The sequence below is a fragment of the Ruminococcus sp. Marseille-P328 genome (assembly GCF_964249465.1).
Classification (GTDB): Bacteria; Bacillota; Clostridia; order Lachnospirales; family Lachnospiraceae; genus Blautia_A; species Blautia_A faecis.
The window spans coordinates 115,343-173,013 of record NZ_CAXUBQ010000003.1 but is presented as its reverse complement, the minus strand read 5'-3'; the positions used below and the strand labels follow the sequence as shown (position 1 = coordinate 173,013).

Annotated in this window: 55 protein-coding genes (2 of these 55 running past the window's edge); 47 read left to right on the top strand and 8 right to left on the bottom strand. The window is 45.0% G+C overall.

Annotated features, from left to right (window positions below; all coding sequences use genetic code 11):
- A protein-coding gene (locus ACESTK_RS03660) for a glycoside hydrolase family 3 C-terminal domain-containing protein (RefSeq protein ID WP_226814879.1) crosses the window boundary here: on the bottom strand, positions 1-523 show its 5' portion. Its footprint begins 1,889 nt before the window's first position; only the first 523 of its 2,412 coding nucleotides appear in the window; it begins with the start codon at positions 521-523; its stop codon lies off the left edge, out of view.
- Positions 524-819: 296 nt separating this feature from the next.
- On the opposite strand from ACESTK_RS03660, the gene ACESTK_RS03655 reads away from it, so the two are divergent.
- Complete coding sequence (locus tag ACESTK_RS03655) at positions 820-1,743, top strand: AraC family transcriptional regulator (RefSeq protein ID WP_294422760.1); 924 nt, start codon at positions 820-822, stop codon at positions 1,741-1,743.
- 103 nt (positions 1,744-1,846) lie between these two features.
- Here ACESTK_RS03655 and ACESTK_RS03650 read toward each other — a convergent pair whose 3' ends face one another.
- Positions 1,847-2,587: a 1-acyl-sn-glycerol-3-phosphate acyltransferase gene (locus tag ACESTK_RS03650; RefSeq protein WP_118577600.1), complete on the bottom strand. Its 741-nt coding sequence runs from the start codon at positions 2,585-2,587 to the stop codon at positions 1,847-1,849.
- A gap of 202 nt (positions 2,588-2,789) precedes the next feature.
- On the opposite strand from ACESTK_RS03650, the gene ACESTK_RS03645 reads away from it, so the two are divergent.
- The 10 genes from ACESTK_RS03645 (at position 2,790) to ACESTK_RS03600 (ending at position 11,850) form a co-directional block, all read left to right on the top strand.
- Positions 2,790-3,236, top strand: a complete 447-nt coding sequence (locus ACESTK_RS03645; protein WP_118577599.1) for a protease complex subunit PrcB family protein — start codon at positions 2,790-2,792, stop codon at positions 3,234-3,236.
- A gap of 29 nt (positions 3,237-3,265) precedes the next feature.
- Positions 3,266-4,822 carry an SPOCS domain-containing protein gene (locus ACESTK_RS03640; RefSeq protein ID WP_368361335.1) on the top strand — a complete coding sequence of 519 codons (1,557 nt, stop codon included), beginning with the start codon at positions 3,266-3,268 and terminating at the stop codon, positions 4,820-4,822.
- Between the two features lie 241 nt (positions 4,823-5,063).
- Positions 5,064-5,918: a 4-(cytidine 5'-diphospho)-2-C-methyl-D-erythritol kinase gene (ispE, locus tag ACESTK_RS03635; protein ID WP_118577597.1), complete on the top strand. Its 855-nt coding sequence runs from the start codon at positions 5,064-5,066 to the stop codon at positions 5,916-5,918.
- 15 nt (positions 5,919-5,933) lie between these two features.
- The gene (locus ACESTK_RS03630; protein ID WP_195699797.1) at positions 5,934-6,608 is read left to right on the top strand and encodes a GntR family transcriptional regulator; all 675 of its coding nucleotides are present in this window, start codon (positions 5,934-5,936) and stop codon (positions 6,606-6,608) included.
- A gap of 293 nt (positions 6,609-6,901) precedes the next feature.
- The gene (locus ACESTK_RS03625; RefSeq protein ID WP_330382714.1) at positions 6,902-8,416 is read left to right on the top strand and encodes a spore germination protein; all 1,515 of its coding nucleotides are present in this window, start codon (positions 6,902-6,904) and stop codon (positions 8,414-8,416) included.
- 9 nt (positions 8,417-8,425) lie between these two features.
- Positions 8,426-10,090 carry a GerAB/ArcD/ProY family transporter gene (locus ACESTK_RS03620; RefSeq protein ID WP_226854483.1) on the top strand — a complete coding sequence of 555 codons (1,665 nt, stop codon included), beginning with the start codon at positions 8,426-8,428 and terminating at the stop codon, positions 10,088-10,090.
- Positions 10,042-10,185, top strand: coding sequence for a DUF6783 domain-containing protein (locus tag ACESTK_RS03615; protein WP_373118755.1), 144 nt, complete (start codon positions 10,042-10,044; stop codon positions 10,183-10,185). Before ACESTK_RS03620 ends, ACESTK_RS03615 begins: the two co-directional genes overlap by 49 nt.
- A 63-nt stretch (positions 10,186-10,248) precedes the next feature.
- Positions 10,249-10,476, top strand: coding sequence for a hypothetical protein (locus ACESTK_RS03610; RefSeq protein ID WP_118577594.1), 228 nt, complete (start codon positions 10,249-10,251; stop codon positions 10,474-10,476).
- 87 nt (positions 10,477-10,563) lie between these two features.
- Complete coding sequence (gene murI / locus ACESTK_RS03605; protein WP_118577593.1) at positions 10,564-11,385, top strand: glutamate racemase; 822 nt, start codon at positions 10,564-10,566, stop codon at positions 11,383-11,385.
- Positions 11,386-11,403: 18 nt separating this feature from the next.
- Positions 11,404-11,850: a DUF1934 domain-containing protein gene (locus ACESTK_RS03600; protein ID WP_118577592.1), complete on the top strand. Its 447-nt coding sequence runs from the start codon at positions 11,404-11,406 to the stop codon at positions 11,848-11,850.
- A 364-nt stretch (positions 11,851-12,214) separates the two neighbouring features.
- On the opposite strand, the gene ACESTK_RS03595 is transcribed toward ACESTK_RS03600, so the two are convergent.
- Complete coding sequence (locus ACESTK_RS03595) at positions 12,215-13,261, bottom strand: Fic family protein (protein WP_187565225.1); 1,047 nt, start codon at positions 13,259-13,261, stop codon at positions 12,215-12,217.
- Between the two features lie 290 nt (positions 13,262-13,551).
- Here ACESTK_RS03595 and ACESTK_RS03590 point away from each other — a divergent pair, with 290 nt between their 5' ends.
- From ACESTK_RS03590 to ACESTK_RS03470, 25 genes are all read left to right on the top strand, one after another.
- Complete coding sequence (locus ACESTK_RS03590) at positions 13,552-15,492, top strand: amylo-alpha-1,6-glucosidase (protein WP_118577591.1); 1,941 nt, start codon at positions 13,552-13,554, stop codon at positions 15,490-15,492.
- A gap of 153 nt (positions 15,493-15,645) precedes the next feature.
- Positions 15,646-18,270, top strand: a complete 2,625-nt coding sequence (locus ACESTK_RS03585) for a glycoside hydrolase family 2 TIM barrel-domain containing protein (protein ID WP_226854484.1) — start codon at positions 15,646-15,648, stop codon at positions 18,268-18,270.
- A 42-nt stretch (positions 18,271-18,312) separates the two neighbouring features.
- A complete protein-coding gene (locus tag ACESTK_RS03580) occupies positions 18,313-19,353 on the top strand; it encodes an alpha/beta hydrolase fold domain-containing protein (protein ID WP_373118708.1) in 1,041 nt (346 codons plus the stop codon).
- 327 nt (positions 19,354-19,680) lie between these two features.
- Positions 19,681-23,058, top strand: a complete 3,378-nt coding sequence (locus ACESTK_RS03575) for an EAL domain-containing protein (protein WP_226814872.1) — start codon at positions 19,681-19,683, stop codon at positions 23,056-23,058.
- A 288-nt stretch (positions 23,059-23,346) separates the two neighbouring features.
- Positions 23,347-23,655: a nucleotidyltransferase family protein gene (locus ACESTK_RS03570; protein WP_226814871.1), complete on the top strand. Its 309-nt coding sequence runs from the start codon at positions 23,347-23,349 to the stop codon at positions 23,653-23,655.
- Positions 23,627-24,031 (top strand): HI0074 family nucleotidyltransferase substrate-binding subunit, encoded by a 405-nt coding sequence (locus ACESTK_RS03565; protein ID WP_118577587.1) that lies wholly within the window; start codon positions 23,627-23,629, stop codon positions 24,029-24,031. Before ACESTK_RS03570 ends, ACESTK_RS03565 begins: the two co-directional genes overlap by 29 nt.
- A 49-nt stretch (positions 24,032-24,080) precedes the next feature.
- Positions 24,081-26,051, top strand: a complete 1,971-nt coding sequence (locus tag ACESTK_RS03560) for an ASKHA domain-containing protein (protein ID WP_373118705.1) — start codon at positions 24,081-24,083, stop codon at positions 26,049-26,051.
- Positions 26,052-26,495: 444 nt separating this feature from the next.
- Positions 26,496-27,464, top strand: a complete 969-nt coding sequence (locus ACESTK_RS03555; RefSeq protein WP_015529214.1) for a DUF6017 domain-containing protein — start codon at positions 26,496-26,498, stop codon at positions 27,462-27,464.
- A gap of 24 nt (positions 27,465-27,488) precedes the next feature.
- Positions 27,489-27,707: a DUF5348 domain-containing protein gene (locus ACESTK_RS03550; protein ID WP_015529213.1), complete on the top strand. Its 219-nt coding sequence runs from the start codon at positions 27,489-27,491 to the stop codon at positions 27,705-27,707.
- A gap of 94 nt (positions 27,708-27,801) precedes the next feature.
- Positions 27,802-28,284, top strand: coding sequence for a PcfB family protein (locus tag ACESTK_RS03545; protein ID WP_107572487.1), 483 nt, complete (start codon positions 27,802-27,804; stop codon positions 28,282-28,284).
- Positions 28,281-30,071 (top strand): VirD4-like conjugal transfer protein, CD1115 family, encoded by a 1,791-nt coding sequence (locus tag ACESTK_RS03540; RefSeq protein ID WP_117443085.1) that lies wholly within the window; start codon positions 28,281-28,283, stop codon positions 30,069-30,071. The genes ACESTK_RS03545 and ACESTK_RS03540 overlap by 4 nt, the downstream gene beginning before the upstream one ends.
- Positions 30,064-30,234, top strand: coding sequence for a hypothetical protein (locus ACESTK_RS03535; protein WP_164468384.1), 171 nt, complete (start codon positions 30,064-30,066; stop codon positions 30,232-30,234). The genes ACESTK_RS03540 and ACESTK_RS03535 overlap by 8 nt, the downstream gene beginning before the upstream one ends.
- Positions 30,235-30,428: 194 nt before the next feature.
- The gene (locus ACESTK_RS03530) at positions 30,429-30,644 is read left to right on the top strand and encodes a Maff2 family protein (RefSeq protein ID WP_009906233.1); all 216 of its coding nucleotides are present in this window, start codon (positions 30,429-30,431) and stop codon (positions 30,642-30,644) included.
- Positions 30,645-30,662: 18 nt separating this feature from the next.
- Positions 30,663-31,532, top strand: coding sequence for a VirB6/TrbL-like conjugal transfer protein, CD1112 family (locus tag ACESTK_RS03525; protein ID WP_015529210.1), 870 nt, complete (start codon positions 30,663-30,665; stop codon positions 31,530-31,532).
- 21 nt (positions 31,533-31,553) lie between these two features.
- Complete coding sequence (locus ACESTK_RS03520; protein ID WP_035394369.1) at positions 31,554-31,958, top strand: PrgI family protein; 405 nt, start codon at positions 31,554-31,556, stop codon at positions 31,956-31,958.
- Complete coding sequence (locus ACESTK_RS03515) at positions 31,906-34,335, top strand: VirB4-like conjugal transfer ATPase, CD1110 family (RefSeq protein ID WP_054344400.1); 2,430 nt, start codon at positions 31,906-31,908, stop codon at positions 34,333-34,335. The genes ACESTK_RS03520 and ACESTK_RS03515 overlap by 53 nt, the downstream gene beginning before the upstream one ends.
- On the top strand, positions 34,332-36,275 hold the full coding sequence (locus ACESTK_RS03510) for a CHAP domain-containing protein (protein WP_373118698.1): 1,944 nt from the start codon (positions 34,332-34,334) through the stop codon (positions 36,273-36,275). The genes ACESTK_RS03515 and ACESTK_RS03510 overlap by 4 nt, the downstream gene beginning before the upstream one ends.
- A gap of 31 nt (positions 36,276-36,306) precedes the next feature.
- Entirely contained in the window at positions 36,307-36,576 is a 270-nt protein-coding gene (locus ACESTK_RS03505; RefSeq protein WP_005933780.1) for a DUF4315 family protein, read from the top strand.
- Positions 36,566-37,291, top strand: a complete 726-nt coding sequence (locus tag ACESTK_RS03500; protein WP_015529207.1) for a DUF4366 domain-containing protein — start codon at positions 36,566-36,568, stop codon at positions 37,289-37,291. Before ACESTK_RS03505 ends, ACESTK_RS03500 begins: the two co-directional genes overlap by 11 nt.
- On the top strand, positions 37,288-37,473 hold the full coding sequence (locus tag ACESTK_RS03495) for a hypothetical protein (RefSeq protein ID WP_015529206.1): 186 nt from the start codon (positions 37,288-37,290) through the stop codon (positions 37,471-37,473). The genes ACESTK_RS03500 and ACESTK_RS03495 overlap by 4 nt, the downstream gene beginning before the upstream one ends.
- Positions 37,474-37,488: 15 nt before the next feature.
- A complete protein-coding gene (locus ACESTK_RS03490; protein WP_054344402.1) occupies positions 37,489-39,579 on the top strand; it encodes a DNA topoisomerase 3 in 2,091 nt (696 codons plus the stop codon).
- 217 nt (positions 39,580-39,796) lie between these two features.
- A complete protein-coding gene (locus ACESTK_RS03485) occupies positions 39,797-43,669 on the top strand; it encodes an antirestriction protein ArdA (protein ID WP_118427417.1) in 3,873 nt (1,290 codons plus the stop codon).
- 3 nt (positions 43,670-43,672) lie between these two features.
- Positions 43,673-44,617, top strand: a complete 945-nt coding sequence (locus ACESTK_RS03480; protein WP_015529204.1) for a hypothetical protein — start codon at positions 43,673-43,675, stop codon at positions 44,615-44,617.
- A 2-nt stretch (positions 44,618-44,619) separates the two neighbouring features.
- Positions 44,620-44,826: a transposon-transfer assisting family protein gene (locus tag ACESTK_RS03475; RefSeq protein ID WP_015529203.1), complete on the top strand. Its 207-nt coding sequence runs from the start codon at positions 44,620-44,622 to the stop codon at positions 44,824-44,826.
- Positions 44,823-45,188, top strand: coding sequence for a cysteine-rich VLP domain-containing protein (locus ACESTK_RS03470; protein ID WP_005933796.1), 366 nt, complete (start codon positions 44,823-44,825; stop codon positions 45,186-45,188). The genes ACESTK_RS03475 and ACESTK_RS03470 overlap by 4 nt, the downstream gene beginning before the upstream one ends.
- Positions 45,189-45,332: 144 nt before the next feature.
- On the opposite strand, the gene ACESTK_RS03465 is transcribed toward ACESTK_RS03470, so the two are convergent.
- The 5 genes from ACESTK_RS03465 to ACESTK_RS03445 all read right to left on the bottom strand — a co-directional run bounded on the left by ACESTK_RS03465 (position 45,333) and on the right by ACESTK_RS03445 (position 48,245).
- The gene (locus ACESTK_RS03465) at positions 45,333-45,626 is read right to left on the bottom strand and encodes a hypothetical protein (protein WP_025579757.1); all 294 of its coding nucleotides are present in this window, start codon (positions 45,624-45,626) and stop codon (positions 45,333-45,335) included.
- 46 nt (positions 45,627-45,672) lie between these two features.
- On the bottom strand, positions 45,673-45,942 hold the full coding sequence (locus ACESTK_RS03460) for a helix-turn-helix domain-containing protein (protein WP_015529202.1): 270 nt from the start codon (positions 45,940-45,942) through the stop codon (positions 45,673-45,675).
- A 60-nt stretch (positions 45,943-46,002) separates the two neighbouring features.
- The gene (locus tag ACESTK_RS03455) at positions 46,003-47,352 is read right to left on the bottom strand and encodes a relaxase/mobilization nuclease domain-containing protein (protein WP_118427419.1); all 1,350 of its coding nucleotides are present in this window, start codon (positions 47,350-47,352) and stop codon (positions 46,003-46,005) included.
- Positions 47,313-47,642 carry a plasmid mobilization relaxosome protein MobC gene (gene mobC, locus ACESTK_RS03450; RefSeq protein WP_015529200.1) on the bottom strand — a complete coding sequence of 110 codons (330 nt, stop codon included), beginning with the start codon at positions 47,640-47,642 and terminating at the stop codon, positions 47,313-47,315. The genes ACESTK_RS03455 and mobC overlap by 40 nt, the downstream gene beginning before the upstream one ends.
- A 243-nt stretch (positions 47,643-47,885) precedes the next feature.
- Positions 47,886-48,245, bottom strand: a complete 360-nt coding sequence (locus ACESTK_RS03445) for a helix-turn-helix transcriptional regulator (protein WP_015529199.1) — start codon at positions 48,243-48,245, stop codon at positions 47,886-47,888.
- Between the two features lie 160 nt (positions 48,246-48,405).
- On the opposite strand from ACESTK_RS03445, the gene ACESTK_RS03440 reads away from it, so the two are divergent.
- The 11 genes from ACESTK_RS03440 to ACESTK_RS03390 all read left to right on the top strand — a co-directional run.
- A complete protein-coding gene (locus ACESTK_RS03440) occupies positions 48,406-48,582 on the top strand; it encodes a helix-turn-helix domain-containing protein (RefSeq protein WP_015529198.1) in 177 nt (58 codons plus the stop codon).
- 109 nt (positions 48,583-48,691) lie between these two features.
- Complete coding sequence (locus ACESTK_RS03435; RefSeq protein WP_015529197.1) at positions 48,692-49,474, top strand: ABC transporter ATP-binding protein; 783 nt, start codon at positions 48,692-48,694, stop codon at positions 49,472-49,474.
- Complete coding sequence (locus tag ACESTK_RS03430) at positions 49,464-51,614, top strand: ABC transporter permease (RefSeq protein ID WP_015529196.1); 2,151 nt, start codon at positions 49,464-49,466, stop codon at positions 51,612-51,614. Before ACESTK_RS03435 ends, ACESTK_RS03430 begins: the two co-directional genes overlap by 11 nt.
- 16 nt (positions 51,615-51,630) lie before the next feature.
- The gene (locus tag ACESTK_RS03425) at positions 51,631-52,335 is read left to right on the top strand and encodes a response regulator transcription factor (protein ID WP_054344404.1); all 705 of its coding nucleotides are present in this window, start codon (positions 51,631-51,633) and stop codon (positions 52,333-52,335) included.
- Complete coding sequence (locus tag ACESTK_RS03420) at positions 52,332-53,384, top strand: sensor histidine kinase (protein WP_015529195.1); 1,053 nt, start codon at positions 52,332-52,334, stop codon at positions 53,382-53,384. The genes ACESTK_RS03425 and ACESTK_RS03420 overlap by 4 nt, the downstream gene beginning before the upstream one ends.
- Before the next feature lie 2 nt (positions 53,385-53,386).
- Positions 53,387-53,875 (top strand): hypothetical protein, encoded by a 489-nt coding sequence (locus ACESTK_RS03415; protein ID WP_015529194.1) that lies wholly within the window; start codon positions 53,387-53,389, stop codon positions 53,873-53,875.
- Between the two features lie 523 nt (positions 53,876-54,398).
- A complete protein-coding gene (locus ACESTK_RS03410) occupies positions 54,399-54,839 on the top strand; it encodes an RNA polymerase sigma factor (RefSeq protein WP_015529193.1) in 441 nt (146 codons plus the stop codon).
- Positions 54,820-55,077 (top strand): helix-turn-helix domain-containing protein, encoded by a 258-nt coding sequence (locus ACESTK_RS03405; protein ID WP_006858660.1) that lies wholly within the window; start codon positions 54,820-54,822, stop codon positions 55,075-55,077. The genes ACESTK_RS03410 and ACESTK_RS03405 overlap by 20 nt, the downstream gene beginning before the upstream one ends.
- A gap of 418 nt (positions 55,078-55,495) precedes the next feature.
- Entirely contained in the window at positions 55,496-55,699 is a 204-nt protein-coding gene (locus ACESTK_RS03400; RefSeq protein ID WP_009905235.1) for an excisionase, read from the top strand.
- Positions 55,700-55,778: 79 nt separating this feature from the next.
- Entirely contained in the window at positions 55,779-56,972 is a 1,194-nt protein-coding gene (locus ACESTK_RS03395) for a site-specific integrase (protein ID WP_107571888.1), read from the top strand.
- A gap of 298 nt (positions 56,973-57,270) precedes the next feature.
- Positions 57,271-57,671, top strand: the 5' portion of a protein-coding gene (locus ACESTK_RS03390) for a DUF2284 domain-containing protein (protein WP_118577585.1). Its footprint extends 136 nt past the window's final position; the window shows 401 of its 537 coding nt (coding positions 1-401); the start codon lies at positions 57,271-57,273; its stop codon lies beyond the right edge, outside the window.

The following is a 57,671-nucleotide window of genomic DNA, read 5'->3' as shown; positions in this document are numbered from 1 at the left end:
TGGTGGTTTCCGTATCCCATGGATTAAATTCGTTGTTGCATTCAATGCTGGAACGATCCCAGCCTTCGCCGGAGAAACGGCTGATCACAACAACTGCAACGTCAGCAAATGCTTTTGCACCGTCAGCAAGTTCCGGGGAAAGCTCTGGCTCTACTGTCATTCCTGGTGCGGCACCCTTTTCATACTGGTGCTGGATATCGGTGCGGTAAAATGCGGATAATGGCTCATAGATCTGAACGGCGCCTTCCTGCATTTTCAGCCCGTCGTAAAGGTTGTGTACATAAGAAACCATAACATCACCGCTTCCGCCGCCGCCTTTTACATAGTCGAAGCTGCCTTTGCCGAAAAGGGCGATGCGTGTGCCCTCAGCAAGAGGAAGCAGGTTTTTCTCATTTTTTAAAAGAACCATACCTTCTTTGGCGGCTTCTTTGGAAAGAAGGATATGTTCTTTGCTTGCGGTAACACGGCCGCTTTCCTTAAGGGGAAGGTTTGGCTGGAATTTAACTCTGGTCCATTTGTTCATTGTGGGATGACCTCCTGTAGATAAATTTATAATTAGAAAGTTTTTTTCGTGTAGTTGCCTTGATATTGCTATTGTACTGGAAAAAGCGGTGGTGTACTAGATGGTTTATTGCTTCTTTTATAGGTCTTTCTTGATATTATAGATGAAATATTATATATTATCATAAAGAATAAATGGTATATTTTGATTTTGAACTTGTAGCATAAATGTTGTATTTTGATTTTAAACCTGCAGCATAAGTGTTGCGTATTATGGAAGTCGGGAAATTTGAGTGAAAAAAGAAGATGAGGCATACTATGAGAGCAGAATATGAAAACGTGCTGGATGATCATTTGGGGAAAATTCATTTTACATATGTAAATACCTGGGATGAATTGTTACCGGCGCACTGGCATGAGCATTTGGAAATTATTTATGTGCTTGGCGGTGAGATTACAGCATCTATTAATGATGTGAGTTATGAGTTGAAAAAAGGGGATATTTTTCTGGTAAATTCCAATGATATCCATTATACCCACACGCATGAGGATGCCAGGTATTATCTTTTACAGATCCCGCCGGTTCATCTGGAAAGAATTTCTGCAAAGTGGGAGGGACTGAAATTTCAGGAGTTTATAAGGTCGAAATCAGCTGACGCATGTGTTCAGGGAGAACAACTGGAGAATGTGCAGGGAAAGGGACTTGTTGAGATGAGGGAGAATCGAAAGTCTACAAATCGGGCTGATGATCTGTATGATCAGTTGAGAGACGTATTTCGGAAAATTGCAGGCTTTTATGAAGAAAAAAAAGAAGGCTATCATCTTCTGGTGCTTTCAGCTGTTTACCGTTTACTTTATTTTCTTTATACAGAAGGAATCAGGAGTGAGGAAGATACAGAAACCGCTCACGGCACTCTGCGAGACTTGGAGCGGATGAAGTTATGCATGGAATTTGTCCGGGAACATTATGGGGAAAGAATTTCCCTTGCCGATGCTGCAGGGCTTTTGTCCATTACACCAGAGCATTTCTGTCGCCTTTTTCGCAAATATACAGGACAGACCTTCCTGGCTTATGTAAATCAGATCCGCATGGAGTATTTCCACACAGATCTTCTGGAGACAGATAAAAATATAACATTTCTTCTGGATAAAAACGGGATTACCAATTACAAAGGTTTTTTGCGAAAATTCAAGGAGGCTTATGGGGAATCGCCGAAGGAAGTAAGGAGAAGAAAAAACTGAAATATTAGAAATTCATGCTTTTAAACCCGTTGAAAATGAAAAAAGCAGGACAGCCTTAAATTCTTTATGTAAAGGTCTGTCCTGCCAGTTGGAAGCTGACGCATTATAACTGCGCTTTATTTTTTACCAGCATTTCATGAATGATATTCTGTGTATAAGCACCCAGATGTTTTTTGTCCTCTTTTTCCAGCTGGTCTATGTAGATTGGTTTGCCATATTCCAGGATAACGTGGGTTTTCTTAACTCTTGGAAAATGGTTTTCCCAGATATCAGCGGAGCCGCTGATCGCCATCGGGATGATCGGACAGTTTGTCTTTGCGGCAATTTTGAAGCTGCCCTCATGGAATGGAAGCATGTCCAGTTCATCTTCATTTTTGTTTCGTGTACCCTCTGGGAAAATGCAGATGGAAATGCCGGATTTCACTTTCTCAATAGCAGTGAGAATGGTTTTCAGTCCCTGCTTCAGGTCATTACGGTCAAGAAACAGGCAGTGAAGACGTTTCATCCAGGTAGAAAGCAGAGGAACCTTTTCCATCTCTTTTTTTGCGATATAGCCGGTACGGATGGGGCAGCGTGGATAAGTGATCGGTACATCAAAAAAGCTTCTGTGATTTCCGATATAAAGAACCGGCACATCAGTTGGTACATTTTCCTCTCCGATAACAGTCAGCTTCACACCGGATATCCACAGGATAAAACGAAATACTGCCTGAACGATCCGAAGAGAGCTGATTTCCTTTGCCATAGGATTGAATTTGCCGATGATCCATTCTACAAAGAGAATGGGAATGGATAAAATCAGGAATCCAACCACTACGATCACGCATAAAATAAAACGAATCATATGATTTTCCTTTCTTTGATCTGTGCCTCATGCGTAGGAAGCATGTTTTGGCATATTGTTTATGTCTATTATATGTAATTTGAAAAATTCTTGCAATAAATCTTTTTTATTCCTCATACAATAAAATAAATGGAGATTGCTGTTTGCTGTGTTTAAAGGCTGAGCATCAGATGAACAGCAACGAGACATCTGAGGTGGCAGAATGAAAAAAACAAAAGCAGTTCTTCTGGGAGTAATTTTGTGGTCACTGCTTTTGATCAGTGGATGCAATTTTATCCGCATTGAGGAAGAGCCGCGGAAGCCTCTGGAGTATTCCATTGTAAAAAATGAAGAGATACCGGCAGAACTGGCTGCCCTGATACAGGAGAAAAAGAAGAATGAATTTCAGCTGACCTATCAATGTGAAAAAGACCTGTTTCTTGTAAAAGGATACGGGGAGCAAATGAGCGGAGGTTACAGTATTTCCGTGGAAGAACTGGGGTGGACTTCCCAGGCTGTTTTTTTCCGGACAATGCTGCTGGGGCCATCAGACGAGAAAATAACGATCAGTCCGCCTTCCTATCCTTACATCGTGGTGAAGACGGAATACCGAAAAGAACCTGTGATTTTTGAACGCTTTACTGAAAAAAGCGAAAATGATGCAATATAGCAGTCTGGTGAAAAAAGGAGTGGAAAATCGTGGAATTAAGAAAAGAAAGTGTGCAGATGCTTCAGATAAAAAGCCGTGCAGCCAGCCAGGTAACGTTTGATACAGATTATAATGTACCAGATGCAAAGCCGGATGTGGGCCGACTGATCCAGAACAAGGGTGACGTTTCCATGGATGAAGTGCGTCTTAGCGAAGGAAAGGCATTTATCAGCGGAAACCTGAACGTGGATATTCTCTATGTGGGGGAAGAAAACCAGAAGGTGAGCAGTCTGGGGGCAAAACTGCCTTTTGATGAGACTTTGAACTTGGAAGGGATTGCAAGTGGGGATAAAATGTGCCTGAAGTGGGAGATTGAGGATCTCAGCGTACACATGATTCATTCCCGAAAACTAAACATAAAAGCAATTGTCACCTTTTATGCAGTGGTAGATGAAATGGCAGGGATTCAGCTTCCGGTGGAAATCAGTGAGGAGGGAATTTCAGTAAAAAGGAAGAAAGTCCGTTTAATGAGTCTTATGGTACATAAAAAGGACACTATGCGGATTAAGGATGAAGTGACTTTAGTGTCCAATAAACCGAACATTGAACAGCTTTTGTGGTATACCATCGATGTCCGTGGAATGGATCTGCGTCCAGAGGATAATGTGGTGAAGGCAAGAGGGGAGCTGTCAGTTTTTGTCCTGTATTCGGGAGAAGATGAGGAAAATCCGCTTCAGTGGGCAGAGTATGTGCTTCCGTTTAATACGGAAGTGGAGTGTACTGGTTGTATGGGAGAGATGATTCCAAATATTGGCTTTTCCGTTATGCATCAGAGCATTGAAGTAAAACCGGATTCCGATGGGGAAGAACGGGTAATGAGTGTAGACACGGTGCTGGAACTGGACATGAAGCTTTACCGCGAAGAAGAGCATGACCTGATTCTGGATGTGTACTCGCCTTTGAAAGAATGCATTCCTCAGGGAAAAGAGATGTGTCTGGAAAGCCTCCTGGTACGGAATGACTCCAAATGCCGCGTATCTGACCGTATTGAACTGAAGGAAAGCCAGGGGAAAATCCTGCAGATCTGTCACAGCCAGGGACGTGTAAAGGTTGAGAAAACGAAAATTGTAGAAAATGGAATCCAGGCTGATGGAATTGTATTTATGAAAATTCTGTATATTACAGGAAATGATGAAATGCCATTCTATTCTGTTGATGGAATGATCCCTTTTTCCCATATAATTGAGGCAAACGGGATCAACGAGGACAGTATCTTTTTTCTGCAGGCAGATCTGGAACAGCTGTCAACGTCTATGATCGACAGCAATGAGATTGAGGTGAAGGCTGTGATCAGTCTCAATGTGCTGGTGCTTCAGTGTGAAAACCGGATGATCATAAGCAAAGTGGAGGAGCGTCCCCTTGATATGGAGAAAATCCAGGCAATGCCGGGAATCACGGTGTATGTGATGAAAAATGGGGATTCTATGTGGGATATTGCGAAAAGATTTTATACTACAGTGGAGGAAATCTGTGAGCTTAATGAATTGGAAGAGGACAGAGTTGTGCCTGGAATGCCGCTGCTGTTGGTGAAGAAGGTGGAAGGGTAAGGCTGCTTTCTGTTTGCTGCATATATTTGGAGAAAACCTTTTCAAACATGCTCTGGTTACGGCGTGGACAGTAACGATATATATAGAATGAGAAATTTCCTCGCATAAATGTATTGAAAAAAATACAAAAATATTTTACAATAAAAGCATTGATAAAATTGTATACAAAGTACAAAGAAACTGCTGCTCTTAGAGCCTGCCAGAGGTTTTATGTGAGCGGCAGCTACAAGCGGAGGAAATTATGCGTTTACGTGCACTTGCAAAGATAAATCTGGGACTTGACGTGGTTGGAAAACGTGATGACGGATATCACGAAGTCCGTATGATCATGCAGACCATACAGATGTATGACGTGCTTGAAATTGAGAAAAAAAAGGAGCCGGGAATTGTCCTTACCACGAACATTCCTTACGTTCCTACTGACGAGCGGAATCTTGTATATAAAGCGGCGAAAATGTTAATGGATGAGTTTGATATAAAAGAGGGGCTTACCATGAATCTGGAGAAGTTTATCCCGGTAGCAGCCGGCATGGCTGGTGGAAGCTCTGATGCGGCAGCTGCTTTTGTTGGAGTGAACCGCCTGTTTGGACTGGGACTTTCTGAGGAAGAGCTGATGAAGCGTGCTGTGAAGGTTGGAGCTGATGTTCCTTATTGTGTGATGCGCGGAACTGCTCTTGCAGAGGGAATCGGGGAGAAGCTGACCAGACTTCCCAGAGTACCTTACTGCTATGTTCTGGTGGGAAAACCAGGAGTAAATGTTTCAACCAAGACTGCTTATGAGAACCTGAAACTGGACGATCCTGTTGTGGTTCATCCGGATATCGATGGTATGGTGACAGCTGTCAGAAATGGTGATCTTGATGGAATGATTTCCAGAATGGGAAATGTATTTGAACCGGGAATTATCAGCAAATATCCTGTGATCCAGGAAATCAAAGATCTGATGGAGAGCAACGGAGCACGTAAGGCCATGATGAGCGGAAGTGGTCCTACTGTATTTGGCATTTTTGATGATAAGGAGAAAATGGATCGGGCAGCAGCTGTTCTCAGGGAGAGCAGACTTGCAAAGACTGTTTTTGCCACAGATGTTTTTTAGCGGAGGAAAATACAAATGACAAGTGATTTTACAGTGCGTATGGATGAGTATCTTCCACTTAGGGAGGTTGTTTTTAATACATTGCGTCAGGCAATCCTGAAGGGAGAACTGAAGCCGGGCGAAAGACTTATGGAGATTGCCCTTGCGGAGAAGCTTGGGGTGAGCAGAACGCCTATTCGGGAAGCCATGCGTAAGCTGGAACTGGAAGGGCTGGTTGTGATGATCCCGAGACGTGGAGCCCAGGTTGCCAATATTACAGAGAAGGATCTGAATGACGTTCTGGAGGTCAGGATCACTCTGGAAAATATGGCTATTGAGAAGGCCTGTGCCAATATGACAGATGCGGATATCCGGAAACTGGAGCAGGCGGCTGAGGTTTTCCAGACCAGTACTGCGGAGGGAGACCTGGTAAAGATGGCTGAAGCAGATGTGAATTTCCATGAGGTGATTTATGAAGCTGCTGATAATAAAAGACTGATGCAGGTTCTGAATAATCTTCGCGAGCAGATCTACAGATATCGTGTAGAATATTTGAAAGAGGATGAGTCCAGAAACCGTCTGGTGAAAGAGCATGAGAAAATTACCAGGGCGATTAAGGAACGGGACGTGAAAGCGGCACAGGAGCTGTCTTTTGAACATCTGGAAAATCAGCGGATGGGAATTATTCAGGCGATTCGGGCAGAAGAGTAAACTGAGTGGTTTTCTGGGAGCGGAGCGGGCACATCCTGCCCGCGTTCCTCTTTTTGGGAAGTTGAGAGAAAATGAATATAATTGTTTTTATGGGAGATACTGGGAGAGATAACCAGTGTCTTTTTTTTGTGTAATGGGAAATTTCGTTGAAATTTTCCATTACAAAAAAAACTACCGGGCAGGATCGCACTGCGGCGAAATGAAAGATGTCGTTCGAAGCGACCCGCCGCAGGCGGAGAATCCTGCGGGCAGGATTTTCTTTTGTTGCCTGAAAATGGAAAAGAGGAGCAGCGTTGGATAAAAATGATAATATTGTTATGATTTCAAAGGATATTCGAGCAAATGAACGGTATATAAGAGAACTCCTGGCAGATTGTGGAGATATTCAGATCCGGAAGATGCGGCTGGGGGATGCGCGGAAGGTTGACTGTCTGATGGTCTATATTGAGGTAGCGACTTCCAATATGATGCTGGAGGACTCTGCCATTGGAAAAATGGTGGGGCATTTCTGGGAGATTTCGCCTGGGGAGATGCAGGAATTTGTGGAGTATAACAGTCTGGGAATTGCGGATGTAAAGAAGCTGACTGACATGGAGCAGGTGTTCGCAGGGCTGCTTGCCGGAAATGCGGTTTTCTTTATGGACGGATTTGACCAGGCCATGAAAATTTCCAGTGTCGGTTATCCAAGCATGGGGGTAACAGAAGTGGAGATGGAGAAGGTTCTGCGAGGTTCCAGGGAAGGCTTCTCTGATTCTGTGAAAATAAATTCTGCACTGATCCGGAAGCGGCTTCGGGATACCAGATTAAAGGTAGTGGAATTCTATATTGGGGAGAGATCACATACACTGGTCCAGATGGTATACATGGAAGATCTGGTGCAGGAGGAATTTCTGGAGAAGGTGAAAGAGCGGCTGAGAGAGTTTCGAATTGATGGAATCCTGGACAGCGGAATGCTGGAACAGCTGACGGAGGATTCCTGGTTTTCCCCTTTTCCGCAGTATCAGACTACGGAAAGACCGGATCGTGCAGCGCAGGAAATTTTAAATGGAAAAGCAGTGCTTCTCTGTGATAATTCTCCGTCAGCGCTTATTTTGCCGGGGATTTTTCACAGCTTTATGGAAAGCAGCGAGGACTGGTATAACCGATTTGAAATGGCATCATTTCTTCGAATACTACGATATGTGGCACTGGCAGCTGCTACGTTGCTGCCGGGACTTTATCTTGCAGTGATCCGGTTTCACACGCAGATTCTTCCTACGAATATGCTTCTGTCCTTTGCCCAGGCAAGAGAAGGCGTGCCATTTTCCAGCATTGCGGAGCTTGTTCTGCTGGAGTTATCCTTTGAACTGATTCGGGAAGCTGGTGTACGGATTCCGGGAGCATTGGGAAATGCTATGGGAATTGTGGGAGGACTGATCGTGGGCTCTGCTGCTGTGGAAGCGAATCTTGTAAGCCCGATCGTGGTCATGGTTGTGGCGATCACAGCGCTTGGTTCTCTTGCAATCCCAAATGAAGAATTTGCCTCGGCATTTCGGATGCTTAAATATTTCTTTTTGTTTTTGGGAGGATATCTGGGAATTTTTGGAATTGTGACCGGAGTATATCTGACAGTATCACATCTGGCAGGACTTCTCAGCTTTGGAGTCCCATACCTGACACCTTTTGTTAAACAAAGTACGGATAATGGGACTGGAAGCAAAATTGTGAGAGTGCCGTTTAAAAAGAGATGGAGGCGCCCTTCATATGCCAGACAAAATGAGCGAGTGAGACTGCAAAAAATCCGCAATAAAAACAGGAAGGATAGGTAGCAGGAATAAATGAAATTTGCAGAAAATAATCAAATCTCCCAGCGGCAGCTCTACAGGCAGATTGTGATTGCGTTTATTGCACCATTAATATTGTGCCTTTTCGGAAACAGAAAAACTCTGGGGCTTGGTGGGCTGGCAGGGACTGCAGCAGCCCTTGCAGCTGTGCTGTTTTATGTGATTTTCCTCATCCGTCTTCGTTATGCTTTTGCCAGGCCCTGCAAAACAGCCGGTGTGGTGTGGGGACGGCTGGCAGCGTTGTTTTTTCTTATATACTGCATTCTTGGAGCTGCGTTTCTTTTGAATCTTCTGGGAGAAATTGTTGCAGTTAGTCTGGGAACAGGTATAGGAAAAAAATGGCTATGTCTGATCACATTGCTGGTTTGCAGTCTGGGCACGCAAAAGGGGATTCAGAGACGAGGCAGAATGGGAGAAGTGTCAGGAGGCGTGGTACTTGCAGCGGTTATGCTTATGTTAGTCCTGGCTGTGGGACAGGGAAAATGGGAGTATTTTCAGGAAATGGTATGGAATTCCTCTTTCTCAGGAAGAAAAATTCTGGAAAGTGGATATGATGTGATATGTGCATTTTCCGGATTGGGGCTGCTTCCCTTTGCATTGGACAGTGTAGGAAACAGTAAAGATACAGGGAAAACTGTAAGTTTTGCCGTTTTTACCCTGGGAATTTTGCTTATTCTGACGGAATTGCTGCTTCCTTCAGTATTTGGATGGGGGCGCCTGAAATATGAAAGCTGCCCGATTTTGCCGCTTTTGTCAGGTGCGGAGCTTCCAGGGAATGTATTGGCAAGATTTGATGTCCTCTGGATGGGATTTCTTTTATACAGCCTTTTATTTTCTATTGGAAGTTTTCTGCATTATGGTCATTTAATTGTGGAAAAAGCAGATATGGGAACTGGAAAGCTGTGGATATCCACTCTGGTTTTTGCCGGAGCTGTGTGGGATATTGAAAGATGGGGAATCCGGAATAGTTTTCCATTATATTTGAAATATATTTTTGTGCCCGGAATGCTGGTGCTTCAGATTATTTTTTTTATGACAGGCAAAAAGAAGTGGAAAAAGAAGCTTGCCGTAGCGTGTGTCAGTGCATTGTTTCTGTTAGCCGGCTGTGGTGGTGTGGAACCGGAGAAACGCATGTATCCGCTTGCACTTGGAGCCGATATTACAGAGGGGAAATATCTGCTGACTTACGGAATTCCGGATCTTCCAAAATCTACAGGACAGGAAAAAGACGGGGAAGACCAGGGGAATGCTGCTCCGTCGATTCAGGGAGAAACTTTCCGTGAGATTGAAAATATATACAGCCGGACACAGGAAAAATATCTGGATATGGGACATCTGGAAATTCTGGTTTTGGGCGAGAGTTTGTTAGATGGAGGGCGTTGGGAGCAGGTTCTTGAGTATCTGAAGCAGGAGCCGACTATAGGTGAAAATGTTTATGTGTTTCGCTGTGCTGTGGCATCTGAAGCAGTAGCCTGGGTAAGCCCTCAGGACGTTTCTCTGGGAGAGTATCTTCTTGGGCTGCTGGAAAATAATCCAAATGGAAGCCCGGGACAGGCAGTAACGCTTCGTGAGGTTTATCATGAGTTTTATGAACGTGGTGCTTTGTCTGAATTGCCAGAACTGAAAATTTATGGAAAGGAATTGGAAGTGAAATTTTAGCCGAATCTCCCACAAATTGTGACGCACATCTTGCAGAAAGACTTTTTCAGACACGCTCCAGGGAAGCTGCGAAAAGCAATAAGCAGTGGGAATAAATGTGATTATTCCGGGCCGGGACAGGGAATACTTTTGTTAAGAAAAATATGGGAGGTACTTTTATGCTTTGTCTGAGAAAAAACAAATATCATATAGCGGCAGCACTTCTGACAGCTGTATTACTTTGCCCATGCAGTGAAAATTTTAATAAAACTTCCAACCTTCTTGCGTGGTGGGGAACCATTTATCCCCAGTTCTGTTTTATGGAAGCACCGAGGACGGAGAACGGTCAGAAAGCGGAGCCAAGATTTCATTTCTGGATTGTGGATACACTTAACGCTTTGATGTAGTACAAGCACTTGCACCGCCGCTCCTTTGGTGTTAAAATGAAATACAGATTGCAAATATCGCTTGACTATGAATTTGGAGATAGATAAATGAAAATAGACAGAGATGCGCCTGTTGGTGTGTTTGATTCCGGTATTGGCGGACTTACTGTGGCAAGGGAGATCATGCGGAATCTTCCAGCAGAGAAAATCGTGTATTTCGGCGATACTGCCAGAGTTCCATATGGCAGCAAATCCAGAGAGACTATTATAGGATATTCCCGTCAGATAATCCGTTTCCTGAAAGAGCAGAAGGTGAAGGCGATTGTGGTGGCCTGTAATACAGCCAGTGCGTTTGCCCTGGAGGCAGTTCAGGAAGAATTTGACATTCCCATTCTTGGAGTGATTGAAGCCGGTGCCAAGGTAGCTGCGCAGGTTACCAGAAATAAACGGGTGGGAATCATCGGTACAGAAGGTACTGTTGGAAGTGGAATCCACGCGGAGGTTCTGAAAAAGATCGATCCGGAGATTACAGTGATTGGAAAGCCATGTCCCTTATTTGTACCGTTGGTAGAGGAAGGCTGGACTCATGATCCGGTGACAGTGGAAGTTGCAAGCAGATATCTGAGGGAACTACAGGAAAAAGATATTGATACACTGATCCTTGGCTGTACCCATTATCCACTGCTCCGTTCTACCATCGGACAGATCATGGGAGAGGGTGTTACTTTGGTGAACCCGGCGTACGAGACGGCACTGGAGCTTGGCAGACTTCTGAAAGAGCAGGATATGCAGAGCACCGGACAGGGACAGTCTGATTTCCCATATCGTTTCTATGTGAGCGATCTGGCAGAGAAATTCAAGGGATTTGCCAATTCGATTCTGCCATTTGATGTGGAGAAAACGCAGAAGATTGATATTGAGAAATATTAAAAAGAGATGGAAAAAAGAATGGAAAAAGAAGTTTTAATTCACGTAAAAGGTTTACATATGATGGACACACCAGAAGGTGATGAGCCAATCGAGATTGTGGTTCCGGGAGAGTATTATTTCCGCAACGGCAGTCATTATCTTCGCTATGAAGAAATGCTGGACGAGCAGGGAGATCCTACTGTAAATTATATCAAGATATCCTCCAGGGGAATGGAAGTCCGAAAAAAAGGACAGGTAAATACACATATGGTTTTCGAGCAGGGAAAGCGTAATATGGCATTTTATACCACCCCGTTCGGAACTCTTGAAATGGGAATTTCAGCGACGAATCTTGAATTGGAAGAAAGTGACGGTCAAATTGCCATGAAAGTGAATTATTCTCTGGACCTGAATCAGGAGCATGTAGCAGACTGCTGTCTGGATATTCAGGCGCAGGGGAAGAATACAACTGGGTTTGTGTTGTAGGAACTGTTGGGTAGAAGCATTACAGAAATTAATTTTAACAAGAAGACAGCAGGCGTTCGTTTGTTAGAATGAACTCCTGCTGTTTTTTTATTGTTATTTGAATCGGTAGCAGTGGACGAATCTGGTATTGGAATCAATATTTTCAGATGAAACCAGTGGTCACTGGCGCTGACATGCACGGCATTCATGAATTTGAAAAGGGTTCCATCGATGACGCTGGTTATGGTAATCCCATGTTTCTGGCAATATATGGTTTTCATTTTTTATGTAATGATGTAAACAAAAAAGGTGCGACTTAAAAGTTTGTTTTTAAGCTGCGCCTTCTTTGTTTGTATAAAAATCAGAACGTTCTGCGCGTGGTAGATTAATTTAACCTGAAATAGCACGTGCTTTTTCCGCGCCCTTCTTTTTTTAATTCACCAGCCGTAACCAGCTTGCGTAAGGCACTTTCGATGGAACTGTCACTGAGTGTAGGACAGAATTCGCGAATATCCTGTTTGGTAAAACGTCCGATTTTATTTTTGCTGGCACGCCGTACCATTTCAAGGGAAGAAAGTTTGGTTTCCACAAGCGCTACACGGTCTTCAAAGTCTTTATATGCTGCCAGGATTGTTCCAAGAATATATTTGATAAAAGGCAAGACATTTTCCGTCCCTTCATGCCATCCGGTTTGTGATTCTGCAAGGGCATGATAGTAGAGATCTTTATTTTGGGCAATCTTAGATTCAAGAGAAATATATTTGCCAACATAGAATCCATTTCGATACAAGAGTAACGTGGTCAGCAATCTGCTCATTCTTCCATTTCCATCGTTGAAGGGATGGATACAAAGGAAGTCATGGATAAAGACTGGAATTGCGATTAGTGGTTCTACTTCCATATTTCCGATTATCCGGTTATACTCTTCACAGATTTTATCCAGAGCTTCTGGTGTCTCATATGGGGAAAGTGGTGTAAACAATGTTTCAACATGACCGTCTGGGTATGTGGCACTAATGTAGTTTTGTACAGTTTTTGTGTGACCGGCAATTGGATTGTTCATGTGACTATAAAGTATTTTGTGAAGCTGCAGGATATAATTCTGGGTGATCGGAATAGCATCAAAACTTTCATGTATAATATTTAACACGTCACGATATCCAGCTATTTCCTGCTCATCACGATTTTTGGGGGTTGTCTTTTCTTCGACGAGTTGGCGGATTCGTGTATTTGTAGTGACTATGCCTTCAATGGCATTTGATGCTTCTGTGCTTTGAACTTTAGCGATTTCTACAAGCTTTTCAAGTTCTTCGGGGCGTTGTTTCAGGTATAATTCCTGTTTACCAGCTTCTTTATATATTGCAGCAACGAGCCCGAGGATGTCTGAATCCCATTTTTGCTCTTTGAGTGAGGAGTAATTAAAGATTCTCATTTCGCACCTCCTATCTTTTTCCCTTAAATAATACCATAAAATAAGGGAAAGAACAATAAAATAAGGAAAAATTCCCTTAATATTATATCACAAATAAGGGAATAATATTCAGACAAGCTTTTTGAGTGATACGAAAGCGTAATCTGTAGCTTTTTAAACGTGGGATGTTGTGGACTATTGGGAAAATTCATTTTATACTATAGTTAAATTATGAGTAGATTTACAAGAAATGAGAATTGGTTATTGTTCAAAGATTGTGAACAGCAATAATTTACGGGAGGAAAACGGAAATGGAAAATACATTTTGGATCTGGTATCCGGGAGATTTTGAATTATATCATGCCATGAAGCAGAATTTCAGCCGTGTGGAGAGAGGTTTTGGATGGCCGGCATTTTGGAAGAGTGAGGGCTTCCGCAACCGTGTGGCTTTCCGCCGGACTTATGAATTGGAGCAGGAGACCAGTTTTACTGTATTTTCCAATGCGATTGGTCATGTGCTTGTAACCAGGGAGAATGGGGAGAAGAAATATCCATTTGGAAAGAAGATTACAGTAGCACCTGGAAAGGTGCGGATCTCTATTCATGCAGGCTGTGTGGAGGCATTTCCTTGCGCTTATGTGCAGGGTGAGGTGATCCATTCTGATAAAACATGGAAGGCAGAGGATTATTCCCAGCCATTAGTGCCAGTTGGAGTGTGTAAGTATTTTACCAAGCCGGGACAGAATCCTACTGTGTGGGAATATACAGAAAAAGAGTGCAAGCCGGTGAAAATCAGCGAGATAAACGGTGGCGTGCTGGCAGAGTTTGAGACGGAACTGACGGCGGCGGTTTATGTGAAAAGTAAACGCAGTAATTGTGTTGACAGTACAAGCGAAGATGAGGATTTAGAGGTTTTTTGCGGTGAATCTGAGGACGAAGCTCTTGACCTTGAGCACTGCTACTACAGCTGGCAGCCGAATCCGGTTACAAATCGATGCCCATGCTGTGCAGTCCGTTTTGCATTCATTCCGAATTGCAAAGCCGAAGATGTGGAAATCACAGCATTCTATCAGTATGTAGATTTCCCGAAACGCGCTTCCTTTAAGTGTAATGATGAGAAACTAAATAAAATCTGGGAGGTGGCGGAGCATACCTTCCGTCTTTGCAGCGGTATCTTTTTCCTGGATGGGGTGAAACGTGACAAATGGATCTGGTCTGGAGACGCCTACCAGAGCTTTTTTGTAAATCAGTATCTGCTGGCAGATCCTGATATTGACCAGAGAACTCTTTTAGCACTACGTGGAAATGATCCTATGACAAGACATATCAATACCATCATGGACTATTCCCTGTTCTGGATCCTGGGCGTGCTTTATCATTATGAGGCATATGGTGACCTGGAATTTGTCCGCCAGGTTTATCCGAAAATGTGCTCCCTTATGGAATTCTGTGAGGGTCAGCTGGATGAAAACGGATTTCTTGTAGGTCGTGAAAATGACTGGATCTACATTGACTGGGCTGACATGGATAAGACTGGTGCCCTTTGTGCAGAGCAGATGCTGTTCGCAGCATGCTGGCAGACCATGGCGAAAGTGAGTGCGGCTCTTGGAGAAGAAAATCCGGAATACATGGAGAAATATGAGAAACTGATCGGGCAGATCCGTAAATTATACTGGGATCAGGAGAAAGGCGCATTTATTGATTCCTTTGAATCCGGTAAGAGAAATGTGACCCGTCATGCCAATATTTTTGCAATTCTTTTTCACATTGCAACACAAGAAGAGCAGGAGAAAATTCTGGCAAATGTAATTAAGAATGATGCAATTCCGGCAATTACAACTCCGTATTTCAACTTCTTTGAACTGGATATGCTCTGCCAGACCGGAAATCTGGAATTTGTACTAAATAAGATTCGCAATTACTGGGGCGGTATGCTGGACCGCGGTGCAGTTACCTTCTGGGAAGAGTTTGACCCGGAGGCACCAGTAGAAACTCAGTACGATATGTACGGCGACCGCTTTGGAAAAAGTCTCTGCCATGCCTGGGCTGCAAGCCCGATCTATTTCCTGGCGAAGTATTTCATGGGGCTGAAATTTACTGGAGTCGGCGGAAAAGAATTTGTGGTAGAACCGCATACTGAGTTTTTCGACAGCTTTGATTGTACATTGCCTGTTGCTGAGGGACAGGTACATATTGTATGGGATGGGAACGAGCTGAAGGTAGAGAAGACAGCTCACAGACTTGATTTATAAAGTTCTGTGGGCTGTTATTAGCGCTAAAAAAAGGACTGTTCACGCTAATTCTTCCACAGAGATAGGAAAAAGCAGTAAACTGTCAACAGAACGAGAATGCCGAAAAGGTAGTTGGTTTAAGGACAGAGATTTCAGAAAGGAGCAGTTTACTGTATGCAGAAAATTGATTTTAACAAGGATTGGATGTGCAGGTGTCTTACCAGGGATGAGGCTGCTTATCCGGTGACCTTGCCACATGATGCAATGCTGAGTGAGCCGCGTACTCAGGAGAGTACCGGCGAGGGAAATATTGGATGGTATATTGGTGGGGATTACGAATATACCAAGAATTTCTTTGTGCCAGAGGAGTATAAAGATAAGAAAGTCCTCATTGAATTTGAGGGGATTTACCACAATGGTGAAGTTTACATAAATGGGAAAAAGGCGGCTTACCGTCCTTATGGTTATACCAATTTTTATGTGGATACAGAGGGCTTTTTCCAGTATGGAAAAGAGAATGAGATCAAAGTCATTGCGCGCAATGCTGACCAGCCAAACAGCCGCTGGTATTCAGGAACCGGTATTTACCGTCCGGCTTATCTGTATGTTGGGGAAGAAAAACATATTCCGGTAAACGGTGTGAAAATCCGTACCTTAAGCTATGATCCGGCGAGAATTGAGGTCGTTGTGAAAACTTCTTCGCCGGGAGAGGTTTCCCTGAAGATTGAGTTTGAGGGCTCTAAAGTACTTAGAGTAATTGGTGAAAGTACAAAAATAGGAAATGTAAACAATGACAAAATAATATCATCAGATAATAAAAACATGCAGCCAAATGAATCAGTACAGACTGGAAAAAATGGTCAGAAGAGTGAATTGGCGCAGGTGGAAGCGGAAAAAAATAATCAGGAAGCAGCATACCAGGCCATCTTCCAGCTGGATGTTCCAAACGCAAAGCTCTGGGATACAGAGCACCCGAATCTCTATACCTGTAAAGCAATTTTCGGTGAAGACGAAGTAACTGAAACTTTCGGAATCCGTGAATTGATCTGGAATCCTCAGGTAGGAATGACCATTAACGGAGAGCGTGTGATTCTTCGCGGTGCATGCTTTCATCACGATAATGGCGTGCTTGGTGCATGTACGTATCCGGAAGCAGAAGAACGTAAAATGCGTATTCTCAAAGAAAATGGATACAATGCAGTCCGCTCTGCACATTATCCTTGCTCTAAGGCACTTCTGGATGCCTGTGACCGTGTGGGAATGCTGATGATGGATGAATATGTAGATGTATGGTACATTCATAAGACTAAATATGATTATGCCGGACAGCTTGCTGACTGGTGGAAACAGGATTTAAAAGACATGGTTGACAAGGATTACAACCATCCAAGTGTGATTATGTACTCCACAGGAAATGAGGTTGCAGAGACTGCCCAGAAGAAGGGAATTGCCCTTACCGGTGATATGACAAACTATCTTCACAGCCTGGATTCCACCCGTCCTGTTACCTGCGGAATCAATATTTTCTTCAATTTCTTAAGCTCCATAGGACTTGGCGTTTACAGTGATGACAAGGCAGAAAAGAGCGCTGGAAATGCAGAGAAAAATGCCGCTCAGGCAGCTGGAAAGAATGAGAAAAAAGTAGTTAAAAGTGGTGAAAAGACAGTAAATAAAGCCACAGAAAATGGAAAAAAAGGATTAGGCAGCACCAAGCCGGAAAAGAAGAAAAAGCCAGTAGGAAGCGAGTTCTATAATACTCTTGCCTGTCTGGTTGGAGACTACTTTATGAAGTGCGGTGCCACCCTTTATCCATGCGATTTAAGGACGAAGGATGCCTACGCAAACATGGATATCGCAGGTTATAATTACGGTATTTTCCGCTACAAACATGATCTGAAAAAGTACCCGAACCGTCTGATTCTGGGAAGTGAAACCTTCTGTAAGGATGCGTATAGTTTTTGGGAAATTGCCAAAAAAAACAAACGGATTATCGGTGATTTTGTGTGGGCAGGATGGGATTATATCGGAGAAGTCGGGGATGGTGCAGCAGAGTATTCTGACTATAAATTTGAAGATCCAGCCACGAGAATGACAGGTGGAAATGGTCGAATTGACCTGAATGGAAAGCCGCGTGCAGAGGCTGCATATACTCGAGTTGCTTTTGAAAGAGAGACAGGTCCGTTTATTGCAGTTGATCCTGTTTACCAGAAAGAAAAGCTTCGTCTTACTGGCTGGCAGCTGACAAAAGCTCTAGAAAGCTGGGCATGGGATGGCTGTAACGGAGAACCGGCGAAGGTGGAAGTTTATGCAAGAGCTGCGCAGGTCGAGCTGTTTATCAACGGCAAAAGTGTTGGTAAAAAGAAAGTGAAAAAATGCCGTGCAAACTTTAATACCACCTATCAGGATGGGGAGATCACGGCGGTTTCTTACGATGAAAACGGAAGAGAAATCAACCGTTATTCGTTGCAGACAGCAGGAAAAGAAACGGTTCTTCAGGTACGTCCAGAGGAGAAAACGGTGAAGTCGGAAGGCCTTGCATTTATTCAACTGCAATACACAGATAACAAAGGAATCTGGAAACCAATGGAGAAACATAACATAAAAGTAACAGTAGAAAATGGTGTCCTGAAGGGACTCGGAAGCCCGGCTCCTTATGTAAAAGGGAATTATACTGACCATACTGTGGCGACTTATTATGGTGAGGCAATGGCAGTTGTACAGGCGGATGGAAACGGACCGGTGAAGGTTACCGTGGCAGATGAAGAACGGTTTTATGTGGTGGAAATTCCATGTGAATGAAGTGAAAGACTTATGATTTAAGGTGGAAAAGAGGTTGAAAAAATGAAGAAAAAAGGTTTTATCATAGGTGGAATCTGTCTTGCTGCTATAGTTGGTATTCTTGGTTACAATCATGAAGCTGTTCGTGTGGTTTTTCATAATGTATACTCTCCATCAGTGAAATTGGATGATTCTTCCAAATGGAATGGTGGAAAAGCTTATGAGAAGCTGCCATATTCTGAGGCTTCCGAAAATGATTATCTGGATCTGTATGTGCCGGACAGTGAAGAACCTATGCCGTTGATCATATTGGTACATGGGGGCGGCTTCGTATACAATGATAGCCAGTCCCGTCAGGCGCAGCTGATGTACCGCTATTTCCGCGATCATGGATATGCATGTGCATCCGTTAACTATCGTCTTGCCCAGGAAGCAGCCTTTCCGGCAGGAGTGGAAGATGTGAAATCAGCGATCCGTTTTCTTCGTGCAAATGCAGAGAAATATGGATACGATCCGGAGCGTTTCGCAATCTGGGGAGAGTCAGCTGGGGGGTATTTATCAGTGATCTGTGGCGCTTCCAATGATGAGGAATTTAATAGTGTTCCATTTATCGGAGAAGATGAGAACCATCCTGTTTCCAGTGAAGTTCAGGTGATTCTGGACTATTACGGCTGTATGGAATTCGGAACTATGGAAGATGATTACAGGGAGCTGAGGATTCCAAAAATTGTCCGCTGGGCGGCCAGCCTGTGGCTTCAGGGAGCAATTAAAGATACCGGCTACGAAGATGTAGAATCTTATTGGATGCGCAAGGATGTAAAAACTCTTACTGAGGATGAGAAAAACAACTATAGTCCATTATATTATATTGAGAAAAATTTTACGGAGAAAAACAGCCCGGATATATTGATCTGGCATGGTGATGCGGATTTAGATGTTCCGTATCTGCAGTCTGAGAGACTGAATGCACTGCTTACAAGAATTGTTGGGACAGATAAGGTGGAATTTAAGCTTTTTCATAATTATAAGCATGCGGCAGATCAGCTGTACAGTGATGAAAATCTGGGAATCCTGAAAGAATATCTGGATGAGAAATTTGCATAAGGGAAGTCGCATACATTAATATGAGCGTGATTACCGGAGAATCGGCAGACACATAAGCTGACAGAAACGAAGAAAATATCTGGCACAGGGCAGAATTGCCCCGTCAGATATTTTTTTGCCCTCAAATAAAAAGGTTTTAACAAAATCTGTCAAAACCTTGAAAAAGCTAAATGGGTTTGATATGCTATCTATGTATATCTTTTGATGAGTTGTGAGTCATTGTTTACAGGTAATATTCTGTGCGGGTAAATTTTGCACAGAATTGCAGCACAAGGTGATCATTGTGCACTTAGTGAACAGTGCTATTTTATATAGTAGGGAGAAACTATGAAAATAGAAAAGAAATTATGGATTACCCTGTTCGTATTTGGATTGTTTGCAATTGGTTTTTCAGGTTGGATATTCAGTCAGAGTACAGCCAGGGAAAAATTGCTCTGGGATAATACGATTAGGTTTGAAACAAAAAAACTGACAGATGGAGAAATCAAATCAGAGAATATTGCTCTGCCCGAAGACTTCGATGATCCCAGATCAATCTTATTTAAAACCACACACACCATTGCAGAAGTGTGGCTGGACGGAGAAAAAATATACGAATACGGAAATGAAGAAGATGCTCCCAGCTTTATGAAGTCACCGGGAAGCTGCTGGCACATTGTGAATATTCCGGAAGACAGCGCTGGTAAAAGTCTTGAGGTTAGAATTATTCCAGTATATGACAACTATTATGGAAATGAAGTCAGCATTGTATACGGAACACGGGGCAATTGCGTTCTGAAAATTTTAATGGACAGCTTTAAAACCCTGTTGCTCAGCTGCGGGATCCTGTTTGCAAGCATCATCTGCCTGCTGCTTTATTTGGGAGCAGTGCGAAGAAAAAGAAGAGACAAGACAGAAACGAAGATAGAGGTCTTTTTAAACCTTGGATTTTTCTCATTGCTGATTGCAGTATGGACACTGGCACAATGTGGATTCCTGCAGTTTTTGATTCCGGATGGAAGAACTTTGTATTTTGTAGATTATTTTTCATTCTTCCTTTTCCCGGTACCCTTTAATTTTCTGCTATATGATATCTGCAAAAGCAGATACCACAAAGGTGCATTGATTTTTCCCATTCTTTATCTTGCGAATATGGCAGCTGACGTTCTGCTTCAGTGTACGGGAATTATTGATATATTCCGGCTGCTTCCCGCAACCCATGTTATTATGGTTGCCAATGCAGTTTACACAGTTGCCCTCATTCTTTACGAGGCCAGAAAAGAAGGCAACGATGAAGCCAAGAAATTCCAGTATCCTATGTGTGTGCTCATAGTATTCGGAATGGCAGAAATGTTCCTTTATTATTTGAGGGAATTTCAACAGACATCCATTTTGCTTCCCATAGGAACCCTGCTGTTTATCATTATGCTGATCTGGATCCAGGTTTCCCAATATTACGATCAATATATCCAGAAACAAAAGGTGATCTATCTGCAGAAAATAGCTAACATGGATATGCTCACAGAGGCCATGAACCGAAACGCTTACGAGGACATGGTGAAATATCTGGATGAAAGTGATATTAAACTTCGTACAACAGGTGTAGTTCTGTTTGATCTGGATAATCTGAAAGTGATCAATGACAATTTTGGGCATGAAAAGGGAGACGAAGCGCTGAAGCTATGCTATCAGTGTATCAGTCAGGCATTTCAGAATGTAAAGAACTGTTTTCGGATTGGCGGCGATGAGTTTGCATATGTATATCATAGCGATGAGAAGGATATGATTCCGGAACGGCTGAAGGCGCTTGAGCTGATTTTGAAAAAAACAGCGGAAATGCACAAGCTGGATTATCCACTCAGCATGTCAGCAGGATATGCTTATTATCAGCCTGATATAGATTTTGACTTTAAGGATATTGTAAGACGAAGTGATACCATGCTGTACCGTCAGAAGCGCAGGAAAAAGGTGGCGCGGTCAACCGGTCTGGATAAGATGCTTTCCCATATGGGAAAGCAGTCGACTGAGGAGATCACAGATGAGGTGATCCTGCAGGAGAAAAAGTTTCAAAGCATGTCTGTGGATGAGCTTTGCAGCGTGATTGATCTTCTGAGCCCCACTGCAGATAATTACCCATATGTGGTTGATTTTCGGACGGATTTTTATTACATAGCAAATCAGGCACTTGAACGCTTCTGTATTCCGAAAAATGGTTTTCATAATGTAATTTCGAAGCATAAGGAATTTGTATATGCACCGGATTATGAAAAACTGAAAGCAGAATTTGATGACCTCCTTAAAACAGACCGCTGCACTCATAGCATGGAATATCGATGGCTGGATCTGAAAAAAATGCCGATCTGGATTCATTGCAAAGGTTATCTGGTTCGTGACGACAACATGAAACCACTTTACATGATTGGCTGCATTAATGAGATTGGAGAGAGACAGAAGGCAGATAATGTAAGCGGACTATTGGGAGAGTCTGGGTTCCGGGAGTATATGAACCAATTGGATACTCCTTTGGAAACAGGATATCTGCTTCGTATAGGAATTGATCATTTTAAGGAGATTAATGATAACTTCGGACAGGAGTACGGTGACTTTGTACTTAAGAAATCGGCGGAGTGTATTTCCGGCTGCATATCAGAAGGACAGAAGGTGTACAAGCTTGTGGCAGATGAATTTCTGATTCTGGATGTTTCTTCTGACGAAGCGAAGGATGCGGATAAGCTTTATGATAAAGTGAGAGAGGCAATAGACAGATTTATTGAAACCAATGAATTTAAAGTCATGTATACGGTTTCTGGAGGAATTGTGCCATTTGCGGCATTAAAAGGAAATCAGTATGCAGAAGCATTGAAGCTGACAGATTTTACCCTGAATGAGGCAAAGAAGCTGGGAAGAAACCGTTGTTATATATTTAATGGGGAAACCTACAGAAAATTTCTTCGGAAAAGGGAGATCACCCAGGAATTGCGGGAAGCTGTGATCAATGGATTCCAGGGCTTTACAGCTTTTTACCAGCCTGTATTTGCTGAAGACAAAAAAGTGCCTTATGGAGCAGAAGCTTTAATGCGTTTTACCTCTGAAAAATTCGGAATGATTTCACCGGCGGAGTTCATTCCCATTCTGGAAGAAACAGGTCTGATTATTCCTGCTGGCCGCTGGATGATGAAAGAGGCTATGGGAAAATGCAGTGAGATCAGGAAGATACTTTCAGGGTTCCGGATGAGTATTAATATTTCCCAGGTACAGGCCTCTAAGTCTGATGTGATTCAGGATATCAGTGCAGAAATGAAAAGGACAGGGCTGCCGCTGGAAGCGGTGATCGTGGAATTGACAGAGAGCGATCTTCTGGAACAAAATATAAATGAGAAGCATTTTCTCACAGAACTGAAGCGAATGGGAATCAGTCTGGCGCTGGATGACTTTGGAACCGGCTACTCGAACTTCCATTATCTCAGCGAGCTGAAACCAGAGATCATTAAGATCGACCGTTCTTTCACTGCGAAAGCAGTTGCAGATGAGCAGGAATATTATCTTCTGAATCAGTTTTGCACCATGATTCATAATCTGGATATGAAGATTTGTATCGAAGGTATAGAAAGTGCCCAGGAATGGCTCAAAATCCGAAAGCTGTGCCCGGAATTCACACAGGGATATTTCTGGGGGAAGCCTTGTGGGTATGAAGAGTTTGTGAGAAAATTTGTACAAGAAAAATAAGAGAAATCCGGTACAAAGTGTATAAAAATGCTTTGTGCCGGATTCTTTTTTATGTGTGTATAAAATAATCTGCTACAGCACATAAAATTAAAAAAATGTAAAATACAAAAGTTTTAAAAATACATTTTAAAAACTTGAAAAAATATCAGTGATAAGCAGTTAGGAAATGAGTGAGAAAATGGAAAAAAATGATAGAGATAATTTGATACTGGATGTTGATGGCAATAAATTAGATAGATTTTGCAAATTGACGTTGCGTGGGATTTAACCTATAATGAAATTAGTTTTATGAGTGAAATGGGGGAAACTATGCGCGTTGATGAGGTCATGACAGAAATTATACAACGGTGCAGATTGTATGGGGCACAGAAGATAATTCTGTATGGATCCCGGGCAAAGGGAACTGCGACAGAGCGGAGCGATATTGACATTGCAGTGTCTGGAGTCGCTTCACACGAAATTCTTGATTTGCAGGAGAATTTAGAAGAGATTCCAACATTGTACACAATTGATCTGGTTGATCTTGATACTTGTCAGAATCAGCTGTTGTTGGAGGATATAAAACAATATGGACGAGAAATTTATAAGAAGATTTGAGTCGTTTAGAAATTCACTGGACTCTCTGGCGGAGGCGAAACAGCGTGATTTGTCAGATTCTTTTGTACTTAGTGGAACCAGTGCTAAATTCAGTATTACATTTGACTTGGCGTGGAAGGTTATGAAAGATATTCTGGTACAGTATTATGCAATAACTGGATTTGTCACTGGCTCACCAAGAGAAGTTCTCAGAGAATCATTTCAGGCGAATCTGATTACTGGTGATGAGTGGATGGATATGCTGAAAGTAAGAAATCAGCTTGCACACGACTATGATGGAGTGATTGTGAAAGAACATTGCGGGACAATTGTTCATGTGTATATTGATAAATTATACGATTTCAAAAAGGCTGTTGAAAAATTGCTGAAAGAATAATACATCGACCGGGGCATGCCCGGTCGGTTGTTTTTAGGGAGTTTGGGTTATGGCTAAGGTGTATTTTGTGAGGGAAGAGATTAGTATAGAGGTTCCGGTTGGAACCAGCGTTCTGGAGGCGGAGATTCAGGCGGGGCTTGCGCCGGATGTGCCTTGCGGAGGGCAGGGAACCTGTGGAAAATGTCTGGTGAAGGTAGATAGAAAGCCTGTGCTGGCATGTCAGACGAAGGTGGAAAAGGACTGTCAGGTGGAGATTCCCGGGAAGAAAAATAGAGGTAAAATTTTGAGCGAAGGATTTTCCAGAAAGGTGAATTTCCAGCCAGAATTGCAGGTGAAAACAGTGTGGCTGGAGAAGCCGGAGACTGGGGAAAAAAAGTCAGAGTGGGAGCGGCTGGTGGAAGACGTATATGGAATCTCAGACAATAAAAGAACGTCAGATGTAGATTATGGGTGTATAAAAACAGATGTAAAACTTGCCGGAAGTCTCTATGAAAAACGAATCTTCAATCCAGAGTGGCAAGTAGCCTATACAGATGAAGAAATCCTTGATTTAAGACCAATTGTTGGCGTCCATGAAGATTCTGTCCATGGAGTGAATAGTAGTGGTGAAAAAGGTGATGGGATTTTTACTGCGGCAATCGACCTTGGAACGACTACAATTGTGGGGTATCTTCTGGATGGTAGAACTGGGGAAAACTTGGCAGTAGAAAGTAGAATGAATCCTCAGATGCAGTATGGCGGAGACGTAATTCAAAGAGCCAATTATGCGCTGGAACATGGCACAGAAACGCTGAGCAAGTGCGTGCAGAAGACAATAAATAAAATACTGGAAAGTCTTATTGTAAAAACTCAAAAAGCTCCCAAAATAGCAAGTGGAAGGAAAAAAGTGAATGATCAAACTGTCAATGGCAAGACGAAAAGCGCTGAATGGATGCCTGGAGTGGAAGATATCTATCAGGTAAGTCTTGTTGGAAACACCTGTATGCACCACCTGTTTCTTGGAATTTACCCGGCTTCTTTGGCACATGCGCCATATACGCCTGCAATCAGTCAGTCCCTTACTTTGCGCGCAGCTGATTATGGTATTCACATCCACCCAAAAGGCCAGTTGCTCCTTCTTCCGAATATCGCCGGATACATAGGCGCAGACACCAGTGGCTGTCTTCTGGCTCTTCGACAGGATTTGAAGGATGAAATAACTTTAATGCTGGATATCGGAACTAACACAGAGATGATCCTTGGAAATAAATATGGCCTGGCAGCCTGCTCCGCGGCATCTGGCCCAGCCTTTGAAGGGGCGAAGATCCAGTGCGGAATGCGGGGGCTTCCGGGAGCTATTGATCATGTAAAATATGAAGATGGAAAATGGCAGTATACCACAATTGGCGGTGAGAAGCCTGTAGGCCTATGCGGTTCCGGGCTGATTGATCTGGTGGCAGAGCTTCTGCGTGCAGGTCTGTTAGAGGAAAATGGAATTCTTCACAGTGGGCAGGAAAGATCAGACACGTTTATGCTTGTGCCACCACAAGAAACTGTTTTTGCCCAATGTGAGCAGAATATGTCAGAGGATGCGCAAAGTGAGAAAACGGAGTGCCTACAGAGAAACGAAAAAAATGGGAGTGGGCAGTCGCGTTTTGAGAATGATTGCGGAGTCTATCTTACCCAGAAAGACATTGGCGAGGTTCAACTTGCCAAAGCAGCCATTGCCGCTGGAATCCAGCTTTTATTAAAGAAAAGAAGCATAGAAGAATCCCAGATCCAGACCGTGTATCTGGCAGGTGGATTCGGCAATTATATGAGTGCAGAAAACGCAGCCCGGATTGGGCTGATCCCGGAAAGCTTTGTGAAGAAAGTACAATGTGTGGGAAATATCGCCGGGGAAGGTGCTAAGATTGCATTGCTAAATAAGAATGAGCGTCACGAGATTGAAAATGCAGTGCGAAACATGGAATTTCTGGAACTGGCGGCCTGCCCGGAATTTCAGGATTGTTTCGTAGATGAGCTGGGATTTGAAAGGTAAAGAGATTTCCGTGTTTATTACAGGAAATTTTAGTGCTGATTTCAAATAAAATTAGTTGATTGTCTTGAAAAATGCTTGATTTGCAGGCATATTCGCAGGTTTGCAGATTGATTTTACTACTCATTTACTACTTTTAACGAATTGAGCCTTGATATGCAAAAAGCACCTGCGGACTGCCGGATAGACCGCTGCACCACCTTACGCGGCACGTCGAAAAGAAAAAATAAAATAAGCACCACCTATAAGGCGGCGTTTCTCACTCCTACACAGGAGAACAGGAACGCTGCTTTTTTTATGCCCTCGTGTTACGCAGTAAGGGCAAACAAAGCCTTGATTTATGCGGCTCTTAGAGCGTGGAAATGAGAAAGACAAGGGTTGATACCTTTTCCCTCAAAACCGCGTTTCTACTGCGTAACAAATCCAACGAAAAGGAGTGACGAAGCTATGGCAGTTTTCCGCGTGGAAAAGAACAAAGGTTATACCGTTATGAGCAACCACCATTTACGCAACAAGGAGCTTTCCTTAAAGGCAAAGGGCTTGTTGTCGCAAATGCTCTCACTTCCCGAAGATTGGGACTACACCCTTGCAGGACTGTCCCTTATCAACCGGGAAAAGATTGACGCTATCCGGGAAGCAGTACGGGAACTGGAAAATGCCGGATATATACAGCGTTCAAGGGAACGTGATGAGAAAGGATGCTTACGCGGTACAACGTATGTTATCTATGAGCAGCCGCCTAAGTTGGATTTACCTACATTGGAAAAACCAACATTGGATAATCCAACATTGGAAAAGCCTATGTTGGAAAAACCTACGTTGGAAAATCCAACGCAATTAAATAAAGAACTATTAAAGACTAACTTACCAACAAAAGAAAAATTAAATACAGATATATTAAGTACCCATTCCATTCCTTTCCATTCCCTAAATCCCTTTCCCTTAGAGGACGCGGCACAGCCGCCGGAACGGAAGCGAAAGGAAACGACAGACGCATATCGCGTGTATGAGGAAATCATCAAGGACAATATCGAGTACGACTATCTGATACAGGACAGATACCTTGACCGGGACAGGATAGAGGAAATCCTTGCCCTTATTCTTGAAACCGTCTGCACCAAACGAAGAACAATCCGTATCGCCGGGGACGACCACCCGGCAGAGCTTGTAAAAGCAAAATTTATGAAACTGAACAGCGAACATATCCGCTTTGTACTGGACTGTATGCAGGAAAACACCACCAAAATCCGCAACATCAAGCAGTACATGAAAGCTGCCCTTTTCAATGCCCCGTCTACGATTGGCAGCTATTACACGTCCCTTGTATCTCACGATATGTACGGCGGGCGCACTATCCAGTCGGCAAGAAGCAAGGGCATACCCGATTACACCTGCAACGAGGGCGAAAGCCTGTAAACCAACCTAAAGGAGGATTTTATGATGACACAGAGAACAGGAGCTTTGATTTTTGATGAAACCGCTGACCGCTACGACATTCGCTTTGACGTAAACGACTATTACGGGGGTTTGCATTGCGGCGACTGCATGGAGGTCTTTGTGCGGGGCAAATGGAAGCCTACCCGTATGGAGTACGGGGACAACTGGTATCTTGTAGGTATTCGGGCGGCAGACCTTTCCGGGCTGCGGGTACGGATTTAACAGGGCGGCGTGAAAGCGGACGCTCTTTTTTTCATGCCCGCCCCGCTTCCCGGCGGCGGGCATACCACCATAGAACACGAAAGGAGGACACCCATTGCAGGAGGAAACCAACGAAAAGACCATAGCCCTTTACATCAAGACCGGGAAGCTGACGGCGCAGCAGCTCCAAAAGGCTATGAAAGCCCTGCTTGCACAGATGAAAAAGCAGCATGACAGACAGAAAATCCCGCATGGAAAGCAGACCCTAAAGCAGCTTATGAAGCAGAACGCGGGCGTTTCCAACATTGAAATCACAAAGGACAATATCAAAGCCTTTGAGAGTACGGCGAAAAAATACGGGATTGACTTTGCCCTAAAGAAAGACAGCACCGAAACCCCGCCCCGCTATCTTGTGTTTTTCAAGGGACGGGACGCGGACGCACTGACCGCAGCTTTCAAGGAGTTTTCCGCAAAGAAACTGACGCAGGAACAAAAGCCCCCTATCCGAAAGCTGATTGTTTCCCTCAAAGAAAAGGCGGCGGCTCTGAACACACAGCGGGACAAAGTAAAAAACAAAGACAGGGGGATTGCAAGATGAACGCTATCAACTGGAAAAAACTGCTGCTTCCCAACATTCCCTATCTGTTCTTTGTGTATCTTTTTGATAAAGTCGGGCAGGCGGTACGCCTTTCGCCGGGGGCTGACCTGTCCGGCAAGGTGTTGTCGCTTGGGGAGGGATTTTCTATGGCTTTTGCAAACCCGCTTCCGAGTTTTGCCCCTATGGATTTGCTTATCGGTATTGCGGGGGCTGTCCTTATCCGGCTTATGGTGTACTTCAAAGGCAAGAACGCGAAGAAATACCGGAAAGGTATCGAATACGGCTCTGCCCGTTGGGGGACTGCCGAAGATATTAAGCCCTACACCGACCCGGTATTTCAGAATAACGTGCTGCTGACGCAGACGGAACGGCTTACCATGAACAGCCGCCCGAAGCAGCCGAAGTATGCAAGGAATAAAAATATCCTTGTTATCGGGGGAAGCGGCAGCGGAAAGACGAGATTTTTCGTGAAGCCCAACTTAATGCAAATGCACAGCAGCTACGTTGTAACCGACCCGAAAGGAACGGTTTTAGTCGAGTGCGGGAAGCTCTTACAGCGGGGCGGCTACCGGATAAAAGTGCTGAACACGATTAACTTCAAAAAAAGCATGAAATACAATCCCTTTGCCTATCTCCGCAGCGAAAAAGACATTTTGAAACTGGTAAATACCTTGATTGCCAACACCAAAGGGGACGGGGAAAAAGCCGGGGAGGATTTTTGGGTAAAATCGGAACGGCTCTTTTACTGCGCCCTTATCGGCTACATTTGGTACGAAGCCCCGGAGGAAGAAAAGAACTTCACGACGCTGCTTGAAATGATAAATGCGTCGGAAGCCCGCGAGGACGACCCGGAATTTCAGTCCCCCGTTGACCTTATGTTTGAACGGTTGGAGGAAAAAGACCCGGAACACTTTGCCGTCCGGCAGTATAAGAAATTCCTGTTATCTGCGGGAAAGACACGAAGCTCTATCCTCATTTCCTGCGGTGCGCGGCTTTCCCCTTTTGACATTAAGGAACTGCGCGACCTTATGGAAACTGATGAAATGGAGCTTGACACCATAGGCGACCGTAAGACCGCTCTGTTTGTCATTATCAGCGACACCGACGATACTTTTAACTTTGTGGTATCAATCCTTTACACACAGCTTTTCAATCTCCTTTGCGACAAGGCAGATAATGAATACGGCGGCAGGCTGCCCGTCCATGTGCGCTGTCTGTTAGACGAATTTGCAAATATCGGGCAGATACCGAAGTTTGAAAAGCTCATAGCCACCATACGAAGCCGGGAAATCTCCGCGTCGATTATCTTACAGTCGCAAAGCCAGTTAAAGGCAATCTATAAGGACAACGCCGATACCATAGCCGGCAACTGCGACACCACCCTTTTCTTGGGCGGCAAGGAGAAAACCACCCTCAAAGAAATGTCGGAAATCTTGGGGAAAGAAACCATTGACAGCTTCAACACTTCCGAGAACCGGGGGCGCGAGGTATCGCATGGGCTGAACTATCAGAAGTTAGGCAAGCAGCTTATGACGGAAGATGAAATTGCAGTCATGGACGGCGGGAAATGTATCTTGCAGCTACGAGGGGTGCGCCCGTTCTTCTCTGATAAGTATGATATTACAAAGCATCCCAACTATAAATACCTGTCCGACTATGACAAGAAAAATACCTTTGATATGGAAAAGCATTTAAGGCGCAGACCCGCCCTTGTGAAGCCGGACGAACCCTTTGACTATTACGAAATCAGTGAAGCAGATTTGCAGGAGGACACCGACCATGAATAGACGTATCCGAAAGAAAAAGGATAAGAAAATCACAGAAGCCATAAACGGGCTTATTTTCATTGCCGAGCGACGGGAGCAACAGCGACAGACAGCTATCCGGCAGTTTGTAAAACGGTGTGAAGCCCTGTATGAGCAGCAGCGAAAGGAGGAATTGACGCAGTAACAAAGAAACAGACAACTTACAGAATACGCGCCCCTACTGGAAAATCCATAACGCCCATACTTAAAAACTGAATACCGCCGCGCGGCAGACACATAGGCAGCGCGGGGACTTATGACCGCGGCAGTTACAAAACTGACCGCCGTTTTTTATGCCCTTTTATGGGGCAAGCCGCATTTGCGGCAGAAAGGAGCTTTATGGAATTTTTTAACTCTGCTATCGACGTATTACAGACCCTTGTTATCGCACTGGGCGCAGGCTTAGGCATTTGGGGCGTTATCAACCTCTTAGAGGGATATGGAAACGACAATCCGGGTGCAAAATCACAGGGCATTAAGCAGCTTATGGCGGGCGGCGGTGTTGCCCTTATCGGCACTATCCTTGTACCGCTTCTTTCCGGTCTGTTCGGATAAGTTTACGGAGGGTAGCCTATGGAGAGCATACTTGACGCGATTAACGAATGGATAAAAGAAATCCTTATCGGCGCGATAAACGGTAATCTGTCAACGATGTTCGGGGACGTAAACGAAAAAGTAGGCACCATTGCAGCGGAGGTAGGCAAGACCCCACAGGGGTGGAACGCGAACATTTTCAACATGATACAAAATCTGTCGGAAAATGTGATTGTACCCATTGCGGGGCTTGTCATTACCTATGTCCTCTGTTATGAGCTTATCAGCATGGTAACGGAAAAAAACAATATGCACGACGTTGACACGTTCATGTTCTTTAAGTGGTTTTTCAAAGCCTTTGTTGCCGTTTTCTTGGTAACGCACACCTTTGATATTACTATGGCGGTGTTTGATATGGCGCAGCATATTGTGTCCGGCGCGGCGGGGGTAATCGGCGGCGATACGAATATCGACGTAACCGAAGCCCTTGCCGCCATGCAGGAGGGACTAAAAGATATGGAAATCCCCGAACTACTGTTACTTGTCATGGAAACGAGCCTTGTAAGCCTTTGTATGAAAATCATGTCCGTACTGATAACCGTTATCCTCTACGGCAGAATGATTGAGATATACGCCTACTGTTCCGTTTCCCCTATCCCTTTTGCCACCATGACAAACCGGGAATGGGGACAGATTGGGAACAACTACCTAAAGGGGCTGTTTGCACTTGGTTTTCAAGGCTTCCTCATTATGATATGCGTCGGCATTTATGCGGTTTTGGTAGGCGAAATGGTCTTAGCGGACAACCTGCACAGCGCGATTTTTTCCCTTGCAGCCTATACCGTTATCCTCTGTTTCTCCCTGTTCAAATCCGGCGCACTGGCAAAATCTATATTCAACGCCCACTAAGGGCAGAAAGGAGGTTTTTTCTTGGCGTATGTACCTGTACCCAAAGACTTATCCAAAGTCAAAACAAAAGTCGCTTTCAATCTGACAAAGCGGCAAATCCTTTGTTTTTCAGTGGCACTTCTTATGGGACTGCCACTTTTCTTTTTGTTCAAAGACAGCGCAGGGACGAGCCTTGCGGCAATGGCAATGATTGTCGTCATGCTTCCCTGCTTTTTGGTTGCCATGTATGAAAAGCATGGGCAGCCCCTTGAAGTGGTTGTAAAGAACATCATTCAGACAAAATTGACCCGCCCCAAAGTGCGACCGTATCAGACGGAAAACCTGTATGCACTCTTGGAGAAACAGCGGGCATTAGAAAAGGAGGTATCAGCGATTGTCAAAAGGACAGACAAAAAAGACGCGGGAAGCCGCAGGAAACAGGCGTAAGCTGACCCGCGCGGAAAAGAAACAGATAGCGGCGGTTATCCGGCAGGCAAAGGGGGACGGCAAAGCCCACACCGCACAGCAGACCATTCCCTACCTTGCCATGTACCCGGACGGTATCTGCAAAGTGGCACAGCGGAAATATTCAAAGAGCATTGCCTTTGAGGACATCAACTATCAGCTTGCACAGGCAGACGATAAGACCGCCATTTTTGAAAACTGGTGCGATTTTCTCAACTACTTTGACGCAAGCGTGAACGTGCAGCTTTCTTTCATCAATCAAGGCTCACAGCAGGAACAGGCAGCGCTGGCAATCCATATCCCGCTGCAAAATGACGATTTTAACTCTATCCGCACTGAGTATTCCGATATGCTGAAATCGCAGCTTGCCAAAGGGAACAACGGGCTTGTCAAGCATAAGTACATCACATTTTCCATTGAAGCGGACAATCCGGCGGCAGCAAGGGCGCGGCTTTCCCGTATTGAAACAGACGTACTCAATAATTTTAAGGTGCTTGGGGTATCGGCGCACCCCTTATCCGGCTATGAACGCCTAAAGGTGCTGCATGGGGTATTCCACCCGGCAGGCGAGCCGTTCTCATTCTCTTATGACTGGCTGACCCCGACGGGGCTTACCACAAAGGACTTTATCGCCCCGTCCTCTTTCAAGTTCGGGGAGGGACGCTACTTTGCTATGGGGAAAAAGACGGGGGCGGTATCGTTCCTTGAAATCCTTGCCCCGGAGTTAAACGACCGTATCTTAGCGGATATGTTGGACTTGGAAACAGGCGTTATTGTCAATCTCCACATTAAAAGTATCGACCAGTCGGAAGCAATCAAGACCATTAAGCGCAAAATCACTGACCTTGACAAGATGAAGATTGAGGAACAGAAAAAAGCGGTTAGAAGCGGTTACGATATGGATATAATCCCGTCCGACCTTGCCACCTTTGGAAATGAAGCAAAGAACCTGTTGCAGGATTTACAGAGCCGCAACGAGCGAATGTTTCTTCTCACGTTCCTTGTGGTAAACATGACAGACACGAAGCGGAAACTGGAAAATGACATTTTCGCGGCGGCGGGCATTGCACAGAAATACAACTGCGCCCTGACCCGTCTTGACTATCAGCAGGAAGCGGGGCTGATGTCCTCTATCCCTTTGGGGGAGAACCTTATCCCGATACAACGTGGACTTACCACATCAAGCACCGCTATTTTTATCCCGTTCATCACGCAGGAGCTATTTCAGACCGGGTCTGCCCTGTATTATGGGCTGAACGCTTTAAGCAACAACATGATACTCTGCGACCGCAAGCAGCTTAAAAACCCGAATGGGCTTATCTTGGGAACACCGGGCAGCGGAAAATCCTTTGCGGCAAAGCGGGAAATCACAAACGCCTTTCTCATTACTGACGATGATATTTTTATCTGCGACCCGGAAGCCGAGTATTTTGCCCTTGTCAAGCGGCTTGGCGGGCAAGTGATACGCTTATCCCCGACCGGGAAAGGCATGGACGGCAAGCCCCAGTATGTGAACCCTATGGATATGAACCTTAATTACAGCGAGGACGACAGCCCCCTTGCACTGAAAAGTGATTTTATCCTGTCCCTCTGCGAGCTTGTCATTGGCGGCAAGGAGGGCTTGCAGCCCGTTGATAAGACCGTCATTGACCGCGCCGTAAGGAATGTGTACCGGGACTACCTTGCTGACCCCGACCCGGCAAAAATGCCTATCTTGGGCGACCTTTACGACGAGCTGTTAAAACAGCCGGAGCCGGAAGCTGCCCGCATTGCAGCGGCATTGGAGCTGTATGTTTCCGGCAGTCTTAACGTATTCAACCACAGAACGAATGTGGAGCTTTCTAACCGCCTTGTCTGCTTTGACATTAAGCAGCTTGGGAAGCAGCTCAAAAAGTTAGGTATGCTCATTGTGCAAGACCAGATATGGAACCGCGTTACCATTAACCGGGCAGAAAAGAAATCTACCCGCTACTATATGGACGAATTTCACTTGCTCTTAAAAGAGGAACAGACCGCCGCTTACAGTGTGGAGATTTGGAAGCGTTTTAGAAAATGGGGAGGCATACCCACAGCTATCACGCAGAACATTAAGGACTTGCTTGCTTCCCGCGAGGTGGAAAATATCTTTGAAAACTCTGATTTTGTCCTCATGCTCAATCAGGCACAGGGCGACCGGGCTATCCTTGCAAAGCAGTTAAATATCAGCCCACAGCAGATGAAGTATGTAACCCACACCGAAGCAGGCGAGGGACTTATCTTTTATGGGAATGTGGTGCTTCCCTTTGTAGACCATTTCCCGAAAGATACCGAGCTTTACCGCATTATGACGACGAAGCCGGAGGAAGTGAGCAGCCTATGAAACAGTTAAAACCACGCGATAAAATCACGCAGAAAATGACCCGCGACGGTGCGGTGGAAATCAATGAAACACAGCAGACTGCCGAGCGTATCAGCAGCCGGGAAGCAGACAGCGACTTTTCACAGCCGGACACCGCTACCGCAGAGCGTGTCATGGAACACCTTGACGCAGCCCATACCCGAAAGGCAAGCAAAAAGGCAGTCAAGAAAGCACAGGAAGCGGCTGTTTTGCGTACTTCCACCTCACGCTTGCAGTTTACCGACGAGGAACGGGAAACGCCAAAACTGCAACCCTACATCAAAAAATCGGAAAAAGCAGCCGACAAACTGGACGCAGCAAAGGCAGCTCTCCCGAAGCAGAAGAAACTTGTAAAAGAGCGCACCTTTGAGGAAACCGCCGGAAAGGCAAAGACCCGTTTACGCTTTGAAGAACAGGAAAAGCCGATACCCGGCGGCAAAGCCCACAGTAACCCGTTATCCCACCCCGCGCAGGAAGCGGGTATTTTTGTTCACAACAAAATCCATAGCGTCGAGAAAGATAATTCCGGTGTGGAGGGCGCGCACAAATCGGAGGAACTTGCCGAGCGCGGCGCAAGGTACGGGACAAGAAAATTAAAACAGGGCTACCGCAGCCATAAGCTGAAACCCTACCGGGAAGCGGCAAAGGCAGAACAGGCAGCGTTTAAGGCAAACGTCAATTTTCAGTATCACAAAGCCTTGCAGGAGAACCCGCAGCTTACAAGCAATCCCTTTTCACGGTTCATGCAGAAACAGAAAATCAAACGCCAGTATGCAAAAACCGTAAAGAAAAGCGGCGCAGCCACCGCCAAAGCTGCCGCCGGAGCGTCCCAAACAGCAGCAAAGAAAGCGGCTGCCTTTGCAGGACGACACCCGGCAGGCGTGATAATCGCTATCGCCGCGCTGCTTCTGTTCATCATGGTATCCGTAGGGCTTTCCTCTTGTGGGGCAATGTTTTCCGGCAGCATGAACAGCGTGTTAGGGACTTCCTACACGTCCGAGGACAGCGACCTTGTGGCAACGGAACAGAGCTATGCTGCAATGGAAAATGAGCTGCAACAGGAAATTGACAATATCGAAAGCACCCACAGCGGCTATGATGAATACCGCTATGACCTTGATACTATCGGGCATAACCCCCACGAATTAGCGTCGTACTTGACTGCCCTTTTGCAGAGTTACACCCCGCAGAGCGCACAGGCAGAGCTAAAACGGCTGTTCGGCTTACAGTACACCTTGACGCTGACGGAAGAAATCGAGATACGCACCACCACCGACGAGGAGGGCAACGAGGAAGAATACGAATACCGTATCTTAAATGTGAAACTGACAAACAAGCCGATTGCTTCCCTTGCGGAAGAACTGCTGAACCCACAGCAGTTTGAAATGTTCAAGGTGTACTTACAGACACAGGGCAACAAACCGTTGATTTTTGGCGGCGGCTCTCCCGACGGAAGCCCGTCCGAGGATTTAAGCGGCGTGGAGTTTGTAAACGGCACACGTCCCGGAAACCCGGAGCTTATGGAGCTTGCAAAACAGCAGGTCGGAAACGTGGGCGGCTACCCTTACTGGTCTTGGTACGGCTTTAACAGCCGCGTGGAATGGTGCGCCTGCTTTGTGTCATGGTGCTACAATCAAGCCGGAAAAAGCGAACCCCGCTTTGCGGGCTGCGAATGGCAGGGCGTTCCTTGGTTCCAGTCAAGGGGACAATGGGGCGCACGCGGCTATGAGAATATCGCACCGGGCGACGCTATCTTTTTCGACTGGGATTTAGACGGCGTTGCCGACCATGTGGGGCTTGTGCTTGGCAGGGACGGAAGCCGCGTCTATACCGTTGAGGGCAATTCCGGCGACGCCTGCAAGATTAAAAGCTATGACCTCAACTATCAATGTATCAAAGGCTACGGGCTGATGAACTGGTAAGCAGCCCCGAAAAGAAAGGAGAATTTATTTTATGGCAAACAACAAAATCGACCGTATCAATAAGGAAATCGCAAAGACCCGCGAGAAAATCACAGAGTATCAGAACAAGTTAAAAGGACTGGAAGCGCAGAAAACCGAAGCGGAAAACCTTGAAATCGTGCAGCTTGTACGCGCTATGCGACTTACCCCGCAGGAATTAAATGCTATGCTGTCCGGCGGCGGTATTCCCGGCATGAACGCCGCACCCGCTACCGAAGCGGCAGACTACGAAGAACAGGAGGACAATGCAGATGAAAAATAAACTCAAACAGACCATGACTGCCCTTTGTGCCGCCCTTATCCTTATGGGCGGTTTTTCTGTCCCTGCCTATGCACAGGGAACAGCCGCAGAGCCACCCACAGAGGACGCGACCAACGACAGCAATGTAGTGGTGGAAGAACCGGAAACGCCGCCCCTTACCCCAAAGGGCAACGCAACACTGGTGGACGATTTCGGCGGCAATAAGCAGCTTATCACTGTTACCACCAAAGGCGGCAACTACTTTTATATCCTCATTGACCGGGCAGCCGAGGGGGAACAGACCGTACATTTCCTTAATCAAGTGGACGAAGCCGACCTTATGGCACTGACCGAAACCGGGGAAGCCACGAAAAAGCCGGAAGTCTGCAACTGTACGGAAAAATGCGAAGTCGGAAAGGTAAATACGTCCTGCCCGGTATGTGCAACTACTCTGACAGGCTGCACAGGCAAGGAACCCACGCCAACACCCACCGAGCAGCCGGAAGAACCCAAAGAAAAAGACGGCAATCCCGGCGCGGTGCTTGCCTTAGTCCTCTTTGTGCTGCTTGGTGGCGGCGCGGCGTTCTACTACTTTAAGTTTGTAAAACCGAAGCATAACGTGAAAGGAAGCACCGACCTTGAAGATTTTGACTTTGAGGATTACGACGAGGACGAGCCGGAAGCAGATACCGGGGAAGTTTCCAAAGAGGAAGAAACGGAGGACGAGGAAGTATGACCCTGTTTACCGACAATCCCTTTGAAAAGATGATGATACAGAAGCCGGACTATGGCAAACGGGAAAAATCCCCGCCGGAGCTTTCTTCCCCACGCTGCGCGGGCTGCCCTTACAAGGGGCAGTCCCCTTGTGTGGGGTACTGTATGAGAAAACTGGAAAACAAACGACAGACCGAACGATAAAAGGAGGAATTATCATTGATTTTAGTTATCGCAGAAAAGCCCAGTGTGGCACAGACAATCGCTGCCGTACTTGGGGCAAAGGAAAAGAAAGACGGATTTCTCACAGGAAGCGGCTATATCGTTTCTTGGTGCGTGGGACATTTGGTAGGGCTTTCCGAAGCTGCCGCCTACGGGGAGCAGTATAAAAAGTGGAGCTATGACAGCTTACCGATTTTGCCGCAGGAATGGAAGTACACCGTTGCTTCTGACAAGGAAAAGCAATTCAAGACCTTAAAGGAACTTATGCACCGGGCAGACGTTTCCGAAGTCGTCAATGCCTGCGACGCGGGGCGCGAGGGAGAACTCATTTTCCGTTTTGTCTACGAAGTTGCCGGGTGCAGGAAGCCCACGCGCCGCTTGTGGATTTCCTCAATGGAAGAAGCTGCTATCAAAGAGGGCTTTTCTCATCTGAAGAACGGCGAAGCATACGACGCGCTCTTTGCTTCCGCATTATGCAGGGCAAAGGCTGACTGGCTAATCGGTATCAACGCCACCCGTCTTTTTTCTGTCCTTTACAACCATACCTTGAATGTGGGACGCGTACAGACCCCGACCTTAAAAATGCTTGTTGACCGGGACGCGGCGATTACCACGTTCAAGAAAGAAAAATACTATCATGTGCGCCTGTCCTTATCCGGCGCGGAAGCTGCAAGCGAAAAACTGTCTGACCGTTCCGAAGCTGACAGGCTGAAAGCTGCTTGTGAAGCGTCAAAAGCAGTCTGTACTTCCCTTGTGAAAGAGAAAAAGACCGCAGCCCCGCCGAAGCTCTTTGACCTTACTTCTTTGCAGAGGGAAGCAAACCGCCTGTTCGGATATACCGCAAAGCAGACCCTTGACCTTGCACAAGCCCTGTATGAAAAGCGTTTGCTTACTTATCCGAGAACCGACAGCGCATTTCTGACCGACGACATGGGCGACACAGCGGCGGGCATTATCAAGCTGCTTTGTGGGAAATTTTCTTTTATGGCGGGCATGGACTTTGCGCCGGAGCTTGCAAAAGTGCTGAACAGTAAAAAGGTATCAGACCACCATGCCATTATCCCGACTATGGAGCTTGCAAAGACCGACCTTGCCGCGCTGCCGGAAAGCGAAAGGAATATCCTTACCCTTGCCGGGGCGCGTCTGCTCATGGCGACCGCCGCAGTACATACCTTTGAAGCGGTTACGGCTACATTTGAATGTGCCGGACAGTCCTTTACCGCAAAGGGAAAAACAGTGCTGTACGACGGTTGGAAAGAGATTGACCGCCGTTACCGGGCAGCCTTAAAGAACAAGCCCGAAACGGACGACGCAGACAGCGACACAGAAAAGACCCTGCCGCCATTTACCGAGGGACAGACCTTTGAAAATCCGGCGGCAACGGTAACGGAACATGACACAACACCGCCAAAACCTCACAACGAAGCGTCGCTGCTCTCTGCTATGGAGCACGCCGGAAGCGAGGACACCGACCCGGACGCAGAACGCAAAGGGCTTGGAACTCCCGCCACCCGCGCCGCCGTCATTGAAAAACTGGTAAAGGGCGGTTTTGTGGAGCGAAAAGGCAAGCAGCTACTTCCCACAAAGGACGGTATCAACCTTGTGTGCGTCCTGCCGGACACCTTGACAAGCCCGCAGCTTACCGCAGAATGGGAAAACAATCTGACACAGATTGCAAAAGGCAAGGCAGACCCCGCCGCATTTATGGAGGGTATTGAGAATATGGCGCGGGAACTGGTAAAGACGTACCCGTTTCTTTCTGATGATAAAGCGCAGATGTTCAAGCCGGAACGGGAAGCGTTGGGAAGCTGCCCCCGCTGCGGTTCTCCTGTCTATGAGGGCAAGAAGAATTACTATTGCAGCAATAAGGAATGTATCTTTACCATGTGGAAAAATGACCGTTTCTTTGAAGAACGAAAAGTAACCTTTACCCCGAAGATTGCCGCCGCGCTCTTACAATCCGGCAAGGTAAATGTGAAAAAGCTCTATTCCCCAAAGACGGGCAAGACCTACGACGGAACTATCGTATTGGCTGATACGGGCGGGAAATATGTCAACTACCGGGTGGAGCTTCCGAAGAAAAAATAACTGAATAGCAAGCATAGGAAAAGAGTACCCTTTTCCGTAAAATTCCTGCTTTCTCTACCGAGAACGGCGGGGATTTTTGCTTGTTGGGAAGTTTCCCAAACCCTCTGAAATCTTGAAAAAATATCTAAACTCTTTGGCAAAAACGCGGGCGCGGGGTACTGAATGATGAAACTGGAAAGCGCAGCGTCCGCGCTGCCTTTGGGAAAGGAGGTTACACATGGCAAATTTACGGGACACCGTAAAAGACTATCAAGAAGAATTAAGGGACGGTATCGCTTGGGTGGCGTTTTGGAAAACGGGACGTTCTTGGAACGCGGAATATTTCCACCTTGAAATGGGCGATATTCTCTACCCGGAGGACAGAAGCCGCATGGAAGAAATCAAACAGGCTGACCCTGCCGCCGTTGTGGTAAACGGCTATTATTCCGGCTATCTTGGCGAGGACAGGAACCTTGACGAACTGACCGCCGGGGTGCGCCGCCACTACGAAAACGGATATAGCAATATCGGGGAATTTATCGAAGCCCACGACGACAGGCTGCCGCCGGAGCTTATCGAGGAAGCAAGAGCCGCCGCCCACGCTGCGGGGCTGCCTTTTTCTGAAAAAGCCTACCGGGGCGGCGAAGAACCCGACCCCTATCTATTTGACGGGAGCATGAGCATGGAGGACTACGAGCTTATGCACCGCATGATTGAGAAAGAAAGGAGTGAGCGCATGGAAGAAACGATTTTAAGCGGGTATCTTTCTAATCTTGGAAAGTACACCGAGGGCAGACCTGCGGGCGAATGGGTATCATTCCCCACAACTGCTGAACATTTGAAAGAAGTCTTTGACCGTATCGGGATAGACGGCAAAAACTACGGGGAGCTGCACATCACAGAATATCAGTCCTCTATTCCGGGACTGGCAGGGAAATTGACCGAGCTTGAAAGCCTTGACGAACTGAACTATTTGGGCGAGCTTTTGAAAATGCAGTTTGACGACGACCGGGAAAAATTTGCTGCGGCTATCACATACGGCGACCATACAAGGGACTTGCAGGACATTATAAACCTTGCACAAAATCTTGACTGTTACTGGATTTATCCGTCCGTAAAAACCGAGGAAGATTACGGGCATTATCTGATTGAAGAACTGGACGAGTTGGAGCTGCCGGAAGAAGCAAAAAACTATTTTCTCTATGAGGAATACGGGCGGGACGCTGCTATCAATGACGGGGGCAGATTTACCGAGCAGGGATATATCTACAACAACCGCAACACCTTTACACAGTGGTATGACGGACGGGACGTGCCGGAGGAATATCGGGTAACACCGCAGCCGCCAGTACAGGAAAAGGAACAGGCAGACCTTGACGCTGCCGCAGCCATACCGACCACTGCCACAGAGCAGCCCCCGGTTCTCCCGATTATCCTATCTTCCGAAAAGCCCGCCAACAAAATGAAAGAGATTACCGACCGACTGGAACAGGGCATTTTGGGGATTTATGAAAGCGACCGTTACGCCGACTATCTGCGTACTATGTCTAAATTCCATGATTACAGCCTAAACAATACAATCCTTATCGCCATGCAGGGCGGCAACCTTGTAAAAGGCTATAAACAATGGGAAAAGGAATTTGACCGCCATGTAAAGCCGGGGGAAAAAGCTATCAAGATAATTGCGCCCGCGCCCTTTACCGTTAAGAAACAGGTGGAAAAAATCGACCCGGACACGCAAAAGCCTGTTTTCGATAAGAACGGGAAAGCCGTTACCGAGGAAAAGGAAATCCAAATCCCCGCCTTTCGTGTGGTATCTGTTTTTGACGTGTCGCAGACCGAGGGTAAGGAGTTGCCCGACCTTGGGATAAAGGAGCTTACGGGCGACGTGGAACAGTATCAGGATTTTTTCGCTGCCCTTGAAAAAACTTCCCCCTTTGCTATGGGATTTGAAGCACTAAGCGGCAGTATAAAAGGACGCTGCAATTATGAGGAAAAGTGTATTCTCATCAACGAGGGCATGGACGAATTGGAGAATATCAAGACCGCTATCCATGAAATTGCCCATGCGACACTCCATGACATAGACAAAGACGCGCCGGAACGTCCCGACCGCCGCACCCGCGAGGTACAGGCAGAAAGCGTCGCCTATGCCGTTTGCCAACACTACGGGCTTGATACGTCGGACTATTCCTTTGGATATATCGCCGGGTGGAGCAGCGGAAAAGAACTTGCAGAACTGAAAGGCTCTCTTGAAACAATCCGCAGCACCGCCGCAAGTCTGATTGATACCATAGACGGACATTTTGCAGAAATCCAAAAGGCACAGGATAAGGAACAGACCACCGAACAGGCACAGACCCCACAGGAAGCTACCATACAGCCCGAAGCAGAAGCAGCCGCGCCGGAGCTTCCCGAAGAAACAGCCCCGGTACAGGAAAAAGAAGCACAGACCGAGCCGGAAGCTGATACAGGCGCAAGCAGCGAAGCACCACAGCCGGAACAAGCTGCACCCGCCGCACCTTATTACACAATCAACGAAGCTGCCGCCAAACGTGCAAAGGACGCAAACAGTTTTTCCGATTATAAGCAAGGCAGCGCGACGGCTGAATACAGGCACTATGTAGATGAAGCCGTACAGCTTGCAGAAAGGCAGAAACAGCGGGTAGACCCGATGTACCATGAGAAAATCGACAGCCTGCTTGACACCTACGCCCGGAAACTGGCGGCGAACATGAACAAAGGCTATGAGATTGACGCGCGTGTTCCCTCTATCCTCATTGCGGGCGGCTCTAACTTCCCCACAAGGAAGAAAGAAAAGCAGAACGCAGCCCGCGACAGCAATTACCGGGAATGGCAGGACATACAAGGACTTCTTGATAAAATCCGCAGTACCGGCATGGGCGGTATCAGTGCAGACGACCCGCAGGCAGTACAGAAGTTAGAAAAGAAACTGGAAAGCCTTGAAAAATCACAGGAAACCATGAAAGCCGTAAACGCCTATTACCGTAAGCACAAGACCCTTGACGGCTGCCCGCATTTGTTGCCGGAACAGCTTGAAAAATTAAAAGCGGACATGGCGAGCAGTTGGCATTTGGGGGACAAGCCCTTTGCGACTTGGGCGTTATCCAACAACAGCGCGGAAATCCGGCGCGTGAAAGACCGTATCAAATCCCTTTCACAGCAAAAAGAAATCGGTTTTGTGGGTTGGGAATTCGACGGCGGCAAGGTGGAAGCAAACACCGAAGCGAACCGTCTGCAAATCTTCTTTGAGGATAAGCCGGACGAAGCTACGCGGGAAGCCTTAAAAAGCAACGGCTTCCGTTGGTCGCCAAAAGCCGGGGCATGGCAGCGGCAGCTTACCAGTAACGCCTATTATGCGGCTGATTATGTCAAGGCGATTGCACCTCTTACCGGGGAAAAGCCTACCGAGTTACAGCGGGCGCATATCCGGGCGCAAAAGGTAGCTGCACAGGAACAATTCGCACAAGGGCAGCCGGAGCAGGAAGCCCCACAGGATAAAGACACCTTTTCCATTTATCAGATAAAAGGTGGGGACGAAACAAGGGACTTGCGTTTTGAGCCTTACGACCGTCTGATTGCCGCCGGACACCGGGTAGACGCGAAAAACTATACACTTGTCTATTCCGCACCTCTTACGCCGGGGACTTCCCTTGAAGATATTTACACCCGCTTTAATATCGACCACCCGAAAGATTTTAAGGGACACAGCCTTTCCGTTTCCGACGTGGTGGTACTTCATCAGAACGGACAGGACACCGCCCACTATGTAGACAGCTTCGGTTATAAGGACGTGCCGGAGTTTTTGCAGCCGGAAAATTATCTGAAAGCTGCCGAACAGACCACCGAGCAGAATTACAACATGATTGACGGGCAGATAAACAACACCCCGACCGCTACGGAACTGGAAGAAAAAGCAAAAGCCGGAGGACAGATTTCCCTTGCAGAATACGCCGAAGCCCTCAAAGCAGAAAAGAAACAGGCAGAGCCGGAGAAAAAGTCCTCTATCCGGGCGCAGCTTAAAGCAGCGAAAGAACAGGCACCGAAGAAACAGGCAAGACAGAAAACACAGGATTTGGAAAGGAGCTGACCTATGAAGTTACAAAAATTTGAAAATGTGGACGTTATTGCTTCCCTTGAAGCCATAATGAAACAGAACACCGCTTTTTATCAGAGCGATTTTGACATAGACAAACAGATTTTGCGGAAAGCGGCGGTAAGCCTTATCCCGGAGGACAAACGGCTTTTGTGGTTTTCCCGCCCGTCCGGGACGTGCTGCTTCCGGGAACGGGACGTTTTTCTAAAGGACACAAGGCAGCATAATACATGGCGGTTTTACGGGGAACAGACCCGCGATACTATCCTTGCCTATGCGGTGGAACTGACAGGCACAGAGCAGGAAAAAATCAAGGGCAATCTTTATGAACTGGATTATTTGCAGCATTTCCGGGAAGTAATCGAAAAATCAATCCCTGCCGACAACTACACGCTGATTTATGAGCATGGGGAGCTGACAAAGCCTGCCGGACAATATTTTGACGGGGACACTGACCCGCAACTTGGAAAGTTTATACGTTTTGAAGCACAGCCAAACGACCCGGAAGCCTTAAAAAGCCTTTTGAGGGAACAGCAGAAAAAACGAACACCTCATACGCAGAGGGATTTTCAGTTACATATCGCCGCCCTGCATGATAGACAGATTGAAATAGAAGCCCGCCGGATTGTGGAAAATGTAAAAGGGCTTGGAGAACCGGACAGCCCCGAAAAGACCCATTGTGCGGTAGAACTTTCTCCCTACTTTGTTCCACTGGCAACGGATAAGGATATGGAACGGCTGCTTTCCATGCTCCCTTACAAAAGCCTTTCCTTATCTACGTTGGAGGGCAGGCATGGCGTTTATGCGCTGATAGATAAAAGCGAGAGGAAGAAAGAGATGAAACAGTCCCCTCCCTCTGTCCGGGCGCAGTTACAAACAGAAAAATCCCCAAAAGTCCCGAAAAAGACAGCAAAATCAAAACATCACGAATTGGAGGTATGAGCATGATTAGACTGACCGTTGAAGAAATGAACCTGTTGAGTATTTACCATGAGGGAAGCAAAGCACAGCTTATGGAAAATATGACGGCTGCGCTGCCGTTCATGGACGAGGATATGCGCCCCTTTGCAGAACGCACCTTACAGAAAATTTCCCCGCTAACAGAAAACGAGTATGCGGAGCTTGCCATTTTCGCCGCTGATGAAGTATGACCGGGGGTAAGCGGCTTACGCCGCCACAGAGCCGAAAAGTCAACAGCCTTGTAAAAAAGGAGTGCTGCAACTGCGAGCGCGGACACTGTATCTTACTGGACGACGGGGAGGAATGTGTCTGCCCGCAGCTCATTTCCTGTTCGCTTTTATGCAAGTGGTTTCAAATTGCCGTACTTCCTCTTGATAAGCTACTGTATGCAGAGCTTTTCAAGACAGAGGACAAAAAGCGTTGTACCGAGTGCGGCACGTTCTTTGTATCAAAATCGAACAGCGTCAAATACTGCCCGGACTGCCGGAAGCGGATTACCCGCAGACAGGCAGCCGAGCGCATGAGGAAACGGCGTGCGGCGGTTACGCGATAAGGGCAAAAAAAGCCTTGATTTACAGGGCATAAATGACGTGAAACTGGCATAGGCGATACAGAATACCTTTTCCCTTAAAATGGGGGTTCTACTGCGTAACATTTTAAAATCAGTACCTATAAAAGAACAGGGTGCGGGAGGTCATTACTGGCTTCCTGCGCCCTGTTCTTTTTGTGTCTGACTGTCTTTATCCTGCATTTCCGGCTTCGGCTGTAATTCTTTTTCTATCCGGTTCCGGTAATGGGTTTTCCTGCGGTAAAAATATTTTGTTACTTCCTGTTCCGGCAGCCATATCCCCGCAGCTTCTATCCGTTCCATAACAGCGGCAACGATTTCCCGGTTGTTGTACTTATGCGGCTCCTGTCCCTTTTCTATCCAAAGACGGCGGTATTCCTCATAAAGCCATGTACTGATAGTTTCTTTCTGCCGTTGCTTCAAATGCCGGAACTGCTTATCTGTCCGCAGCAGCTTCCCGTCTACCTTTTTATGATTTTTTGTCCCGATTTCTTTTTTCCTCTCTTTCCATTTCTTCAAGGGGAAACTGGGGGAGGGCTTCTATCAGCTTCATTGTGATATACTGGCGCATATCTTCATCAATTTCCAGTTTGAATGTTCCGTCCGGCTGACGTTTCTTTACAGTTGCCTGCCTGTCGATTTCGTCCTTGTAGCACATAAGCACCTTTTCCACCGCCCATGTTTCTCCGGTAACGGCGGCGCTTATGGTTTCATAATCGGGTATCGTTTGGTCTGCCATGTTTTCACGCTCCTGTCTATATTGGAATACCTTTATCCTACCACGCTTTTATAGATATTTCTACTGTAAGCGTTCGGTTTCCCTGCCCCGTTCCGGTTCTTTTTCCAGTCTTAAAATACTGTCTATGTTCTGTTTGATAACGTCGTATTCCTTGACCTGTTTTTTCAGCTTGCCATAATCAGTGTAAAGGGCTTCTTTCTGCGCTTGGAGCTTCCCGTATTCTTCCTGCATGGCGGCAAGATTGGGGAGCTTGGTAACGCCCGCCGCTTTCAATGCCTTTGCCGCCGCTTCATGGAGTATCAGACTGCTTTCCTGCTTTGCCCGGTATGTGTCCTTATCCTTTGCCCTGCGGTATGCTTCATAGACGGTTTTTGTTTTTTGGTAGGTGGTAACGTGCTTCATCAGCACCGCCATGTCTGCAAGACGTTTCTCCACGCTCTTTAATGCGTCTGCTGTCTTTTCATTTTCCGCATTTATTTCTTCAATCCGGCTGACTAAATCCGCGTACTGCTCAATCTTGTGTTCTGTCAAGAAATTCATAGTTTTTGCAGCCAGTTTCAGATTATGGATTTTCGCCCACTGTTCATAGCCCCGGCTCTCTTGTGCCTTGATACTACTTTCAATGTCGATAAGCAGCGATACGCCGCGCTGCTCTTTGGGAGCTTTCGCTGCCTTTGTGCGCTTGCCTGCAATCCGTTCTTTGATTGCTTCCTCTGTATAATCTGCACCGAGGGTTTTTAAGCGGGTAAAGCGTTCCTGTCCGGGAGCGCGGCAGGAGATATATTTTCCCGGTTTTATCTCATAGCCCGCCGCCTGTAACCGCTGCAATAATTCTTCAAAACTTGCTACTTGGGGGATAAGTGTATCAACGGCAATTTTTAGCTTGCCTTTCCAACTTGTTCCCGTCTTTTCCGCTTGATATTCTGCATAGCTTTTTCCCTTACTGCCTTTACCCGGAATGACAACGGACAGCCCGTTTTCCCTGCACAGCTTATCACTTATGTTCCGTATGCCGTAGTAACTGCGCCTATTGGAATTGTACTTATGGTAGTCAACAAAGTTGACCGCACAAAAAATGATATGGTTATGGATATGCCCTTTGTCTATGTGGGTAGTCAAGACGTATTCATGCTGTCCCTTTGTTACCGCGTCGGCAAGCTGTTTTCCGATTGTGTGGGCTTTCTCACAGTCCACCTCTCCCGGTTCAAACGATTGTATCAGATGAAAGGCTAAGTTGTTCCCTTTCTGCCGAGCCTGCGACAAAGTATATTCAAACTCAATATCTGCCGTTTCATAGCTGCACCCAAAGGAGGACACAAGCGTTTTCCCGTCTGTCTTATCCGGGTTTTGGATATAACCAAGGGCTTTGCTCAACGTGCTTTTAATAGGCTTAATCTTTGTAACCGCCATATCTCCGCAAGCACCCCCTTTATTTCCTCTATGTCCTCTTGGTAGACGCTGCCTGTCGCATTGACACGCTTTGCAATCTGATTGACGTTGACCCCGATTTTCTGTATCTCCGCTGTCATGGCTTTTATGTCGCTATGGTCTGTCTGAATGATATACCCGTCAATGGCAATCTTGCGAAGATACGCCGCCATATTTTGGGTAGGGACGAGCTTCATTTTCTGTTCAATCAATGCCCGTTCTTCCTCTGTTACATAGAATTTGATTTGTACTTTTCTTTTGCGTCCGTTCATGCAATCGTTCCTTTCCATTCCGAGGGTTTGGGACACTTCCCAACAAGCAATTTTTAACCGACGCACCGCAGGGCGGGAGGGCGAAAATACGGAAAAGGGTACTCTTTTCCTATGCTTGCTAAGAAACTTTCTCCCTTTATCCCTACTACATGGAAAATTTGATTTTGCCAAAGCAGGACAAAAGAAAAACGTCGCAAACTGCGACGTTTCAAACTGCTTTCTCTATGAAGAAACGAGGGAACTTTATTCCCCCGTTGTTTCGTTGTTGGCTTCCTCAATCCCTTTTGCGGTAGCAGACAGGATTTTCAAATCCTTTTCGCTCATGCCGTCGAGCATGGTATCAAGCTGACGGCGGCGGGTGGACTTTTCCTGTTCCCGTTCCGGGAAAAAGAACTGGTCTACCGATACGTCAAGCAAGGTTACAAGCTCATACAAAATCTGCAAACTTGGGTGCTGTCCGCTGTTCTCAATGGACGCGATATATCGCGGCGCAATGTTCAGCTTATCCGCTAACTGATTGCGGGAAATCCCCTTTGCTTTTCTTGCCGCTTTTATAGCCTGTCCGAAAGCCTTAAAATCAAACTTTTCTTTGTTCTGCTTCATAATCATTTCACCCAACTACATTGTATATTTCATCTCTCTTTCGAGATATGATTACACACATCATAGTATGGATAGAAATAGAGCATATCATACACTTGCTATTATTCGGTTATCCGATTATAATTATATTGATAAAGTTTGAGGAAAGGGCGGTTGAACTATGGAATATATGTCTTGTCCAGAAGCAGCGGAAAAATGGGGCATTTCTGAACGGCGAGTACAGATACTTTGTAAACAGAACAGAATACCGGGAGTTTCAAAAATCGGTTATATGTGGTTGATACCCAAAGCGGCAGAGAAGCCTACTGATGGACGTAGGAAAGGGAATAAAAAATAGATAATTCCTTACGTAAAACCTTACATCAAATGTAAGTGTTACATTGAGTTATTACGCAGTAAAATTATAACTGGTAAACAATCAACAATCCACAAGGCGAGGTGTAAAAATGAATTATACAGAAAAACTCTTGGAAGTGTGCGACTTGCATAAAGTTTACACAAAAGATGGTGTCCCCACAAAGGCTCTAAATGGGATTTCATTTAATGTTCTCAATGGTGAATATTTGGGTATTATGGGTGCAAGTGGTTCCGGTAAAACTACATTATTAAATTGTATTGCGACGGTAATTAAACCAACTTCAGGTCAAATTTTACTTTCAGGTGCCAATATAAGCTCTTTTGATGGCACGAAGTTGGCTGAATATCGTGGCAACAAGATTGGTTATCTATTTCAAGATTTTGCTTTACTTGATAATCTAACTGGTAAAGAAAATATTATATTGCCTTTATCAATTCATAATATTGACATTGTTACAGCGGAAAAAAAGCTAAAAGATATAGCAGATTTTCTTGGAATTACAGACGTTCTTTCTAAATTTCCGTCACAAATGTCGGGCGGTCAAAAACAACGCGTAGCTGCTGCACGTAGTTTGATTTCTGACCCCGATATTATTTTGGCTGATGAACCTACAGGTGCATTAGATACAAAATCAGCACGTTTACTCATGGAGAAGTTACAGGAAATCAATCTTAGGCGTGGACGCACAATCCTAATGGTCACGCATGACCCTAACGCCGCGAGTTTCTGTTCTCGTATTTTGTTCATTCAAGACGGTGTTATTTTCCATGAGTTACGTCGTAAAATTCCAAATGAAACACAGGAAGATTTTTATGCACGTATTTTACAAGTGATGGCTCAAATGGGGGGAGGAAGTGCAAATGTTCTTTAATCTCACATGGCGAAACGCCAAACGGAGCCGTAGCGAAAACCTAATTTATTTTCTGACAATGATAACAGCCGTAGCAATGTTTTATATAGTGCTTTCTCTTGGACAACAGGACGTAATACGTTTTTTAAGTGAAATTGAGAGCGACGCAGTAGAACGGTTGCTTACTAATCTTTTACCGACGGTTTATCTTTGTGCTTTATTATTTGTGTTCTTTCTCGTAGTATTTGCAAACAAATATCAACTTGAATGTCGTAGTCGAGAACTGGGGCTTTATTTGATGTTTGGAATGACAAAGATTAAATTATTTATTCAAATAATGACAGAGGGGCTAATCACGTCGTTTTTAGCTCTTTTAGGAGGGCTTGTATGCGGTGGCTTTTTATCCGAAGCTATAAGTCTTACAACCGCGCGTTTAGTAGGGCATGGTATCATTACACACCAATTAAGTTTTTCTGTAAGTGCCGCTATTTTCACATCGTTAGGCTTCTTGATTATTCAGTTTGTAGCATTGTTTGTTCTATGCGGAAAGCTGTTCCGTAAAGAGCTACATCAACTTGTTTATGGAGAGATGGCGAAAAAGCAACGCACAGGGAATCCATATGTAAGTTTCGTATCGTTTGCTATAGGCACCGTAATTTTGCTTGTCGCGTACTGGATTGTTGTAGAGCATTTTATGGCTGCGAGTGGGGCAATGCTGCTTATTGCCGTTTTACTTGGAATTATCGGAACAATTCTATTTATTCGAGGACTTGCAAGAATTTTGAGTATATGGGCAGCTTCTATAAAACACAAAGCCACAAGAGGACTTTATGTATTTACTTTACGGCAGTTGCATGAAAATGTCGTTAATAAATATATTTCAATCAGCGTAGCGTCCATTCTGATGATGCTTACTATTATGTTAATTACCGACGGCTCAGTGCGCATAATGTCATATGGAAGTGAATTGACACGAGGTACTTCTGTTTATGACTTTACTGTAATGGGCAACGACCAAATTGTTGAGAAGTATCTTTCCAACGAACAAATTCGTCCTTATGTATCAAATCTGAACCGTATGGAAATAGGAAATATAAAATCCACTGCTTCGGATGGGATAAGTTCTCCTGTTGATTGGTCGAAATTTAGGAAACAAATCGTGCAGCATTTACCTCAAGATGTAGTAGACCCTGCCACACAAGAAGATGGTATGTATAGTTTTGGCTCCGACCAACCTGCTGCCTTAAACCTTTTAGGTCTTATTGATACTGGTAGTTCTTCTCCTTATTTGCTTCCTGTATCTTCCTATAATCGGTTATTGGATGCCGCGGGAGAAGAACAGATTAGCCTTGGGAACAATGAAGTTGTCTATTATCTCAACCCAGATTTTTTAGGTAATGCTCAAGATGAAACGGTTACACTGTTAAATCAAATTGCAGCAGACGCACAGGCGAATAATGAAGCGTCGCTTTCTATCAACGAAAGACCATTTTATCTTGTTCCCTCCGTACCGATGAAAGGGTTGACCGCAGATGAAAATATCAAGATTATAACTGCATTGATTGTTTCAGATGAGATATATTCAGAATTTGTAAATTCAGACACTTGTATGGTTTATTGGAACTTTTGTATTCCTAATGAACTTGTTGAAACAAAAGGTTTAATGTTACCGATTATGGAAGCTCGTGATTTGTTAAAACCATCTGGTCTATATTACGAAAGCTATCTTAATAATTTTGGGCGACAATTATTTTATGTTATTTCCGGAAGTTATACAACACTATACATGGGATTTATGTTTTTGATTATTGCGTGTGCATTACTTGCCCTGCAATTCTTGACGCAAATGCAAACTACAAAATCAAGGTATCTAACACTCTCTATTTTAGGAGCACGACGTGAACAAATTAAGCGTTCTATCAACCAACAAGTATTATGGTATTTCCTGCTTCCTCTTATATTAGCGTGTATCAGCGGAGCAGTAGGGATATATGCCATGCAGCTATATTTATATTCAGGAGCGGCACACCTTGAACAGTCCTATCCTCTTTTAATTGCTATGGCTGTTATTGTTGTTCTTGTTATGGTAATTTACGGTGTGGCTGTTGCTCGAACAGCTAATCGTGAAATAGGAAAGCTCAATTACAAGCCCAATTCTTAACAGGCTTATAAATATTATGGGAAAGGAGGCGGACATATTGGCAAAGATAGTTGTGGTTGAAGATGATGTTTATATGCGAGAAGAACTGTTGAACTTATTAGAAAAATCGGGATATGATACGATTGGATTATCGGATTTTGAAAACGCAGTATCAGAAATAGCAGCATATTTTCCCGACTTAATTTTGCTTGACATCAATCTTCCCTTTCGTTCGGGTTTTGAAATATGTAAAGAGTTGAAAGCTAAACAGATTGGTACGGTACTCGTATTGACTGCAAGAGATAAATTGCAGGACGAACTGCACGCATTAGACTTGGGGGCTGATGACTATTTAACAAAACCTTGTAATATGTCACGTTTACTTGCCCGAATTAAAAATCTTCTTCGACGTAAAGAAGAACAGGTACAGCAAGGGTTACTTGATGGAGGTGGTTTTTTACTTGACCCGAATACCTTTACAATTTATGTAGGGAATAGCTCTTACCTTATGCCACCGAACGAAGGAAAAATATTACTTGCTCTCTTGAAAAATAGCCCTAAGATTGTTTCTAAAAAAGAATTATGCATTAGACTATGGGGAACAGAAGAATTTATAGACGAAAATGCATTACAAGTAAATTTTACTCGGCTGCGAAAAACGCTTCGGGAGTTTGGGCTTGAAGAACGTATAGAAACGGTGCGAGGGCAAGGATACCGTTTGAAAGAGCAGGTGGACATATGAATAAATGGAAAAATCTTTTAATTGCTATTTCTTCTAATCGAATTTGGTTTATAACATTTATGTGTTTGGATTTGTTCTTTATATTCCTTGCTTGGTTGGCTTACCCGGAATATTTCACAAGCTATGTTGCCTTGATAATTTTTGTTTCATTGGCTGCACTTACTATACCGATTACTATATCAATCAAAAAAAGTAACAAAGCTGATGTTGTTTTTCATAGTTTTTTATTGGAACCAGATGATACTAATGAATACTTACTATGTGAAATTGTACCCGCGTTATTACGTCCCTATGTTCGTGAATTGGGACAGCATTTGAGAACACAGCAGGAATATGTGAACGAACAGAAAATAAAGATTTCGGACTATGAACAATATATTGAAAATTGGGCGCATGAAATTAAAAAGCCACTATCGCTTATGACATTGTTATTGGATAATCGAAAAAACGAAATGTCCCCTTTAGTGCATACTCGTATGCTTTACGTGCGTGACCATGCGCGGCAAGATGTTGAACAAATCCTTTATTTTTCTCGGCTTGGTGCTGTCCATAAAGATTATTATTTTGAACCACTATCTATTCTTAGGACTTGTCGAGAAGCAGTTGAGGATAATGTAACTCTGCTTGAAGAAGCCGGATTTTCTATTGAGTTTTTGGGGAATGAATATCAAATTATATCCGACAAAAAAGGGCTAATGTTTATTTTAGGACAGATTATTAGTAATAGTGTAAAATATGCTGAAAAAAAATCTTCTCCCTTTCTTCAATTCTCAATCAATGAAGCTTCACAAAGTGAAGAAATCATCTTATCTATTAACGATAATGGAATGAGCATACCCATATCGGATTTGCCATTTGTTTTTGATAAAGGTTTTACCGGCGATACAGGAAGTTATTTAAGCCGTTCTACAGGCATGGGGTTATACCTTGTTCAAAAAATGGCTAATGACCTAACTATAAAAGTGGAAATACAGACTAATTCTTATGGTGGAACAACCGTAACCTTGACGTTTCCAAAAGTGGAACGTCCTTTCTTTCGGGAGGTGTAGAAATGCAACAACAGAGTAACGTAACAAACGGACAAAAGCAAAATTCTATTTTGGTATTGTTACTGAACTGGATAATTATTTTAGGAGTGTACCTTTTAATTCGTATTGTATTTATTGTTTTAGGCTTTCATTTATATACACCCCTTTTAGGCGGTTTACTTGCTATTATACCGTATCTTTTAGGAACAATATATTTATGGAAATCCTGTAATCAATACAAAATTTGGTTTTATGTATTGGCTATTCTTCTACCATCTATCGTTGAAAAAATCACATTATATTTGTTTGGCTCGTTTTTATATAATTTAAGTCCGACAAACATTGTTGAAGTTATGGAAACTATTGGTAACAATATGCCATATGTTAACTTCATTAAAAGTCAATCTGCACAATATTTAATCAATATTTCATTTTTTAATTGGACGTACATTATATGTAGTATTGTATTTTCTCTTGCTTGTGTTTTGTTTTTGGTAAGGCGAAAAAAGTGACTGAATAACCACAGAGAATAAATTTAGATATTGCAAATATTATAACAAATGGATATAAAATAGACTAAATCTGCCGCGCGACGGCAAAAGAAAAAAAGCCGTCGTAAAGCAGACATATTTTCACGCGCCTTTGAAACGGTGGCTTATGGAAAAGCCGCCGTTTCTTTTTGCTTAAAGCACTTTGACACTCTCTATCCCATGCAATCAGCAGGGGCGGTATATTGGGAGGTTGTCATTGTGAAAAAAGGAAAGAATGAATACATACAGATAAGGAATACCTTATCAAAAAAAGCCCGCCTCCTACAAGGGGTTATTGCGGCTATATATATGAATTGTCAAATCATCTGAATACTTCTTTTAATTCCTCTGCGCCTGTCCGAGTTTTTTCGGGCGGGCGTATTTTGCGTTTACAGAAGATTTTTTCAAAAACTTTGTCCTCTTTTTGGCAAAGCAAAAAGTCGCCTGTATTATCCCGCGAAAAGGGGAGGTACTACCGCCTTTCGGCAGAAAGGAGGTGAACACCATGACACCTAATCGCAGGGAATTTGAAAAGCAATGTGCGTTTCAAAAGTTCTGTAAATCAGTGCTGCACAACGAAGCGTGCAACGCCCATGAAGAAATTCGTCGGCGCAGAGTTCGGGAGGTTACTTTTTCCAACCTTGCCTTGCATGAGGAACGGCAACTTTATACCGTCGATAAGTATTTTCAAGACGAAGAAGCAGAGCCGTCTTATCAAATGGCAGGAAAAGAAATAACCCCAAAACTGCTACTTGAAGCTATCCGGGCTTTGCCCGAAGAACGGCGCAAAATTATACTGCTGTATTACTTTGAGGGATTGACTGATATAGAAATCGGAAAGCAACTCAATATCTCAAGAAGTACGGTACAGTATCGCCGGACAAGCTCCTTTGAGCAGTTAAAAAAATATTTGGAGGAAAACGCTGATGAATGGATTGAATGGTAAACCGACCGAGTACCCGGAAAATGCCCTTGTTCCCTATCCCGTTATTTTGGCGGCGAGCAAAGGCGACCCGGACGCAATGAAGATTGTATTGCAGCATTTCAGCGGCTATATAGCAAGTCTTTCCATGCGGAAGCTCTATGATGAGCGAGGAAATGTTTATTTTGGAGTAGACGAAGAAATACGCGAAAGGCTGCAAGCAAAACTGATGAGGGCAATCCTCACATTTAGGGCTGAATAAACCAACGCGGTATTGGAACGCTTCTCCCTTTTCCGTTCCATATCGCAGAACAGCTCTCTGCTCTTTGACAAAGAAAGCGGCGCAATAGAACGGCGACGCAGTATAAGGCAAATCGGATACGTTCCTTTTGTGCCGAGCCATGCGGTGGGTACGCCATGACCTTTTTCTTAACCGAAAAGCGAGCGAGAAATACCACACCGTAAAGCAGGGATAGCACCCTGCGGGCGATAACGCACAGAATATATAATGATACTTCCTTACAGCCATAGTCCGAGCGTTAGAAGCGTCGCAGGCAATGGGTAGGGCTTCGGCAGACCGCCGGAGGGGTGCAAGTCCCATGAGGTTACGCTAATAGCCGTCCGATTAAAGCCTATGTTACACATTAACTTTTGACCCATTAAGAAAGGGGGACGACAAATTGAACAATAACGACGTGCCGATTTGGGAAAAGTACACTCTTACCATAGAAGAAGCGGCAAAATATTTCCGTATCGGAGAAAGCAAGCTGCGGAAACTGGCAGAAGAAAATCCCGTCCCGGACTGGGTAATGATGAACGGAAACCGTATTCAGATTAAGCGGAAGCAGTTTGAAAAAATGATTGATACGGTGGACGCAATCTGATAGTGAAATCGAGCCTTGAATGTGGTACAATGTAGTCAAGCATATCAAGGCTCTTTCCATTATGGAAAGGAGCATAACGATGTCGGAAAAAAGACGGGATAATAAAAATCGTATTCTCCGCACCGGAGAGAGCCAGAGAAAAGACGGGAGATATGCCTACAAATATATAGATACCTTTGGGAAACCGCAGTTTGTTTATTCTTGGAAGTTAGTGCCTACGGACAAAACCCCGGCAGGAAAGCGCGACGATATAGCGTTGAGGGAAAAAGAGAAAGAAATCCAAAAAGACCTTGACGACGGTATCGACCATATCGGAAAGAAAATGACTGTCTGCCAACTCTACGCAAAGCAGATACGCCACCGGGCAAATGTGCGGCATGGTACAAAGCAGGGGCGAAAACAGCTCATGCGGATTTTGCAGGAGGATAAACTTGGAGCCTGCCGGATTGAAAATGTGAAGCTCTCCGACGCAAAGGAATGGGCGTTACGCATGAAAGAAAAAGGTTACGGCTTCAAAACTATCAACAACCACAAGCGTTCCTTAAAGGCTGCCTTTTACACAGCCATACAGGACGATTGTATTCGTAAAAATCCGTTTGATTTCCAGTTGAACACAGTCCTTGAAGATGATACAGAACCAAAGGAACCTCTATCCCCTACGCAGGAAGCGGCTTTCTTGTCCTTTGTGCAGCATGATAAAGTCTATCAGAAATACTACGACGAGATTATCATACTGTTAGGGACAGGGCTTCGCATTTCGGAACTCTGCGGATTGACGGAAGCTGACATTGACTTAGACAAACAGCTTATCCATGTAGACCACCAACTTTTGAAGATTGCAGACGTGGGCTACTATGTGGAAACACCTAAGACGAAAAGCGGCAACCGGGTTATTCCTATGAGTGAAAAAGTGTTGGAAGCATTTCAGCGGGTGCTGAACAAACGGAAATATGCACAGCCTGTTATTTTGGAGGGCTACACAAAGTTTCTGTTCCTTAACCGGAACGGCTTGCCAAAAGTGGCGGTCAACTATGAAAGTATGTTCCGGGGGCTTGTAAGGAAATACAACAAAACGCAAAAGGTAGCATTGCCAAAGGTAATGACACCGCACACCTTACGCCACACATTCTGCACCACGTTAGCAAATGCAGGAATGAACCCAAAGGCATTACAGTACATCATGGGACATTCTAACATCAACATGACACTGAACTATTACGCGCATACGACTTCCGAAACGTCGATAACAGAAATGAAGCGGCTGATTGCATAAGTAGTAAACGGAGAATTTACTACTCCACATACTACTTTTGAACATCAAAACATACGGGGATATAAGAAGATTTGAGAATATCTTCCATAACGAAAAATGCCGGAAAAGCCTGTAACAATAGGCTATACCGGCATATAAGAACTTTTGAAAAGATAGTCAAAAATTACTTTGTGATTTTATAAAAATAGAAGCAAGATAAAAAATAGAAACAAGATATAAAAATAGAAGACAGAGAATTATAAAATGTTTTTGCATATTGTTATCTGTGGATAATAATGATTAAAAAAGGATTAGAGACATGAATTTCAAAGACTTAAAACAACTATGCCTGTCCCACGGTTTCACCAACGTGGTACCCCTGGCCTGCGATACCATTGAACTAAAGCCAGAAGTACGCCAGATGTGCGCCTCCGATTCCTGTCACAAATACAACAAATGCTGGAGCTGTCCGCCCGGCTGCGGAACCCTGGAGGAATGCGAACAAAGAGTAAGAAAGTATAAACTTGGAATCTTGGTACAGACAGTGGGACAGCTGGAGGATTCCATGGATGGGGAAGGTATGATGCGCACAGAAGCTATGCACAAAGCCTCCTTTTACAGCTTGGAAAAAGATCTGCGGAAATTTTACCCGAATATGCTTCCAATGGGCGCAGGCTGCTGCACAAAATGCAAAACCTGTACCTGTCCGGACGCTCCCTG

Excerpts from the sequence above, each read along its gene's own strand:
- ACESTK_RS03575 (WP_226814872.1), top strand. The coding sequence starts at position 19,681 with ATGAAAATAGAAAAGAAATTATGGATTACCCTGTTCGTATTTGGATTG.
- ACESTK_RS03610 (WP_118577594.1), top strand. The coding sequence starts at position 10,249 with ATGCTTTGTCTGAGAAAAAACAAATATCATATAGCGGCAGCACTTCTG.
- ACESTK_RS03645 (WP_118577599.1), top strand. The coding sequence starts at position 2,790 with ATGAAAAAAACAAAAGCAGTTCTTCTGGGAGTAATTTTGTGGTCACTG.
- ACESTK_RS03510 (WP_373118698.1), top strand. The coding sequence starts at position 34,332 with ATGAAACAGTTAAAACCACGCGATAAAATCACGCAGAAAATGACCCGC.
- ACESTK_RS03525 (WP_015529210.1), top strand. The coding sequence starts at position 30,663 with ATGGAGAGCATACTTGACGCGATTAACGAATGGATAAAAGAAATCCTT.
- ACESTK_RS03595 (WP_187565225.1), bottom strand. The coding sequence starts at position 13,261 with ATGAGAATCTTTAATTACTCCTCACTCAAAGAGCAAAAATGGGATTCA.
- ACESTK_RS03565 (WP_118577587.1), top strand. The coding sequence starts at position 23,627 with ATGGACGAGAAATTTATAAGAAGATTTGAGTCGTTTAGAAATTCACTG.
- ACESTK_RS03650 (WP_118577600.1), bottom strand. The coding sequence starts at position 2,587 with ATGATTCGTTTTATTTTATGCGTGATCGTAGTGGTTGGATTCCTGATT.
- ACESTK_RS03540 (WP_117443085.1), top strand. The coding sequence starts at position 28,281 with ATGAACGCTATCAACTGGAAAAAACTGCTGCTTCCCAACATTCCCTAT.
- ACESTK_RS03480 (WP_015529204.1), top strand. The coding sequence starts at position 43,673 with ATGAAGTTACAAAAATTTGAAAATGTGGACGTTATTGCTTCCCTTGAA.
- ACESTK_RS03430 (WP_015529196.1), top strand. The coding sequence starts at position 49,464 with ATGTTCTTTAATCTCACATGGCGAAACGCCAAACGGAGCCGTAGCGAA.
- ACESTK_RS03560 (WP_373118705.1), top strand. The coding sequence starts at position 24,081 with ATGGCTAAGGTGTATTTTGTGAGGGAAGAGATTAGTATAGAGGTTCCG.
- ACESTK_RS03505 (WP_005933780.1), top strand. The coding sequence starts at position 36,307 with ATGGCAAACAACAAAATCGACCGTATCAATAAGGAAATCGCAAAGACC.
- ACESTK_RS03585 (WP_226854484.1), top strand. The coding sequence starts at position 15,646 with ATGCAGAAAATTGATTTTAACAAGGATTGGATGTGCAGGTGTCTTACC.
- ACESTK_RS03455 (WP_118427419.1), bottom strand. The coding sequence starts at position 47,352 with ATGGCGGTTACAAAGATTAAGCCTATTAAAAGCACGTTGAGCAAAGCC.
- mobC (WP_015529200.1), bottom strand. The coding sequence starts at position 47,642 with ATGAACGGACGCAAAAGAAAAGTACAAATCAAATTCTATGTAACAGAG.
- ACESTK_RS03630 (WP_195699797.1), top strand. The coding sequence starts at position 5,934 with ATGACAAGTGATTTTACAGTGCGTATGGATGAGTATCTTCCACTTAGG.
- ACESTK_RS03530 (WP_009906233.1), top strand. The coding sequence starts at position 30,429 with ATGGAATTTTTTAACTCTGCTATCGACGTATTACAGACCCTTGTTATC.
- ACESTK_RS03550 (WP_015529213.1), top strand. The coding sequence starts at position 27,489 with ATGACACAGAGAACAGGAGCTTTGATTTTTGATGAAACCGCTGACCGC.
- ACESTK_RS03655 (WP_294422760.1), top strand. The coding sequence starts at position 820 with ATGAGAGCAGAATATGAAAACGTGCTGGATGATCATTTGGGGAAAATT.
- ACESTK_RS03395 (WP_107571888.1), top strand. The coding sequence starts at position 55,779 with ATGTCGGAAAAAAGACGGGATAATAAAAATCGTATTCTCCGCACCGGA.
- ACESTK_RS03440 (WP_015529198.1), top strand. The coding sequence starts at position 48,406 with ATGGAATATATGTCTTGTCCAGAAGCAGCGGAAAAATGGGGCATTTCT.
- ACESTK_RS03410 (WP_015529193.1), top strand. The coding sequence starts at position 54,399 with ATGACACCTAATCGCAGGGAATTTGAAAAGCAATGTGCGTTTCAAAAG.
- ispE (WP_118577597.1), top strand. The coding sequence starts at position 5,064 with ATGCGTTTACGTGCACTTGCAAAGATAAATCTGGGACTTGACGTGGTT.
- ACESTK_RS03500 (WP_015529207.1), top strand. The coding sequence starts at position 36,566 with ATGAAAAATAAACTCAAACAGACCATGACTGCCCTTTGTGCCGCCCTT.
- murI (WP_118577593.1), top strand. The coding sequence starts at position 10,564 with ATGAAAATAGACAGAGATGCGCCTGTTGGTGTGTTTGATTCCGGTATT.
- ACESTK_RS03485 (WP_118427417.1), top strand. The coding sequence starts at position 39,797 with ATGGCAAATTTACGGGACACCGTAAAAGACTATCAAGAAGAATTAAGG.
- ACESTK_RS03415 (WP_015529194.1), top strand. The coding sequence starts at position 53,387 with ATGCAACAACAGAGTAACGTAACAAACGGACAAAAGCAAAATTCTATT.
- ACESTK_RS03470 (WP_005933796.1), top strand. The coding sequence starts at position 44,823 with ATGACCGGGGGTAAGCGGCTTACGCCGCCACAGAGCCGAAAAGTCAAC.
- ACESTK_RS03620 (WP_226854483.1), top strand. The coding sequence starts at position 8,426 with ATGAAATTTGCAGAAAATAATCAAATCTCCCAGCGGCAGCTCTACAGG.
- ACESTK_RS03460 (WP_015529202.1), bottom strand. The coding sequence starts at position 45,942 with ATGGCAGACCAAACGATACCCGATTATGAAACCATAAGCGCCGCCGTT.
- ACESTK_RS03570 (WP_226814871.1), top strand. The coding sequence starts at position 23,347 with ATGAGTGAAATGGGGGAAACTATGCGCGTTGATGAGGTCATGACAGAA.
- ACESTK_RS03420 (WP_015529195.1), top strand. The coding sequence starts at position 52,332 with ATGAATAAATGGAAAAATCTTTTAATTGCTATTTCTTCTAATCGAATT.
- ACESTK_RS03495 (WP_015529206.1), top strand. The coding sequence starts at position 37,288 with ATGACCCTGTTTACCGACAATCCCTTTGAAAAGATGATGATACAGAAG.
- ACESTK_RS03580 (WP_373118708.1), top strand. The coding sequence starts at position 18,313 with ATGAAGAAAAAAGGTTTTATCATAGGTGGAATCTGTCTTGCTGCTATA.
- ACESTK_RS03590 (WP_118577591.1), top strand. The coding sequence starts at position 13,552 with ATGGAAAATACATTTTGGATCTGGTATCCGGGAGATTTTGAATTATAT.
- ACESTK_RS03445 (WP_015529199.1), bottom strand. The coding sequence starts at position 48,245 with ATGAAGCAGAACAAAGAAAAGTTTGATTTTAAGGCTTTCGGACAGGCT.
- ACESTK_RS03405 (WP_006858660.1), top strand. The coding sequence starts at position 54,820 with ATGAATGGATTGAATGGTAAACCGACCGAGTACCCGGAAAATGCCCTT.
- ACESTK_RS03535 (WP_164468384.1), top strand. The coding sequence starts at position 30,064 with ATGAATAGACGTATCCGAAAGAAAAAGGATAAGAAAATCACAGAAGCC.
- ACESTK_RS03475 (WP_015529203.1), top strand. The coding sequence starts at position 44,620 with ATGATTAGACTGACCGTTGAAGAAATGAACCTGTTGAGTATTTACCAT.
- ACESTK_RS03425 (WP_054344404.1), top strand. The coding sequence starts at position 51,631 with ATGGGAAAGGAGGCGGACATATTGGCAAAGATAGTTGTGGTTGAAGAT.
- ACESTK_RS03600 (WP_118577592.1), top strand. The coding sequence starts at position 11,404 with ATGGAAAAAGAAGTTTTAATTCACGTAAAAGGTTTACATATGATGGAC.
- ACESTK_RS03555 (WP_015529214.1), top strand. The coding sequence starts at position 26,496 with ATGGCAGTTTTCCGCGTGGAAAAGAACAAAGGTTATACCGTTATGAGC.
- ACESTK_RS03435 (WP_015529197.1), top strand. The coding sequence starts at position 48,692 with ATGAATTATACAGAAAAACTCTTGGAAGTGTGCGACTTGCATAAAGTT.